Raw genomic sequence first — 56,381 nt, 5'->3', positions numbered from 1 at the left:
TCCCAACGGAGTCGTGAGTGAGTTGGTTACTTTCACCGAAATTTCACCGCCTGATCCCTGCGATGATGCGGCAATGCTGACGAGTCCCCGCATGGTGCGACCCTCCCTGGACGGCAATTCCGCGCCGCAGGGAAAGTCCGCGATCCACTGCGGTACTGCAATGCAGCTGGTCACTCCCGCTGTGGGCTCCGAGGGCGCCAGCTACACGTTCGCGCCGGCTGACAGCAACAGCATTGAACTTCCGCCCGTGTGGCGCTGCGGCTGCGGGTTCCAGCTCGATGCGTGGCCTGCGGGCGGTGACCGCAAACGATCAGCGGGCGCCTCCCGCCAGGAATCCTCCTCAGCTGTCCTGCCGGCATGACCGCCGTCGGGACGGTGCTGCCCGCGGCAGTGCAGCAGCCCCCCAATCCGGCCGCGGGCGTCGTGTTGGCCGGGCGGTACCGGCTTGGCGAAAGGCTGGGTCGCGGATCCGCTGCCGAGGTGTTCCGGGCCGTTGACCTGGAAGGCGGCCCCGATGCCGCCGTCAAGATTGCCACAGCAGGACACCGGAAGCACCAGCAGCGGATCCACAATGAGGCGGCGGTCCTGGCCGGGCTGGACCACCCCTCCATCGTGAGGTTTATTGCCGGAGGCGTCATGCCTGCAGGTAGTCCTTCCGCCGGGCATGCCTTCCTGATCGAAGAACTGGCGCTCGGGACAAGCCTCGCGGAGGCCATCCGGATGCGGAGCATGCCCCAGGCAGATATTGCCGTGTGGGCGCGCGGTCTCTTCGGTGCGCTGGCGCACCTTCATTCCAGGGGACTGGTGCACCGCGACATCAAACCGGCCAACCTGATGTTGAGCGGCCTGCGGAGGAGTCCGGTGCGGATTATCGATTTCGGGATTGCCGCGCCTGCGGGTTCTGCCCCCGAACCGGGCATCTCCTCCGGGACTGTGCATTACATGAGTCCGGAGCAGGCTTCCGGCCACGTAGCGGACCCGTCGTGGGATGTTTATGCCCTGGGCCTGGTCCTCCTGGAACTCCTCACCGGGACCAAGGCGTTCCCAGGGACGGCAATCGAGTCCCTCGTGGCCCGGACCCTGAGGTCCCCGAAGGTCCCGGACCACCTGGGCGACTGGGGCGTCCTGTTGCGCGCACTGACTGCGATGGACGCCACGCAGAGGCCGGCGGCGGCGGACGCAGCCGCAATGGCAGCCCGGCTTGTCCCCGCGGTTCCGCGGGGCAGCCAGGGCAGTCCGTGCAGGACGCGGCGGATCTTCCCCGGCCGCCGGCACCGGCAGCAGCTCTAGGGAGCCGTGACGTCCCGGCCGGTCGGATCTTCTGCCGTCGGGTCGGCCAAGGCAAGGCCGCCTACGGGGCTGCCATCCCAGTGGATTAGGTTCCACCCGCCATCCAGGCTCCCCTCGACCGCCACGATTCCGGTGTTTGCCAGGATGTGCCGGGCCGCAAACTCGTGTCCTGCACCCCGGGCCCGCAGCCCCGTCCACGTACGGATCGCGGCGCCGTGGCTGACGACGGCCGCCGTGCCGTGCCGGTCCCGCACCGCCCGCTCCACCACGTTCGCGATGGCAGCGTCGAAGCGGTCGAAGAAGGCATGGCCGTCGGGTCCCGCCGGCATGCGCTGGTCCAGGTTCCCGGCGGCCCAGGAGATAACGGTCCCCATGTAGCGCTTGTGCGATTCGTGGTCCGTGAGCTTCTCCAGGGAGCCTGCCTCGATTTCGTGCAGGCCGTCCAGGACTTCAATGTCCAGGGAATGCCGCCGGGCCAGCGGGGCCGCGGTGATCTGCGTCCGGATCAGCGTGGAGGCGTAGAGCGCCCCGATCCGCTCGTTGGCCAGGGCCCGTGCCATGGCCTCGGCCTGGCGTTCACCCAGTTCGGTCAATCCAGGACCGGGGTGGTCGGTGTCCAGTTGGCCCAGGACGTTGCCGGGGGTCTCGCCGTGACGGATCAGGAGCAGCCTCATGATTCCAGTTTCCCACCCGATCGGACACCGGCTCTCACCTGCGCCGCAGCGGCAGGCCGGCACGCGGGCCGGGATACACGGACGGCGCCGGACCCTCCCGGACCCGGCGCCGTCGTCGTGCGTTCCTGCCCTGTTGTGGGCTTTACCTCAGGTGGTCCACCAGCTGGTCCGCAATGCCGGTGTACTTGCCGGGCGTGAGGTCCAGGAGCCGGGCCTCGGCCTCGGGGGACAAGCCCAGGCCCTGCACGAATTCCCGCATGCGGGCGGCGTCCACGCGGTGGCCGCGCGTGAGGTCCTTCAGCCGTTCGTACGGGTTCTCCATGCCTTCGACGCCGGCGATCGCCTCTGCGCGCATGACCATCTGGATGGCCTCTCCCAGGACTTCCCAGTTGGTGTCCAGGTCGCCTGCCAGCACGTCCTCGGCCACGTCCAGGCGCTCCAGGCCCTTGGCAACGTTCGAGATGGCAAGCAGGGAGTGGCCGAAAGCTACGCCGATGTTGCGCTGGCTGGAGGAATCGGTGAGGTCGCGCTGCCAGCGGGAGGTGACCAGGGTGGAACCCAGGACGTCCAGCAGGCCGGAGGAGATCTCCAGGTTGGCTTCAGCGTTTTCGAACCGGATGGGGTTGACCTTGTGCGGCATGGTGGAGGAGCCCGTGGCGCCGGCGACGGGGATCTGCGCGAAGTAGCCGATGGAGATGTAGCTCCAGATGTCGGTGCAGACATTGTGCAGGATCCGGTTGAAGCGGGCGACGTCGGCGTACAGCTCGGCCTGCCAGTCGTGGCTTTCGATCTGGGTGGTCAGCGGGTTCCAGGTGAGGCCCAACCCCTCAACGAAGGACTTGGACACCTGCTGCCAGTCAGCACCCGGGACAGAGGCCACATGGGCGGCGTAGGTGCCGGTGGCGCCATTGATCTTGCCCAGGTATTCGGTCCTGGCAATCCGGTCCAGCTGGCGGGTCAGGCGGTGCGCGATGACAGCCAGTTCCTTGCCCAGGGTGGTGGGGGTGGCCGGCTGGCCGTGCGTGCGGGACAGCATGGGAACCGCGCGGTTCTCCTCCGCCATGGTGCTGATTTGCGCCACGAGCTTGCGGGCAGCGGGGAGCCACACGTCCTCCACGGCACCCTTCACGCCGAGGGCATAGGACAAGTTGTTGATGTCCTCGGACGTGCAGCCGAAGTGGACCATGGCGGTCAGGTTTTCGATGCCGATGGCGGGCAGGCGGCGCCCGATGTAGTACTCCACAGCCTTCACGTCGTGGACCGTAACGGCCTCGATCTCTGCGAGTTCGGCCACCGAGGCGGCGTCGAACTCCGTGACGACGGCGCGGAGCTGCTCCTGCTGTTCCGTGCTCAGCGGGCCGGCGCCGGGAAGGACGTTGTTGCTGGTCAGGTGGATGAGCCACTCCACTTCAACGGCCACGCGGTCCCGGTTCAGTGCGGCCTCTGACAAGTAATCGACCAGGGGCGCGACGGCGGGCTGGTAGCGGCCGTCGAGGGGTCCGAGCGCGATTTTTTCCGGCGACGCGGCGAGGGCCAGGCGTCCTGAGGGCGTACGGGTGTCAGCTGTGGCGGCAGTTTCAGGCATGCGTTGATTCTTTCACGAAGTCGGGCGGCGCCTTAAGCGGGCAGCTCACGTTACTTGTCCACATAGCCGACGGCGGCCCTTATGCGCGGCGGCCGGTGTTCCTAGCGTTGGGATGGCAGGTGGTGGGGCGGGGAGTGATGAGCCCGGAAGGCAGGGTAGGAGAGGGCATGGGGAACGATGTGACGGAGGGGATTTGGGGCAGTGCGCAGCGCACCGGCGGCGAGCTCCAGCAACTGACAGGCCGGATCGCGGGCTGTGAGGGCCGGGTGGAACAGGTCTTGGCAGGTATCCGCGACACCCAGCTGCTCACCTGGGAGTCGCCGGCGGGCCGCGCCTACCGGGATGCGCTTTCAGTGCAGGCTGCCGCGTTGCGTTCGGCAGTCAGGTGGCTGGAGGACGCCAGGCAAGCGGTGGGCCGCCGTGCGGGCGAGCAGGTTCCCCTGCCCCCCACCGGTTCGGGGTGGCCGGGATGACTACAGACTTTCCGCCCGGCTCCGAGGGCATCAGGCTGTCCCGCTCCTCGAGGGACGGGGACCTGACGGTGCGCGGCGGGGTCGGCGGCATCAGCGTTCAGCTCGAGGAACTGACAAGCGGCGCACGCAGGATTGATGACCTTGCCGGAGATCTCCTGGACGCGGAGGTGGAGATGGGGCGTGTCCTGGACGACCTCTGCATGCTCGACCATCAGGCCCCGTGGTCAGATGCGCCGCACGTGGGGGCTGTGCGGGAAGGCCACTTCCGGCTTCGCACTGTGCGCAGCGGGATGCAGGAACTTGCCGCCCATGTTCGGGCCTGCGTGCGTGACTACGCTGACGCCGAGCACTGGGCCGCAGCGGGCCGGCGGATTGGTATCAACTGGTCCAGCGACGCCGGACCTTCCCTCGAACTCATGACCCAAGCCCGCGCGGTGGACCGTTCCGCGATGGAATCGATCATTGTGGGCCTGGGACTTGGGGCGCCGGAAATGCAAAAGGGCATCGATAATGCGCCCCATGCCAGGGACCTGGTCCTGAAGCTCTTTGCCGGGAACGCGGTTCCACGGGCCATCTCTGTTCGGCAGGAGGAATCAGTGCGTGTTGACCTTGATACCTCACCGGCCGGTCTCCTGGAACAGATCCGCCTCATCGATGCCCGCGGGGCCGGTTTTATCGAGGTCATCCAGGTCGATAACGGCGGTCAAAAGACGTTCGTCGTCGTGATTCCGGGTACCCAGTCCGCCGGAAAGTACGCCGGCGGTTCAAACCCTTTCGATGAGGCCGGCATCGCCGAGGGAATGCTCTACGACTCCGAGCAGATCAACGCTGCCGTGCTGCAGGCACTGGCTGCCGCCGGGGCCGAACCAGGAGCACCCGTGGTGGCGGTGGGATACAGCCAGGGTGGCATCCACGCCATGAACTTTGCCTCCGACCCGCGGGTTGGGCAGGAATACGACGTGAGGTATGTGCTGACGGCAGGGTCGCCGGTGGCGGGGATCAGCGTTGACGAAAAGATTTCGGCCCTGCACCTGGAGCACCAGGCCGATTGGGTTCCGGGCGCGGACGGTGCGGCGAACCCCGAAACCCGCAATCGCGTTACCGTCTCCCTCGACACCCCGCTCCGTGAGGTGCAGGGCGAGGGCGCCCTCGGGCTGGGCCACGGCTTGGCCGGCTACCAGGAAGGTGCGCGGCTGGTCTCGGCAAGCAGCGATCCCTCACTTGTCAGGTCCACCGCAGCTTTGGGCGGCGTCTTGGGAGCAGGCGGGGTTGCCACTGCCACGCGGTTTTCCTTGACCCGGGCAAAAGCGCCATCATCCCTGGTTCCCCCTGATGCCCGCGCCAGGGAGCGACACCTCGGCGGCCGCTGAATCACGCGATCTGGGCGGCGTGCATCGCGGCGTAGGCATCAAGCGGGGCCGGGTCCGGCGGCGGGACCGGCAGCGGAGCCGCGGGGGCGGGGGCCGCGCCGGGGCACCGGTAGTTGTAGTCGAGGTCCCCGTCAGTGAACTGCGTGAGGGCAACCATGCCGCCTGGCGTGAGGGGTACTTCCCCGCACAGCTCCCGCGCCGTGGAGGTGGATTCCGCACCCGCCAGCCAGCTCTTGAGCCCGGAGAGGTTGCTTCCCGGATTGATGGCGCCGACGATTTCGCCGAATTGATATGCCGTGGAGTAGATCCCCACCTCTGCCCCCGCGCTTTGCAGGTACGCCGCCATGCCTTCCAGTTCGGCGGCGTTGGCGGCCTTGTCCCAGAGCCAGCTGTTTCCGGTTTCAACGTCCAGCCACCACGTACGCCGCTCCCCGCCGCCCGCTTCCTTCAGGATCGCCACGTCATTGAGGGCCATGGCGTACCCGTGGACATAGGCGCAGGCCGGCGATGCCGAGCCGTCGCACACTCCGTAGGGGTTCCCGACGTCCTTGCCCTGGTACGTGTTGCCCGCCGGCCACCACAAGGGTTCCACCGGCCCGGTGGCGGCGGTGTTCACGTACACCGCCGCCGGAGTTCCTGCGGTGGCATCGGAGGTGCGCTCCGCCCAGGCCAATTGGGCGGACAGGCAGGGATTGACCGTGTCCGGACGCCCGCCGTTGACCCCCACGATCGCAAAGGCCGGCGGTCCGGGAAGGTCGCCGCCGCATTGCGGCCAGGAGATGTCGTTGCCGAGCGCGGCTCCGTCGGCAGGGGCGGCCCCTGCTGTGACTGCCCCTTGTGCCGGGCCCGCCTGCCAGGCGAACAGCAGGCAGGCGGCAACCATGATTCTTATGGCCCTCACTGATGGCCCCCGTTCCAGTAACTGACAGCAACGGGCCGCACGGCGGCCCAACTGGCAGCAGCCTAGGAGGCCGGGTCCCGCGGGTCATGGGTGGCCGGTACTGCAATTTCAGAGCGGTTCAGAGGACGCGCACCTGCCGAGTACTTGGTTCGGGGCGTATTCCTACTTGGGCGGGAAGGTCCCGGACGGCCGGAATCAGCGCCGGCGGCCCGGCAGGATGCCCGCCACCATGGAGACCAGGGAGATGATGATGGCGGCCAGCACCGCGGTCCAGAAGAAGGAATCAATGGTGAGGTGTACGGGGGTGTAACTGCTGATCCATGCGGTCAGGTAGAGCATGGCGGCGTTGATGACGATGGCGAACAGGCCAAGCGTCAGGATGGTGATGGGCAGGGCCAGGAGCCTTACCAATGGCCGCACGAAGGCGTTGACCACCCCGAAGATGAGGCCGATGAAGAGATAGGCCAGGACAATCCCGATGGTGCCGGTATCCTGCGATATCCCGGACCGTGCCACCGCATCGGACGTCGCGGTGCTTGAGATGTCCATTCCCGGCAGTATCCAACTGGCCACCCAGAGGGCTGCTGCGTTGACGATGACGCGAAGGATGAAGGAACCCATGCCACCATGCTTCCACATGGTCAGGGGCGCCGGCTTGCAGCGCGGGCGTGGATTTCCGGGTTTGCCTCCCGGGTGCCCCCGGCAGCCGCGAAGTAGGCTGGAACCATGACCTCATCTGAGACCAGGGAAGGCGGAATAGCGCCGCGCCCGGTGCTGGACCGACTGCCCCGTTATGCCGCAGGAAAACCGCCCGCCGCCGTCAGCGGACTGGCCAGCTATAAGTTGTCATCAAACGAGAACCCGCTGCCGCCGATTCCTGCGGTGCTGGAGGCCATTGCCCGGCAGGATGACTTCAACCGGTATCCGGATCCCCTGAGCAGCAAGCTGAGGGCAGCACTTGCCAAATTCCTTGGCGTACCGGCCGAGGACATCGTGACCGGCGCGGGAAGCCTGGGGGCCCTGGGCCAGATCCTTGCGGCCTTTGCCGGTCAGAATGAGGACGGCAAGGCCGACGAGGTGATCTATGCGTGGCGGTCTTTCGAGGCCTACCCCATCAGCGTCGGCCTTGCAGGTGCGGAAAGTGTGCGCATCCCCGTGCTGCCGGACGGCCGGCATGACCTGGACGCCATGGCCGCTGCAGTCACAGCCCGCACCAGGGTCATCATCCTCTGCACGCCCAACAATCCCACCGGGCCCGCCCTCACGGCGGCCGAGACTGAGGCCTTCATCCGGTCCGTTCCCGCCGATGTGGTGGTGGTGATCGACGAGGCCTACCAGGAGTTCGTCAGGGCGGCAGGCGCCGTCGACGGGATCGACCTCTACCGCAAATACCCCAATGTCGTCGTGCTCCGGACGTTCTCCAAGGCCCATGGCCTGGCAGGACTCCGGGTCGGCTACAGCGTGTCCCGTCCCCAGCTGACCCAGTACCTTCGCATCGCAGCAACGCCCTTTGCGGTGTCCCAAATTGCGGAGCGTGCGGCCATTGTTTCACTCGAGAACTATGGCCAGGTTGTGGAAAGGGTACAAAAGCTCGTCGACGAGAGGGAGCGTGTCACCGCTGGCCTGCGGGATCTGGGCTGGGATATTCCCGATGCGCAGGGCAACTTCGTATGGCTGGCCCTCGGCGCCGAAAGTGCTGCGTTTGCGGAGCTGGCAGGCTCGCGTGCCCTCTCCGTGCGGGCGTTTCCCGGCGAAGGTGTAAGGGTAAGTATCGGGGAGGCTGAAGCCAACACGCGTTTCCTCCAGTTGTGTGCCGACTATACAAAGGCACCGGCCAGTTCCTAGCACTTAACAAGTAGCCCTTCCGCTACCTACCGAAGATAAAGTTAGGATCAGTAAGCCAATGTATATGCCGCAAGCGGAATGTATTCCATGTGCGGCATATATCCCAGCGACATTTGCATTGCATCCGGATGCGGCAAGCAAGGAGACGGTATGGGCACTCATCTGCCTTCCACCGAGTTCGACGGAACAGCGGTAGACGACCAGCGGGAAGCTGATGCTGAGGCTGTCTTGGGCGAGCCCGCCGCCCCCATGGTCCAGCTGCTCGGCCCCGATGGGAAGCTCGGCGCCGATCCGGTGTTCAGCAGGTATGCGGACAAGCTCACCCCCGAAGCGCTGCGCGGCCTGTACGCCGACATGGCCGCGATCCGCCGGTTCGACGTTGAAGCCACCGCCCTGCAGCGCCAGGGCCAGCTGGCATTGTGGGTGCCGCTCACGGGCCAGGAAGCTGCGCAGATCGGCTCGGGCCGTGCCAGCCAGCCGCAGGACTACATCTTCCCCACGTACCGTGAGCACGGCGTCGCCCTGACCCGCAACGTGGACCTTGCCGAACTCCTGCGCCAGTTCCGCGGAGTCTCCAACGGCGGCTGGAACCCCAAGGACACCAACTTCCACCTGTACACGCTGGTCCTGGCCGCACAGACCCTCCATGCCGTTGGCTATGCGATGGGAATCCAGCGCGACCAGAAGCTCGCCGCCGCAACCGATGGCGCAGGCAAGGAGCCGGACGCCGCCGTGATCGCCTACTTCGGCGACGGCGCCAGCTCCGAAGGCGACGTCCACGAATCAATGGTGTTCGCCTCCTCCTACAACGCCCCGGTGGTGTTCTTCTGCCAGAACAACCACTGGGCCATTTCCGTGCCCACCAACGTCCAGACCCGGGTCCCGCTCTCCAACCGGGCCAAAGGGTATGGCTTCCCGGGCATCCGGGTGGACGGCAACGACGTGATCGCCGTGCACGCGGTCACCGAGTGGGCGCTGGAGCACGCCCGCCAGGGCAAGGGGCCGGTCCTGATCGAGGCCTTCACATACCGGGTGGGAGCGCATACCACCGCCGACGATCCCACCAAGTACCGCCAGTCTGCCGAAGAGGACGCGTGGCGGGCGAAGGATCCGCTGGCGCGGCTGGAGAAGTACCTGCGCGCCGAGGGCCTGGCGGCTGACGACTTCTTCGCCAAGGTCAGGGCCGACGGCGACGAGCTCGCCTCCTACGTCCGGCGCACCGCCCACGACCTTCAGGACCCGGACATCCGGCAGGCTTTCGCCAACGTCTATGCCGAGGCCCACCCGCTGGTGGCCGAGGAACTGGCGTGGTTCGAGGAATACAGCGCAGGATTTGCCGGCGAGGACGAGTCCGCCGGGCAGGCAGCAAAGGCAGGCCACTGATGACCACCATGACCATCGCGAAGGCCATCAACGAAGGCCTCCGCGCCACGCTGGCGGCCAACCCTAAATCGCTCCTGATGGGCGAGGACATCGGCCCCCTCGGCGGTGTCTACCGGGTAACGGACGGGCTGATCGGCGAATTCGGCCCCGACCGGGTCGTGGACACGCCGCTGGCCGAGTCCGGGATCATCGGCACCGCGATAGGCCTGGCCCTGCGCGGGTACAGCCCGGTGTGCGAGATCCAGTTCGACGGCTTCGTCTTCCCCGGCTTCAACCAGATCACCACCCAGCTGGCCAAGATCCATTCGCGCAGCAGCGGCAACCTCAGCGTGCCCGTCGTCATCCGGATCCCCTACGGCGGCGGCATCGGCTCCATCGAGCACCACTCCGAGTCTCCCGAGGCGCTGTTCGCGCACACGGCCGGCCTGCGCATCATCACCCCGTCCAACCCGCATGACGCCTACTGGATGATCCAACAGGCCGTGGAGTGCAAGGATCCGGTGATCATCTTCGAACCCAAGCGGCGCTATTGGCTCAAGGGCGACGTTGACGTCCAGGCCCCCGGCCCCTCCGCGGACCCCTTCAAGGCCCACGTCCTCCGCGAGGGAACGGACGCCACCGTGGTCGCATACGGCCCCCTGGTGCCCGTTGCCCTGGCGGCCGCGAATGCCGCGGAGGAGGACGGCAGGAGCCTTGAGGTCATCGACCTCCGGTCCATCTCCCCGATCGACTTCGACACCGTCACCGCGTCCGTCCTGAAGACCGGCCGGCTGATCGTCGCGCACGAGGCTCCCACGTTCGGCGGAGTGGGCGGCGAGATCGCCGCCAGGATCAGCGAGCGGGCGTTCCACTCCCTGGAGGCGCCGGTAATCCGCGTCGGCGGTTTCCACATGCCGTACCCCGTTGCCAAGGTGGAGGAAGACTACCTTCCGGACATCGACCGCATCCTGGAGGCGCTGGACCGCGCCCTCTCCTACTGAGGACACCATGACCCTTAACAAGTTCAACCTGCCGGACGTCGGCGAGGGCCTTACCGAGGCTGAAATCGTTTCCTGGAAGGTCAAGCCGGGCGACGCCGTCGCCATCAACGACGTGATCTGCGAGATCGAAACCGCAAAGTCGATCGTGGAACTGCCGTCCCCCTTTGCCGGGACCGTCAGCGAGCTGCTGGTGGAGGAGGGCGTGACCGTTGACGTCGGCACGGCCATTATCAGCGTCAGCGACGAAGTCTCCGGCGACCCCACTCCTGCCGATGTCCGCGCGCCGGAGCCCCCGGCGCAGCCGCTGTACGGCAAGCTCCCCGTGGACGCGGCAGAAGAACCGACGGCGGCCGGCAGCGGGAGCTCCCCGGCCAATGCTCCCTTGGTGGGCTCCGGACCCAAGGCCGACGCCGTCAAGCGGCGCCCCCGCAAGAACGCACCCGCCGCCTCGGTGACGGTAAACGCTCCCGAAGTTGAGCCGGTGCAGCCGCGGACGCCAGCCGAGGTGACCGGCAGCGAAACTGCCGCCGTGGACAACCGCCCCACCCTTGGCGGCACCATCACGGGCCTGGTCAACCGGGTCCTGGCCAAGCCGCCGGTCCGCAAGATCGCCCGCGACCTCGGCATCGACCTCGCGGATGTGGTGGCCACCGGTTCCCGCGGCGAGGTCACGCGCGAGGACCTGGTCAGCTACCAGGCGCAGCGCGATGCGGAACTGGACAAGGCTGACGGCTTCTGGGGCAAGGCCGGCAAGCCACAGGACCAGCGCATCGAGCGTATCCCGGTCAAGGGTGTCCGCAAGGCCACGGCCAAGGCGATGGTGGAGTCTGCTTTCGCGGCCCCGCACGTCAGCATCTTCGTGGACGTCGACGCCAGCCGCACCATGGAATTCGTCAAGCGGCTCAAGGCCTCCCGCGATTTTGAGGGCATCAGGGTATCCCCGCTCCTCATCCTCGCCAAGGCCGTTATCTGGGCCGCCGCCCGCAACCCCAGCGTGAACGCATCGTGGGTGGACAACGGCGACGGCAGCGCCGAGATCCAGGTCAAGCACTTCATGAACCTGGGCATTGCCGCCGCCACCCCGCGCGGATTGATGGTCCCGAACATCAAGAACGCCCAGGACCTGTCGCTGAAGGAACTGGCCCTGGCGCTGAACAACCTGGCCACCACCGCCCGGGCAGGGAAAACCCAGCCCGCGGAAATGCAGGGCGGCACGCTCACGGTCACCAACATCGGGGCACTGGGCATCGACACGGGAACGCCCATCATCAACCCGGGTGAGGTGGCCATCGTCGCGTTCGGCACCATCAAGCAGAAGCCGTGGGTCCTGGATGGCGAGGTGATTCCGCGCTGGATCACCACGCTGGGCGGATCCTTTGACCACCGTGTGGTGGACGGTGATTTGTCCGCCCGCTTCATGGCCGACGTCGCGGCCATCCTGGAAGAGCCCGCGCTCCTCCTGGACTAGGCCGTGCCCGTCAACACCGTGCCGCTGCGGGCGAAGAACCGCGCGGCCACCTGGATCACGGAGGTGTTCCAGCCGCCGGTGGTGGTCAGCATCCAGCTGTTGATCAGCCCGCTGGCCGAGCCGGGATTTCCGGGAACCATCGGCTACGGTGCACTCGCGGCGTTGTTTGTCTGCGTGCTGCCGCTGGCGGTGCTGCTGGTCCTGGTCCGGCTGGGCAAGGTCACGGACCACCATGTAAGCGACCGCAAGCAGCGCGCGCCCGTGCTCCTGATGGCATTGGCATGCATCGCCGTCGGACTGCTGGTCCTGGCAGCGGCAGGTGCGCCGCACAGCGTGGTTGCCATGGTCCTGGCGGTGGTGGGCGGCGTGGCGGTGTTGGCCGCGGTCAGCCTGTTCTGGAAAATGAGCGGCCATGCCGCTGCCATATCTTGCGCCGCCGTCGTATCGGTGCTGATGCTCGGCGCCGCCTGGGCGCCGTTGCTGGTGCTGGTTCCGGCGGTCTGCTGGTCGCGCGTTGTGCTTCGGGCGCATACGCTGCCCCAGGTGGTGGCCGGTGCACTCTTTGGCGGGGTGGTGATGGCCGGGATCTGGTGGCTGCTGCGGGGCTGGCTGGTGGGCTGAATGCCCGTCCCGGGGTACGGGGAAGTACGGCGCGCGGGCCTAGTAGGCGGCGTAGGCCGTGAAGGCTTCAAGGACGGCCGGGTCGGCGCTGGTGCCGAGGAAGACGGTTGCGGCCGTCATCAGGCCTCCCAACAGGGCTGCTGCACCTGCCCAGGCGCTGAGGAGTTTCCAGTCTTCGCGCAGGACGCTGCGCACGGTCTGCGGCAGCTGCAGTCCGGGGGCGATCAGGTTGGGAGCGCTGTCCAGGCTGCCGTCGTCGAGCAGTGCCACCACCCTGCCGTTGCTGCGGTCCACCCGCATTGAGGAGATGTGGTTCCCGTGGCGGGCCAGGAGGATGTCGTGGCCGACGAGCTGACGGCGCTGCAGAGTAATCAAGGGAGGCCTTTGCTGGAGGTGAATGGACGTGTCCACGCCTTTGGGGGCCTCTCCAATTTTATCGTTGCAGACCGTGCCGGGCCGCCGTTTCGGCGGTGAGAACGGACACCCCCCGCAGCGATGTCCGCCACCACGGGGAGTGTCCGCCGTTACGCTTCAGTCGGCGTCGTAGGTGTTGGCGATGTAGACATCGCAGGGCGCGTTGTGCGCCACGCTGTTGGCCACGCTGCCCAGTACCCGGCCGATTCCGTGCATCCGCCGGTTCCCCACCACGATCATGCGTGCGTCCACGCGCAGGGCCTCCTTGATGAGGGCGTCCGCCGGCCGTCCGCGTGCGGCCGAGTACGTCACCGTGACATCCCGGCCCAGGGATTCCGCCACCGTGCGGGCAACCTGTTCGGCGGCATCGGCGTCGGACACGATCCAGCGGTCGCTGCCGCTGCCGAACACCTCAGTCTTGTCGCTGTCGAACGCGGACACCACGTGCAGCGAGCTGCCCAGCGCCGCGGCCAGGTCCTTTGCCGACTCGGCCGCTTTCTTTGCCGTTGCGCTGCCGTCGACCCCTACAACGATGATTCCACCCATATGCATGCTCCCTTGCTCGGTTTTCGGCACTCGTGAGCCTTACGCTACAGCGCCGCAATCGCTTCCTGAAGCACCGGCGCCAATCGGCGGACGCCTTCCGCGATGGCGTCCGGGGGGACAGCGCTGAAGGCGAGCCGCAGCTTGTTGGACGGCTCGTCCGACGGCGTGAAGGCGGCTCCGGGGATGAACACCACGCCGGCGTCGATCGCCTTGTGCAGCAGCGGGTAGGTGTCCACGCCCTGGGGCAGCGTCACCCAGACGAAGAACCCGCCCTGCGGGCTGGTCCAGGTGGTTCCGGCCGGCATGTATTCCTCGAGGGCGGCCAGCATGGCCCGGCACCGTTCGGCGTAGAGGACCCGGTAGGTTTCGATCTGGCCCTTCCAGTCGTACTCGCGCAGGTACGCGGAGACCAGCATCTGGTTCAGGGCCGGCGGGCAGAGGGTGACGGACTCGGCGGCCAGGTAGTAGCGCCGCTGCAGGTGTTCAGGGACCAGTGCCCAGCCGATCCGCAGGCCCGGGGCGAAGATCTTGGAGAACGAGCCCAGATAGATGACGTCGTCGGGATTGGCGGCGCGCAGGGGTGCCAGCGGTTCGCCCTCGAAGCGGAGGAGTCCGTAGGGGTTGTCCTCGAGCACAAGGATATTCGCCCTGCGGCATATATCCACCACCTGCTGCCGGCGCTCCTTGGCCAGCGTGATGCCGGAGGGGTTGTTGAAGTTGGGAATTGTGTACAGGAACTTGATGCTTTTGCCGGCGAGCTGGAGGGCCGCGATCCGGGCTTCCAGCAGCTCCGGGACCAGGCCGTACTGGTCCATCTCCACCGTTTCAACCTGGACCTGGTAGGCCTCGAACGTATTGAGCGCCCCGACGTAGGTGGGGTCCTCCACCAGGACGACGTCGCCGGGATTGCAGAAGAGCTTGGTGGCCACGTCCTGTGCCGACTGCGAGCCTGCGGTAATCACCACGTTCCGGGGGTTCGCGTCCAGGATGCCCTCCGCGGCCATGACCTCGCAGATCTGTTCCCGGAGCTCCTCCGTGCCCTGGCCCGCCCCGTATTGAAGCGCGGTCAACCCGTCGTTGGCGATGATCGCGGCCGCCGTTTCCGCCAGACGTTCCAGCGGGAGCGACTGCAGGTAGGGGCTGCCGCCGGCCAGCGAGACCAGGCCGGGGCGCAGCGAAATGTCGAAGACATCCCGGACGGCTGACTGGCGGATGTTGGCAGCCCGTTCGGAGAAGAGCTCCTCGTGGCGGTGTGCCGAGGTGGCGGCACGCTCGATCGCATCGATGGCCTCCGCGGGCAGCGTGCCGGCGGACGCGTCAAGTGTTTCGTGGGTCACAAAGCCAGAATACAACCAGCTGTTGCTTGAAAGGCAACAGCTGTTGATTCCTTATTTACGCGCGCGCGATGTGGAACCCCAGGAGACGCCGGTGCCCGGCACGCGTGATGCGTACCGGGCACTGAAAAGGATGCCGGGCCGTCTTATGCCGCCGGGGTGGAGGCGGCGAGGGAGTCGAAGATGCCCTTGATCTGTTCCACGATCTCTGCGTCGTCCTTGGGGTGGACTTCGGCGAAGCGGACCATGGAGCCCGGCACGGCAAGCTTGACGTCCTCCAGGACGCGGGCGCCGGCGATGCCGGCGGCCTTGCGTGCTTCGTCCTGGGCCCAGACGCCGCCGTACTGGCCAAAAGCGGTCCCGACGACGGCGGTCGGCTTGCCTGCCAGCGCGCCGGCGCCGAAGGGGCGGGACAGCCAGTCGATGGCGTTCTTCAGCGTTGCGGGAACGGTGCCGTTGTATTCCGGCGTGACCAGCAGGACACTGTCGGCCTCCTCGGCTGCGGCGCGCAGGGCGGCGGCCGCGGCCGGCACCTCGCCTTCGACGTCGATGTCCTCGTTGTAGAAGGGGATGTTGCCCAGGCTCTCGTGGATCACAACGTCCACCTGCTCCGGTGCGTTGAGTTGGATCGCTTCCGCCAGCTTCTGGTTGGTTGACTCGGCGCGAAGGCTGCCGACGAGGGTCAGTACGGTGCTCTTGCTCATGGGAACTCCTGGCTAGGGGCGCGGCGGGGGCCGCGATCGGTCAGAGGGCAGGCTCAGGGGAGCCTTCACCAGACTAAACGGACCGCGGTCCGTTTATATTCCCCATGGCTACACTGTCTTTGTGAGTTCCATCCCAGTGCGGCCGGGTATGACGCCGGTGACGGCCGCGGAACGCAGCGATGCTGCCCGCAACCGGGAGCGCCTCCTGCTCGCTGCCCGCGACCTGATCGAACAGGGGGGCGCCGCGGCGCTCACCATGGACCGCCTGGCGGAACACGCCGGAGTGGGCAAGGGGACGGTCTTCCGGCGTTTTGGGAGCCGCGCGGGACTCATGCTGACGCTGTTGAACGACTCCGAGGCCGCGTTCCAGGCCCGATTCCTGTTTGGGCCGCCGCCCCTGGGGCCGGGCGCCTTGCCTATGGACCGGCTGATTGCTTTCGGTACCGAAAGGATCGCCTATGTGGTCGAGTACGGGGACTTGGTCCTGGCTGCTGGAAACGCCTCCCGGGGCAGGTTCGAAGTTCCGGCGGTGGCCCTCTGGAACCAGCATGTGGAAATGCTGCTGCGCGCCGGTGGCGTCGAGTCCCGGGAGCCGGGGCTGCTGGCCGGTTCCCTGACGGCGACCCTCGACCCTGAGCGGCTCCTGCACCTCATCCGGGAGCACGGCGTCACGAGCGAGCGCCTGGCCGCATCGTGGTCCGAACTTGTCACACGGGTGGCGGGGTCGGCGTAGATTACGCGGAGGAAAGCCCTTTCGTCCAGTCAAGCCAACTTCACAGAACTATTCATAACGATCTGATACGGCCCGCGGTATTTCGGGGGATTACTGCGCTTTTCGGCTGATGGCTTGTGATAGTTTCCTCTGGAATGTGACCCGCAACATAGTCCACCAGGACGTGCCCTAGAGGCGGCGGGAGGCCAGCTATCCGCTGGCCGCAGGTCCCGGGGAGGCCGGCACAACCCGTGCTCGCCCGGGGAAGACGGAAGGATCCAGCAGTGATGGTTGATGTGGGTGGCATGGCATACCAGCGGACACCGGAGTGTTTTTCGATTCACCGCACGGCGGCGCCGCGGAAGAAATAGCGCCCCATGCTCAAATACCTCGCCAAGCGCGGCATTACCTACGTGGTGATGATCTTCCTCACCACGTCCGCCGGCTACTTCCTGGCTGTCAGTTCACTCAAGCCGGCACTCCTCGAGCAGGAACGCATCCCCCGGCCCACCCCCGAACAGGTCGCCAACTCCATGCGGCTCAAGGGCCTGGACCCGGACCTCAGCCCGTGGGAGCGCTACGTTGACTGGCTCACCGGCATCATCACCCGGTGGGACTGGGGCCGGAGCCCCAACGGCGCGTACATCAACGCCGAGTTCGGGGACCGCGTCTGGATTTCAACCCGCCTTTTCCTGGCCTCGATCATCCTGACCCTGGTTATTGGCGTCGCCCTGGGCGTGTACTCGGCGGCGCGGCAGTACAAATTCCAGGACCGGGTCATCACGTCCTACAGCTACCTCGCCTACATCGTGCCCGCACCCATCGCCTACTTCCTGGTTCAGCTGGGTGCCATCAACATCAACGAATCCGTCGGTGACCGGATCTTCTTCGTCACGGGCATCTCAACCCCGGGTGTTGCACCCGGCTGGCCCCAGTTCGCCGACCTGATGGCGCACTACGTGGTGCCCACGGTGGCCATCACCCTCGTGGGCTGGGGCGCCTACCAGATCGCCCAGCGGCAGTACCTGCTGGACAACGTCAACGCCGATTTTGTCCGCACCGCCCGGGCCAAGGGCCTGAGCCGGAACCAGGCGATCGCGCGGCACGCGCTGCGGGTTTCCTTCATTCCGGTGGCCCAGAGCATCGCCTTCACCATCCCGGCCATCTTCGCCGGCGGTTTCTTCGCCGAGAAGATCTTCGCGTGGCCCGGCGTGGGGTCCTGGAGCATTGACGCCATCTCGCTGCAGGACGTCAATGCCGCCACCGCCACGCTCGCTTACGGATCAGTGATCTTCGCCTTGGGCGCCATCCTGGCGGACTTCGCCACCACGCTTGTCGACCCGAGAGTGCGGGTGCAGTAGCCATGACCAACCTGAACGCCGTTGACCCGGCAGCCGTGGCGCAGGACGCGCACCTGGAAAGCGCGGACGTCGTCATTGGCAAGTCCACCATCATCATCCGCCGGTTCCTGCGCAATAAGACTGCCGTGACGGGCTTGGCCATCTTCGTAGCCCTGACCGTCTTCTCGTTCATCGGGGGCTTCTTCACCCAGTGGGACAAGGAAACCATCGACCCCTTCAACATCGGGATGCCGCCCTCCGGCGAGCACTACCTTGGCACCTCGCAGGCGGGGATCGATCTCTACGCCATGACAGTCGAAGGAACCAGGATCTCCATCCTGATCGGCCTGGTGGTGGGCCTGGTGTCGGTGCTGATTGCCGCAGTCTACGGCTGCAGCATGGCCTACTTCGGGGGCAAGGTGGACAAAGTCATGCTGTTCATCCTGGAAGCACTGATCATGATGCCGGCGCTCCTGGTGGTGGCCGTTGCCACCAGCGGGGGCGGGGCGGGACTGAAACGCGACCTGCCGTCCTGGCTGCTGCTGATCATCGTCTTGCTCGTGTTCAGCTGGATGGGAACCGCCAGGCTGATCCGGTCCATGTCCATGTCCCTCATGCAGCGCGACTTCGTCAAGGCGGCCCAGTACATGGGCGTCCCGCCGCGCCGGATCGTTTGGCGGCACCTGGTGCCCAACATCGGCTCGCTGCTGATCCTGGACATCACCCGCGGCGTCACCGCAGCCATCCTGGCCGAGGTCGCCTTCTCCTTCATCGGCATCGGCATCAAAGTCCCCGACGTGAGCCTGGGCGTGCTGATCGGCCAGGCCACCTCCCAGGTCTCAACCTTCCCGTGGATGTTCTGGGTTCCGTTGACCGTGATGTTCCTGCTGACCGGCTCCCTGGCCATGATGAACGACGGCCTGCGCGACGCCTTTGACCCCAGCTCCACTTCCAGCGGCAAAGCCAAAAAAGCCAAAGCCCGGACTATCCGTGCGGAGAAGAAGACGCCATGAGCAGTGAAACCACCACCGGAGCCACGGACCCGTCGCAGTCGACCGTGGAGCGCCTGCACGTGGCAGGGCTGCACGCCCCCGGGGACGCCGTCCTGTCAGTCCGGGACCTGAACGTGCGGTTCAATACCGAAAACGGTGTTGTGCATGCCGTCCGCGGTATCGATTTCGACCTGCTGCCCGGCCGCACCCTGGGAATCGTGGGGGAATCGGGCTCCGGCAAATCGGTCACGTCCCTGGCCATCATGGGCTTGCTCGCGCCGACGGCCGAGGTCACCGGATCTGTCCGGCTCAAGGGCCGGGAGTTGCTCGGGCTGAGCGACAAGGCCATGTGCGAATACCGCGGCAACGAGCTCGCGATGGTCTTCCAGGACCCGTTGTCATCCCTCACCCCGGTGTTCACCGTGGGCACCCAGATCATCGAAGCACTCACCATCCACAACCCCACGATGAGCAAGAAGGCCAAGGAAGCCCGCGCCGTCGAACTCCTGGCCATGGTGGGAATCCCCAGCCCCAAGGACCGGCTGAAGGCCTTTCCGCACGAATTCTCCGGCGGCATGCGCCAGCGCGTCATGATCGCGATCGCGATCGCCAACAACCCGCGCGTCCTGATCGCGGACGAGCCGACGACGGCACTGGACGTAACCATCCAGGCCCAGGTCCTCGAGGTGCTGCACAAGGCGCAGGAGGAGACCGGCGCCGCCGTCGTCATGATCACCCACGACCTGGGCGTGGTGGCCGGAATGGCCGACGACATCATGGTCATGTACGCGGGCAAGCCGGTGGAAACCGGGGCCGTGGACCACATCTACTACAACCCGCGGATGCCCTACACCATGGGCCTGCTCGGCGCCGTTCCGCGCGTGGACGTGGCCGAGAAATCCTCGCTCGTGCCCATCGAGGGGATGCCGCCGAACCTCCTGCAGGCCCCCACCGGCTGCTCGTTCGCGCCCCGCTGCCCGCTGGCGTCGGACGCCTGCCTGGACGGCGAACCCGCCCTGGCACCCGTGGCCGACGACGGACTGCACCGCGCCGCCTGCATCAAGTCCGACTCCCTGGGCGGGACGGTGGACGTGCACGATGTCTTCGCCGCCCCGCCGGTACCGGTCTCCCGTTTTGACGCCATCCCGCGTGCTGAACGGGCCACCGTCCTGCAACTCACGGACGTCCGCAAGCACTTCCCGCTGACCAGGGGCGCCCTGATCAAGCGCAGGATTGGCACCGTCAAGGCGGTGGACGGCCTGAGCTTCGACATCCGCGAGGGCGAATGCTTCTCCATCGTGGGCGAGTCCGGCTCGGGAAAGACCACCACCCTCCTGGAAATCATGGAATTCCACCCGGACCAGGATGGCGAGGTGGTGATCGGCGGCCTGAGCAACAAGCAGGCGGCCGATGCCAAGACCAAGGGCAAGATGCGCCGCGAACTGCAGATGGTCTTCCAGGACCCCACAGGTGCCCTGGACCCGCGCTTCACGGTCTACGAGGTCCTGGCCGAACCACTGCAGAACGCGGGCATGGACCGGGCGGCCATCAAGAAGCGGATCATGGAGCTGATGAAGCTCGTGGGCCTGCAGCCGGACCACGTCAACCGGTTCCCCAACCAGTTCTCCGGTGGCCAGCGGCAGCGGATCGGGATCGCCCGGGCCCTGGCCGTGAATCCCAAGCTGGTGGTCCTGGATGAACCCGTCTCCGCATTGGACGTATCGGTCCAGGCCGGCGTCATCAACCTCCTGGACCAGCTCCGCGCCGAACTGGGCCTGAGCTACCTGCTGGTGGCCCACGACCTGTCGGTAGTGCGCCACATTTCCAACCGCGTGGCCGTGATGTACCTCGGGAAGATCGTAGAGATCGGGGCTGTGGACCGGGTGTTCGACAACCCCCGCCACCCCTACACCCGTGCCCTCCTGTCCGCCATCCCGGTACCCGATCCGCACCTGGAACGGACCCGCGAACGCATCATCCTCCAAGGCGACCTGCCCTCCCCGCTGCAAGCCCCCAAAGGCTGCAACTTCGCCACCCGCTGCCCGGTCTTCGCCGCGCTGCCGCCCGCGAAGCAGGAAAAATGCCTCACCCTCGAACCGCTCCTGGAAGCCGCGGCACCCTCGGCGGCCGTGCAGGTCCTGCAACAGGCTCCCGTGCCCGTGCCGGACCAGCAGTTCGCCTGCTTCTATCCGGACGGGGAAATTGATGAGGACATGCTGGTGGTCCATGAACCGGCGGACCACCTTGCACCCTAGGATTTTTTCGACCCACCCGCACCACCACTCGCACCAATCGAAGGGAAAACCATGAGGAAACTGAACAGGATCGGCGGGGCAGCAGCCATTGCTGCCGCCCTGACGCTGACGGCCTGCGGAGGTGGCGGTGCCAGCGGCCCCGAAACAGCCAAGGGGCAGGAGGCAGGCAGCGACCTGTCCAAGCTGATCAGCATCAACGAGAAGCCGGCAGCCGACCTCCAGCAGGGCGGCAAGGTCACCCTGCCGCTGGGCAATATCGGCCCGGACTTCAACGGCTTCTCCAACAACGGAAACAGCGCTGACAACTCTGCCCTGCAGATTCCCATGAACCCGGTCGCCATGAACAGCGGCGGCATTGGTGGCTGCTGGAAGGTGGACTTCAAGGGCAAGGTCACCGCGAACCCCGATTTCTGCGAGTCGGTGAAGAGCGAGGTGAAGGACGGCAAGCAGACCATCACCATCGAGGTCAACCCCAAGGCCACGTACAACGACGGCACCCCGATTGACGTCAAGGCCTTCAAGAACACCTGGAATATCCTCAAGAGCGCGGACGCCGGCTACGACATTGTCAGCTCCGGAGCCTACGAATTCGTGGATTCCGTTGAGGCCGGCAGCAGCGACAAGGAAGTCATCGTCAAGACGTCCCGCCCGGTTTTCCCGGTCGATTCGCTGTTCTTCGGCCTGATCCACCCCGCCGTGAACACCCCGGAGATCTTCAATGAAGGCTTCAACGGCAACATGCACCCGGAGTGGATGGCGGGGCCGTTCAAGCTGGACCAGTACGACACCGCGGCCAAGACCGTGACCCTGGTTCCGAACGACAAGTGGTGGGGCCAGAAGCCGGTCCTGGCCAACGTGACCTTCCGCCAGCTGGAGACCAGCGCACAGATCGCCGCGTTCAAGAACGGTGAGATCGATGCCATGTCCGCCAACACCATCTCGCTGTACAAGCAGCTGGACGGCACCAAGGATTCAGACATCCGCCGCGGCCAGCGCCTCTTTGCCGGTGGCCTGAACCTCAACGCCCAGCGCATCACCGACGTCAACGTCCGCAAGGCCATCTTCGCCGCCGTGGACCGCGAAGCACTCCGCAAGGTCCGCTTCAACGGCCTGAACTGGGAAGAGCCCAGCTCCGGTTCCATGATGCTGCTGCCGTTCTCCGAGTACTACCAGGACAACTACCCGGTCAAGGAAACCGGCCCCGACGCCGCCAAGAAGGTCCTCACCGACGCCGGCTACACCGCCAACGCCAGTGGCGTCATGGAGAAGGACGGCAAGCCCGCCTCCTTCAAGATCAGCAACTTCGGTGACGATCCCACCACACTGGCCGTGGCCCAGACCCTGCAGAAGCAGCTCCAGGCCGGCGGCATGGATGTGGGCATCGACCAGCGCGCCTCCGCCGACTTCGGCAAGGTCCTGGGCAGCCGCGAGTTCGACCTGAGCATCTCCGGCTACACCGTGGGCCCGGATGCCACCGACGCCGTCAAGCAGTACTACGACTCCAAGGTCAACGAGAACAAGCTGGGCGACGCCGACCTGGACAAGAAGATCGCCGACCTCGCCTCCATCGAGGACAACGCAGCGCGCAACAAGGCTGCCATGGACGTGGAGAAGGAGCACATGGCGAAGTACTACTCCATGGGCGTGGTCTTCAACGGCCCGCAGATCTCCTTCGTCCGCACCGGCCTGGCCAACTACGGCCCGTCGCTCTTCCAGAGCACCTCGCAGGTCCCGGACTGGACCACCATCGGCTGGGAAAAGAAGTAACCCACCGCGGTCCAACCAAAAAGCCGGCACCCCTGGTTCACCAGGGGTGCCGGCCCGTTTAACGCTGCGCGCTCCGCGGTAGCGTAGCTTCCATGACTGGAGCTGAAGGCGACCCCCGCACCATCCGCACCGCCGTCGTCGGCTACGGGCTGGCAGGGAGCGTGTTCCACGGCCCGTTGCTGGCAGCCAACGGCAACTATTCGCTGGACCTCATTGCCACGTCCGACGCCGGGCGGCAGGCGGCTGCCGCATCCCGGCTGCCGGGGGCGGACGTGGTGCGCGACGGCGCCGCTGTCCTTGGGCGGGCAGCTGACCTTGACCTGGTGGTATTGGCGACGCCGCCGGACACGCACTATCCGCTGGCCAAGGCGGCCCTGGAGGCTGGACTGGACGTGGTGGTGGACAAACCGTTCACGGTGACCCGCGCGCAGGGGCAGGACCTGGTTGAGGTGGCCCGGCAGCGGGGCAGGGTATTGACGGTGTTCCACAACCGGCGGTGGGACGGTGATTTCCTGACCCTGCGGAAACTGCTGGCTGCCCGGTCCCTGGGTGAGGTGACACGCTTCGAGTCCCGGTTCGAGCGCTGGCAGCCCACCATCGCCAAGCCGTGGAAAGCACGGGCCACGGCCGCGGACGGGGGAGGGGCACTGTTCGACCTTGGCAGCCACCTGGTGGACCAGGCGCTGCAGTTGTTCGGTCCCGCCACGGTGGCCCACGCCGAGCTGTCGGCGCGCCGGTCCGATGAGCGCGGGGACGATGACGTCTTCCTGGTCCTGCGGCACGAATCGGGCGTTACCAGCCACTTGGCCATGAACATGCTGTGCGCGCAGCAGGAGCCGCGCTTCCGGGTGCTTGGTTCGGTGGGCGGGTACACGAAAAACGGCGTGGACCCCCAGGAGCCCTACCTTGCCGCCGGCGGCAGCCCCCTGGACGCCGCGTACGGGCAGGAATCGCCCGAGTGGGCGGGGCTGCTGGGCCGTGACGGCCACCTGGACCGACTCCCCACGGAACGGGGGAACTACCCGGAGTTCTACCGGATCCTGGCGGACAAGATCCTCGACGGCGGCGTCAGCTCGCCGTTGCCGGCTCCCGTAGACCCGGAAGACGCTGTCGAGGTCCTAAGAATCATTGAAAAGGCACGTGAAATGGCCTCATAAGTGCCTTAACGTCGGAACGGCAGCCATCCAGAAAGCGTGCGTCAAAGCGACGAAGGAGCAGCACGCGTTGGATGACTGCCGTTCCGACGGCAACAGGGCCTAGGCCGAAACGAGCTCGTGCCAGTCGGCTACGAGCGGCAGGTTGTGCGCCTCGGACACCGAGTGGTGTGCCACGTGGCCGGCGGCGATGTTGAGGCCGGCGGCCAGTGCGGGGTCGCGGTCGAACGCGGCCTTGACGCCCAGGTTGGCCAGGGACACGGCGTAGCGCAGGGTGACGTTGGTCAGTGCGTACGTGGAGGTGTTGGGCACGGCGCCGGGCATGTTGGCCACGCAGTAGAAGATGGTGTTGTGCACCTTGTAGGTGGGTTCCTGGTGCGTGGTGGGGTGCGTGTCCTCGAAGCAGCCGCCCTGGTCCACGGCGATGTCCACCAGGACAGAACCGGGCTTCATCCGGGCCACGAGGTCGTTGGTGACCAGCTTGGGAGCCTTGGCGCCGGGGATCAGCACCGAACCAATCACGAGGTCGGCGTCCACCACTGACTTTTCGATCTCGTACTTGTTGGAGGCGACCGTCTTCAGCCGGCCCTGGTACTGGGCGTCGAGTTCGCGGAGCCGGTTGATGTTGATGTCCAGGATGGTCACGTCGGCGCCCAGGCCCAGGGCCATGGCGGCGGCGTTGGTTCCGGCCACGCCGGCGCCCAGGACAACCACCTTGGCGGGGCGGACGCCCGGGACGCCGCCCAGCAGCACGCCCTTGCCGCCGGCGGGTGCCATCAGCGAGGTGGCGCCCACCTGGACGGACAGGCGTCCGGCCACCTCGGACATCGGGGCCAGCAGCGGCAGCGTGCGGCCTTCCTGCACGGTCTCGTAGGCGATCGCGGTGACGCCGGAGTTGATGAGTTCCTGCGTCAGTTCCGGCTCTGCCGCGAGGTGCAGGTAGGTGAAGAGGATCAGGCCCTTGCGGAAGCGGTGGTACTCGGCCTTCACCGGTTCCTTGACCTTCATGACCATGTCGGCGCGGGACCAGACGTCGTCCGCCTCGTTGACGATCTCGGCGCCCGCGATCGCGTATTCCTCGTCGGTGATGCCCGAGCCCAGGCCGGCCCCGCGCTCCACCAGGACGGTGTGGCCGTGGGTGCGGAACTCGTGGACGCCGGCAGCGGTGATCGCTACGCGGAATTCGTTGTTCTTGATCTCTTTGGGGACGCCGATGATCATCGTCTGCTCCAAGGTGTGGTCCCGGCGGGCCGGGAAAGTGGAAGGATTTTCGTGTTTCAACGATAAATCCGCCTGTGAGCCAGGCGACATGGGCGGGTGTGAAGCCCGCCGGGGCAGGCGCGTGATTCCGGGGTTTTTGCCGCGCCAGGCTCGACAACTGTCGACTCCTGAAGCGTCAGGTGTCGCCTCGTGTTGGTTCGTGGGTCCGGCTGCGCAGGCAGTAGTGTGAGCCCATGCAGCAGCAGGGTGTGGAGCAACTCGTCGAACAGGTGGCACAGAAGCTTGGCCGCGGCCTATCCCTGGAGGACCTGGACGGCCTGCTGCTTGCCTACAGCTCCAACCAGTCCCACGCAGACCGAGTCCGGGTGAATTTCCTGTTGAGCAAGAAGGTCCCGGCGGATGTCAGCGCCTGGCAGCTCTCCCACGGGATCGCCACCGCCGTCCGGCCGGTGGTCATTCCGGGCAATCCGGACCTGGGCATGCTTGGCCGGGTCTGCGTCCCGCTGATGGTCCGGGGCTTCCGCGTCGGCTATCTGTGGGTGCAGCAGGACTCGGCAGAGGAAAGCCCGACGGCGATCCTCACCCAGTTGCCCGGCGTCAACCATGAGCTCGAGCTGCTTTCGGGGCTCCTGCTCGACTCGAACACGGCGGAATCAGAATTCCGGCGGGGCCGGGAGCGCGAGTTCCTGGCAGCCTGCGCCGGTGAACCCAACGCGGTGGCGGCGGTGGCGGGCTGGAAGGAAGTCCAGGGCCGCGGCCCCTGGCAGATGGTCACCATCCTCGACGCGGACGGCTGGGCCAGCGGGCCGGATCCCATCGCATCGGCCCTGATCCACCGTTCTACGGCGCTGCAGGCAACGGTGGGTGTGGATGCGGCCCTCTTCAGTGCCGGCACCGAAACCCATTCGGTGGTGCTGTTCCGCGAATCGACGGGCAGGGCCAACCACGCCCAGGTGCTGGTGCACTACCAGCTGGAGCTGGCCAAGCGCTCCGGCCGGCCGGTCCACCGGATCATCCTGGGCATCAGCGAGGGGTTCGCCAGGACGCGCCAGCTCGCAGAGGCCTACCGGCAGTCCCGGCTGGCAGCCCAGGCGGCCGCCGTCGACCCGCAGCTGGGCGAACTCGTGGACTGCCGCGCCACCGGCGTCTACCAGCTGCTCGCGTCGGCCGGCGGGGGAGTGGGTGCGTGGGCGGACTCCGGGTCCGTGTACTTCCGGATGCTTGAGGACCACGACCGCAACGGCGAGCTCATCCCCGTCCTGGAGCTGCTGTATGACAATGACGGCTCCGTCCAGGACGTGGCAACCCGGCTCCACTTGCACCGCAGCAGCATCTACAACCGGCTGGGGCGGATCCGTCAACTGCTGGGGGTGGACCCGCTGAAGGGCTTGCCGCGGCTGGAACTGCATGCCGCGCTCAAGATGCGGCGCTGGGCGGCAAGGCCCAGGATCTGACGCCAGGGAATCCCGGTTAGCGGGAGGGCGCCCCGACGAAGGACCGGATGGCCTCCGCAACCTGCCGCGGGCGCACATGTTGGACCACGTGGCCTGCCTGCGGTATTTCCACGAAACTTCCCTGCGGCACGGCCTGGGCGAGCCGGATGCACCACTCCGGCCCGGCCACCTGGTCATGGCTGCCGCGCAGGACCAGGACGGGCACATTGATGCCGGCCAGCCGCCGCTCCGTGGGGTAACCCATCATCACCGGCACTTCAGTGAGATACCAGCGCGGCCCGCAGCGGAAGTAGTCGGTGACCACAATCCAGTTGGACGAGGCACTTTCCCGGAGCAGCGCGTCCAGGAAGAGGGCCACTCCCTGCCGCAGGACGCTCCGGTGCCGGGAATCCACTACGGGTCCCATCAGGACCAGCCGGCGTGCCCGTTCGGGTGCGTAGAGCGCGGCCTCGATGGTGAACTGCACGCCCATCGAGTGTCCGACGAGGATGTAGGAGTCGATGCCGCTTGCCTTCAGTGCCTGGGCGATGAACGCGCCGTAGTCCGCCGCGGAGAGCTGCCTGCCGGGCCGGGGGGTGCCGGCGAAACCCGGCAGGTCAAAGGAGTAGGTGGGGGCGCCGGCCAGTTCGCCGTGCAAACGGCGAAGGTAGCGGTGGGAGACGCCGATGCCGTGAATGAGGACATAGGCCGGTCCGGCCGGGTTGCCTGCAGCGTCCTGTCCGGGTGCGGGCGTACCGTCAGCCCAGAACAACCTCCCCGTCAAACCATTGGCGGCCACCTCCGTAGAGCGCAGCCCGGCGTCTTTCCGGCGCAGGCCACGGGGAAACCGCACTACTCCGCCTCGCCGGCGCGGCCGGCGGCGGCCTTGTCCTGCTTGCGCTTCCGGTCCTCAAGCTTCTGGTGCTCCAGCCATGCAAGGATGTCGGCCTGCCGGATCCTGCGGTGCGAGCCGCGGTACTCCACCGGGATCTCGCCGCGGTCGGTCATGTTGCGCAGGTACGTGTGCGAGATCCCCGCCAGTTCCGCGGCCTGGGAGGTGGTCAGCATTTCCTCCACGCTGCTCACAGTCACCGTTTCGCCGCGGCCCAGCCGTGCCAGGAGATCCACGACGGCGTCCCGTGCCTGCGCGGGCAGCCGGTGGACGGTGCCGTCAACGAAGACGGTGATGTCGTTGCTGTCCTCCAGGGCGCGCGCAAGGCTGCCGGCCTCGCCTGCGGGCAGGCCGGCCGTAACGCGGGGGGCTATCAATGCCATGGACGTAGCCTATCCCGCGTCCGGCTGCCGGCAGGCGAGGCCGTTCCTCCGGATCAGAGCCCCAGTTCCTCCAGGACCGGCAGTTTCTCCCGGACCCATGCGCGGGCTTCCGTGGCGCTCGGCGCGGAGAGGGCAAGTCTTGCCAGTTCCTGGGCCTCGGAGAGCGTCACCGTCTTCAGCACGGCGGCCACCGCGGCGAGCGAGCGGGCCGTCATGGACAGGGTGGTCACGCCAAGCCCGGTGAGGACGACGGCGAGGGCGGGGTCCGCGGCAGCCTCACCGCAGACACCCACGGGCTTGTTGTGGCCTTCGGCCCTGGACCCTTCAACCGTGAGCCCGACGAGGCGCAGGACCGCGGGCTGCCACGGGGTGTTCAGGTTGGCCAGGGGGCCGAGCTGGCGGTCGGCGGCCATGGCGTACTGGGTGAGGTCGTTGGTGCCCAGGCTGGCGAAGCCCACTTCGCGGAGGATCGCTTCGGCGGTGAGGGCGGCGGAGGGGACCTCCACCATGACGCCAGGGGTCTTGATGCCGGCGTCCGCGCACATGGAGGCGAAGCGCGCGGCTTCCTCGGCGGTGGAGATCATGGGGGCCATGACCCAGACGTCGGCCTCGGACTGCTGCTGGGCCAGTGCGATGGCTTCCAGCTGCCGGTCCAGGACGCCGGGAGTGGTGAAGTCGGTGCGGTAACCGCGGACCCCCAGGGCCGGGTTGGGTTCCGTGGAGTCGGTCAGGAAGGGCAGGGGCTTGTCGGCGCCGGCGTCCAGCGTGCGCAGGACCACTTTCTTGCCGGGGAACGCGTCGAAGACGCTCTTATAGGCAGCGGCCTGCTCTTCGACGCTGGGTTCTGTGTCGCGTTCCAGGAAACAGAACTCGGTGCGGAACAAGCCCACACCCTGGGCTCCGAGCTTCGCAGCAGCCTCGGCGTCCTTGCCGCCGCCCACGTTGGCGAGCAGCGGCACCTCGTGGCCGTCCGCCGTCGTGCCCGTGCCGTTGAATTCTGCCAGCAGCGACGCCGTGGCAGCCCAGGCCTCGGCTGTCGCCCGGAGGGTCTCGTCCGGTTCCGAGGTGATGTTGCCGGCGGCGCCGTCGACGTACACTTCGGTGCCGTCCGCGAGTTCGTCAACGCCGACGGCGGCAACGACTGCCGGCAGGCCCAGGGACCGGGCGATGATGGCCGTGTGGGACTGCGGGCCACCTCCAGCGGTGACCAGCGCCAGGACCTTGTTGGGGTCCAGCGTGGCGGTGTCGGCCGGCGCCAGGTCCTCGGCCACCAGGACGAATGGGGTGTTGGAGGCGGGGATGCCGGGGGCGGGAACCCCGCGGAGCTCCGCGACGATCCGGGCACGGACGTCCAGGACGTCGGTGGCGCGTTCGGCCATGTAGCCGCCCAGGTTGTGCAGCATCTCGGAAACCGAGGAGCCGGATTCCCAGATGGCGCGTTCAGCGGAGGTCCCGCGCGCCACAAGCTTGGCCGCGCCCTTGATGAGCATGGTGTCCTTGGCCATCAACGCAGTGGCTTCCAGGACGGCCTTGCCGTCACCCACGGCATGGGTGGCCCGGTCCTTCAATTCGTCGTGCACGGCCTGGGCCGCGGCCTTCAGTGCTGCAGTCGCTTCCTCGGCAGTGGTGCCGGCCGCCAGCTGCTCGCCTGCGGGCGGCTCGCTGATTGGTTTGGGCATCTGGCGGATGGTGCCGATGACGCGGCCCGGACTGACGCCTACTCCTGGGAAGTTCTGCACTGAAGGTCCTCATTCTCTGCCGGTAGACAGGCCCGCCAAGGTCTCCGGCGCCGTGCCGGGGCTGCCCGGTGGACTGCTACGTCCAGGGCAGGAAACGTGCCTGAAAAAATTGTATGTGATTCAGTTCATATAGCAACGCTATAGGTGCTAGGGTAGCGGTTATGAGTTTGGATGGCCAGCTTCCCCCCAAAATGCGGCTGCTCCGCGCAGCCGCGGAGTTGCTGGCAAATTCCGCGGGAGCGCCGGTGTCCACCCGCCAGATCACCCAGCTGGCGGGCGTTTCGGCGCCCACGCTGTACCACCACTTCGGTGACAAGGAAGGACTGTTCGACGCCGTCGTCGCCGCAGGGTTTGAGGAATATGTCGCGGGCGAAAGGGATTTTGCCCCTTCCGGACAGCCGCTTGAGGACATCCGGAGAATGTGGGACAACCACGTCCAGTTCGGCCTGAACCAGCCCGAGCTGTACCTGGTGATGTTTGGCAACATCCGCCCGGAGAGCCGGCCCGCCATCGTGGCGGACGCCGAGTCGCTGATGGAGGAGATGCTGAACAAGGCAGCGGCGGCGGGCCAGCTGAACGTCCAGCCCAGGGAAGCGGCCAGGTCCATCCTGGCGGCCAACGTGGGCGTGACGTTGATGCTGATTGCGGAGTCTGCCGCCGAGAGGAACCTCGAATTGTCCACCATGACCCGGGACGCCATGATCTTCGCGGTGTCCGCCGATCCCGCCAGCGGCCCGGCCGCGGGCAGCACCGGAAAATCCTCGGTGGTGGTGGCAGCGATCGCCCTGAACGCCGCACTTCAGGCCTCGCACTCTGACCAGCTTTCCAGCTCGGAACTCAAGCTTTTCCTCGAATGGCTGCACCGGATCTCCACCAGCACCGCCGGCTAAGCCCCAATCAGCGCATTACCCAGCACTACGTCGTCGTAATCATTCGGACCATCCTGCGGAGCAGCAGGAATGACGGTTAGGAAATCACATGGCAACAGAGACAGTTGCAAAACCCCGCACCAGCGCGCGCGTGCACGTCCAAAAGTTCGGGACATTCCTGTCCGGCATGATCATGCCCAACATCGGGGCGTTCATCGCCTGGGGCATCATCACCGCCCTCTTCATTGAGAAGGGCTGGCTGCCGGTGCCGCAGCTGGGTGGATTCGGCGAGACCGACGGGAAGCCCAACATCGGCCTCGTTGGCCCCATGATCACCTACCTGCTGCCCCTGCTGATCGGCTACACCGGCGGCAAGATGGTCTACGACGTCCGCGGCGGCGTGGTGGGTGCCATCGGCACCATGGGTGTGATCGTCGGTGCCGGCATCCCCATGTTCATCGGCGCCATGATCATGGGCCCGCTGGGCGGCTGGACCATGAAGAAGATCGACATGCTGTGGGAAGGCAAGATCCGCCCCGGCTTCGAGATGCTGGTCAACAACTTCTCCGCCGGCATTTGGGGTGCCTTGCTGGCCCTGCTGGGCTTCTACGGCATATCGCCCCTGGTCACTGCGTTCAGTACTGCTGCGGGCAACTTCGTGCAGTTCCTGGTCCACAACGGCCTCCTGCCGCTGACCAGCATTTTCATCGAGCCGGCCAAGGTCCTGTTCCTGAACAACGCCATCAACCACGGCGTGCTCACCCCCCTGGGCGTCCAGCAGTCGCTGGACCAGGGCAAGTCCATCCTGTTCCTGCTCGAAGCCAACCCCGGCCCCGGCTTGGGTATCCTGCTCGCGTACACGTTCTTCGGCCGCGGCGCAGCCAAGGCGTCGGCCCCCGGCGCAGCCATCATCCAGTTCTTCGGCGGCATCCACGAGATCTACTTCCCGTACGTCCTGATGCGCCCGCTGCTGATCCTCGGCGCCATCGCCGGCGGCATGACCGGCATCGCCACCCTCGCCGTCACCAACTCCGGCCTGGTGGCACCGGCCGCCCCGGGCTCCATCTTCGCCGTGCTGGCCCAGACCTCCCGCGACAGCTACTTCGGTGTGATCCTGTCCGTGGTCCTCGCGGCGGCAGTTTCCTTCCTGGTGTCCTCGGTCATCCTGCGGACCACCAAGCACAGCGATGAGGCGGACCTCGGCGACGCCACCGCCCGCATGGAAGAGATGAAGGGCAAGAAGAGCTCGGTTGCCTCAACCCTCACCGGCGCCGGCGTCGGAACTGCCGCGGGTGCGGCCGCCGGCCGCGGTGGGGTAGGCGTCCTGGCCGGCCCGGTGCGCAACGTGGTGTTCGCCTGCGACGCCGGCATGGGCTCCAGCGCCATGGGAGCCTCGGTGCTGCGGAACAAGATCAAGGCCGCCGGGTTCCCCGACGTCAAGGTCACCAACGCCTCGATCGCCAACCTCACCGACAGCTACGACGTCGTGGTCACCCACCAGGACCTCACCGAGCGTGCCAAGCCCGCGACGTCCAGCGCCGTGCACTACTCCGTGGACAACTTCATGAGCAGCCCGCGGTATGACGAGATTGTTGAACTGGTCCGCGAGAGCAACACCGAGCGCGAAGGCTCGGCCGACGCCGGCGCCACCCACGGTGCGCACGCCGCCGAAGCCCCGGTGGACGCTGCGCCCGCTGCCGCGGCAGGAACCGCCGCTTCCACGGCCGGGACCTCCGAGATCCTGGCACGGGAGAGCGTGGTCCTGACGGGTTCGGCCACCACCCGCGACGCTGCCATTGACGAAGCCGGCAGGCTCCTGCTGGCCCGGGGTGCCGTGGATGAGGGCTACATCGCCGCCATGCACGAGCGCGAGGAATCGGTGTCCACCTACATGGGCAGCTTCCTGGCCATCCCGCACGGCACCAACGCCGCCAAGGACCACATCCGCAAGTCCGCGGTGTCCGTGATCCGCTACCCCGAAGGCATCGACTGGAACGGCAAGGAAGTGAAGTTTGTGGTGGGTGTCGCAGGCATCAACAACGAACACCTGCACATCCTGTCCTCCATCGCCAAGGTCTTCACGAACAAGGAGCAGGTGGCCCGGCTCGAGGCTGCCACGTCCGAGGATGAAGTCCTGGAGCTTTTCGGAAAGGTCAACTCATAGTGAAGGCAGTACATTTTGGCGCCGGCAACATCGGCCGCGGCTTCGTGGGCCTGCTCCTGCACGATGCCGGCTACGAGGTGGTGTTCGCGGACGTGGCCGATGAACTGATCACCCGGCTGGCGGCCGCGGACAGCTATGCGGTCCACGAGGTGGGTGAGAACCCCGCCGTGCGGACCGTGGACAACTTCCGGGCGCTGAATTCCAACACCCAGGAGGCTGAGCTGGTCGCGGAAATCGCGACCGCGGATATCGTCACCACAGCGGTGGGTCCGCACATCCTGAAGTTCGTGGCGCCCGTGATCGCCAAGGGCATCGTCGCCAGGGAGCCCGGCCGGGCTCCCCTGCAGGTGATGGCCTGCGAGAACGCCATCAACGCCACGGACATCCTGGCCAAGGAAGTGGCCGCCCAGCCAGGCGCCGCAGCCGGGGCCCTGGATGGGAAGGTGGTCTTCGCGAACACGGCCGTGGACAGGATCGTGCCCAACCAGGAGCCCGGCCAAGGCCTGGACGTCACCGTGGAAACCTTCTACGAATGGGTCATCGACCGCACCCCGTTGGGTGACTCCGCGCCCGTGATCCCCGGGGCCACCTTCGTGGACGACCTCTCGCCGTACATCGAACGGAAGCTCTTCACCGTGAACACCGGGCACGCCTCCGCCGCCTACCTGGGGTTTGAGGCGGGGCTGGAAAAGATCTCCGACGCCATGGCGGACCAGGATGTGGCGGAAGATGTCCGGGCGGTGCTGGAGGAGACCAAACAGCTCCTGGTGGCCAAGCACGGGTTCAGCAACGACGAGCAGGAGGCGTATGTCCAGAAGATCCTGGTCCGGTTCTCCAACCCCTACCTGCCGGACACCGTCAACCGGGTGGGCCGCGCCCCGCTGCGGAAGCTGAGCCGCCACGAGAGGTTCATCGGCCCGGCGGCGGAGCTGGCAGAACGCGGCGTGGTGCCGGAGGCCCTGCTGGGCGCGATCGCTGCCGCACTCCGCTTCAACGATCCCGCAGACGCCGAGGCCACCGAACTCGCGGGCATCCTCGGCTCCGCCAGCCCGGCTGATGCCACGGCCAGGATCACCGGACTTGAAGCGGACCACCCGCTGTTCAGCGCCGTCGCCACCCTCGTGGAGGAACGGCAGGCCGAACTGGCAGGCGCCCCCGCCTGACGCGCGCCATCCCAGCGACGCCGGCACCCACTTCATCGCAGGAGTGGGTGCCGGCGTTCGTCCGTCGTGCAATACCCCGGAAACCCCCGCTCACCTTTTGCCCGCTTTCCCGCAACGCCCGCTCACCTTTTGCCCGCTTTCCCCAAACCTCCGCTCAGATCCTGTGCCAAGCTGGGCAGGTGACCGATACCCAACCTGCCGTGACTCCCTTGCTGACCGCCGACGTCGACGGCGGTACGTTCCGCCTCCGCCATGCCACCCCTGCCGACCTCCCGGCCATGGTGCAGCTGCTCGCCGACGACGCCCTGGGCGCCGGCCGCGAGACCGCACAGGACATGGGGCCCTACCAGCGGGCCTTTGACGCGATCGACGCCGACCCCGCCCACCTCTTGATCGTCGGCGAGACCCTGCCGGTGGGGGACCAGGCCGGCCCCGTGGTGGCCACCTTCCAGCTCAGCTTCCTTCCCGGCATCTCCCGGCAGGGTGCCTGGCGTTCGCAGCTCGAGGGCGTCCGCGTTGCCGCGTCCCTTCGCGGGCAGGGCCTGGGGAAGCTGATGGTGGGCTGGGCCGTCGCGGAGTCCCGGCGCCGGGGTTGCACCCTGATGCAGCTGACCACGCACCACAGCCGCAGCGCGGCGCACCGGTTCTACGAGCAGCTGGGCTTCGAGGCCAGCCATGTCGGGATGAAGTTGACGCTCTGAGCCTTGACTGTTAGGTGCCCTAAATGTTAGGCTACCTAACGATGAACGACGATAACGCACTCCAGGAACTTGCCAGCGGATTCCGCGAGGCCCTCCGCCACAGCGTCTACCTGGTCCGGCGCCTCGACGCCGACGGTGAACTCAGCGCCGCCCAGCTCAGCACCCTCAAAATGCTGCTTGACGAGGGCCAGCGCGTCGGCGAGATCGCCCGCAATCTCGGGGTCCGCGTCCCCAGCGCCACCGAGCAGATCATCAAGCTCGAGCGCGCCGGGCTGGCCCGCCGTGAACCGGACCCGAACGACTCCCGCGCTGTCAGGGTGATCCTGACCCCCGAGGGCCGGGAAGCCGTCGACTCGGCAAACCGGCGCCGCAACCAGGTGATGGCAGGCATCCTGAGCACCCTCAGCGACCAGGACCGCAAAGCCCTGGCTGACGCGCTGCCGGTCATCGACAAAATCAACGCTTCCCTCCAGAACTGAACCAGTGACGAATTTAGGAGTACCCTCCATGGACGGCCAGCTCGCAGAAACCCTGCCGGCACCAGAAAACACCCTGCAGGCTGAAAAGGCCTCATTCCTCAAGCAGCCGAAGGCGGTGTGGGCCACCGCGCTCGCTGCAGTGTTCGCCTTCATGGGCATCGGCCTGGTGGACCCCATCCTCCCCGCCATTGCCACCAACCTGCAGGCGAGCCCCAGCCAGGTCTCGCTGCTCTTCACCAGCTACTTCCTGGTCACTGCACTCGCCATGCTGATCACAGGGTTTGTCTCGTCACGGATCGGCGGCAAAAAGACCCTCCTGATCGGCCTGGCCGTCATTGTCGTCTTCTCCTCGCTCTCCGGCCTGTCTGCCAGCGTCAGTGAGCTGGTGGGCTTCCGGGCCGGCTGGGGATTGGGCAACGCCCTGTTCGTGGCCACGGCCCTTGCCGTCATTGTCGGCGTCGCCAGCGGCGGTGCCGGGACCGCTATCATCCTCTACGAAGCCGCCTTGGGCCTGGGCATCTCGCTCGGCCCGCTCCTGGGCGCCCTCCTGGGCGGCTGGCAGTGGCGCGCGCCGTTCTTCGGCACCGCCGTCCTCATGGCGGCCGCCTTCATTGCCCTCATTGCCCTGCTGCCCAAGACGCCGCTGCCCGAGCGCAAGGTCCGCCTGCGGGACCCCTTGCTGGCACTGGGCCACAAGGGACTGCGGACGACGGCGGCGAGCGGCCTGTTCTACAACTACGGCTTCTTCACCATCCTGGCTTTCACCCCGTTCATCCTGGGCATGAACGCCTACGGAATCGGCGGCGTCTTCTTCGGCTGGGGCGTGGCCGTGGCTGTGTTCTCCGTCTTCGTGGCACCGCCGCTGCAGGCCCGCTTCGGTGCCGTCAAGGTGCTGACCGGCACGTTGTTCCTGCTCATGCTGGACCTGGCCGGGCTGGGCCTGGCGGCGGGGCACTCGGTGCCGGCCGTCGTCGTCCTGGTGATCGTCGCCGGTGCCCTGCTGGGCGTCAACAACACCATCTACACGGAACTGGCCATGGGTGTCTCCGATTCGCCCCGCCCGGTGGCGTCCTCCGGCTACAACTTCGTCCGCTGGATGGGCGGCGCGCTGGCCCCGTTCGCGGCTGCACAGCTCGGTGAGCACTTTGGCCCGCAGGTTCCGTTCTTTGCCGGCGCGGCGGCCATGGTGGTGGCCATCCTGATCGCCCTCGGCGGCCGGACCTACCTCTCCTCACACGAACCGCACGTGGTGTAAGCGGCCCGACAACAAACAAACCCTCCATCTCGCCAGGTGATGGAGGGTTTTGTTGTTTCCAGCGAAAGCCGGGGCGGCGTTACGAGGCCTTCTTGGAACCCTTGGGCACGAACAGCGTCTCTGCCTGCTCCAGGGACATTCCGTTGGTCTCCGGCACCTTGAACATCACGAAGAAGAAGGAAGCCGCCGCGAACAGCGCGTACATGGCGTACGTCAGGGGCAGCGAGCCTGCGGCCATCACCGGGAAGCTGAGGGTGATGGCGAAGTTGGCCACCCACTGCGCGGCAGCTGCCAGGCCCAGGGCCCGGGCGCGGATCTTGGATGGGAAGATCTCGCCCAGGAGCACCCACACCAGCGGTCCCCAGGACGCGCCGAAGCTGATCACGAACACGTTGGCTGCCACGAGCGCCACCGGTCCCCAGGCGCCCGGCAGGGTGATGTCCTCGCCGCTGCCCGTTGCCGAGGAGAACGCAAGGGCCATGGCGCCCAGGGACACCGCCATTCCCACGGAGCCGGTGAGGAGGATGGGGCGCCGCCCAATACGGTCCACGAGGGCAATGGCCACCAAGGTAACCAGGATGTTGGTGACCGCCGTTGCCACTGAAATGGCCAGCGAGTCCTTTTCCTGGAACCCGACGGCCTTCCACAGGGTGGTGGAGTAGTAGAAGATCACGTTGATGCCCACGAACTGCTGCAGCACGGACAGGATGATGCCCACCCACACCACCGCCTGCAGGCCAAACGCCTTGCCGCGCAGGGAACCCTTTTGGCCGGCCAGCTTGTCTTCCTCGATGGCTTCCCGGATGTCGCGGATGTGCCGGTCGGTGTCCTCGGCGGGCGCAATCGAATCGAAGACCTTCCGTGCCTGGTCCTCCTTGCCCTGGAACACCAGGAAGCGCGGGGATTCAGGCAGCGTGAAGGCCACCCAGCCGTACACGACGGCGGGAACGGCGGCGGCAAGGAACATCCACCGCCAGGCCTCGATACCGAGCCAGAACGACTGGTCCGCGCCACCGGCCGTCGTGGCCAGGAGCGCATCGGAGAGCAGGGCCGCGAAGATACCGGTGGTGATGGCCAGCTGCTGCAGGGAGGCCAGGCGTCCCCGGACCTTGCGCGGTGAAATCTCGGAAATGTAGGCGGGGGCGATCACGGATGCCAGGCCGATGCCCAGGCCGCCCACCAGGCGCCAGAAGATCAGGTCCCAGACGCCGAAGCAGAAGCCCGTGCCCACGGCGCTGACCAGGAAGAGCAAGGCGCCCAGCTTCATGGCGGGAATGCGGCCGTAGCGGTCCGCCACCTTGCCGGCCAGGAAGGCCCCGGCGGCGCAGCCAAGCAAGGCGATGGCGACGGCGAAGCCGGTCACGGCCTCGGACAGTGCGAATTCTTCCTTCATGGCGTCCACGGCACCGTTGACCACGGACGAATCGAAGCCGAAGAGGAATCCGCCCACCGCCCCCGCGAGCGCCAGCCAGATCACCCGCCGTGGAATCCGGGTGGTTGTCTGCTCCTGTGCAGTGGGCATGGTTCTCCCTGGTGTTGGGGGTTTATGGATGCGGTGCGGACGTCGTCGGCTGCTGTACCGGCCCGAAGGGCCGGCGCACACGCGCTAAACAGTGTGGCACGCCACCGCCGCAGGTTCCACTTGGCGCCCCTTGCCCCACAACTTGCCCCGCAACGAAAAACGACGACGGCGGGCCGTGCCGCCGTCGTCGTTTCTCCGTGCGCTTCCGGGCCTAGTGGGCCGGAATCTGCATGTCGTCCTTGTCCTGCGGCGAGGCCTTCTGGTCCGTCAGCTTCTTCCGCGGCAACGCAAAGCTGATGAGGAACGCCAGGCCCGTCAGGGCAGCAGCGGTCAGCATCACGGTGTCGATCGAGGTGGCGAAGCCTTCGGTGATGGGCCTGGTCAGGGTGGAGTTGGCCGTGTGCAGCCAGCTGGTGTCGTTCAGCGAATCGTTGGAGGCGCCGTTCTTGAAGAAGTCATACAGCTTGGCGTTGGCGGGATCGGACGCGACGGCGGGGTCCTTCAGGACGGCGAGGTAGGCAGGATCCGTGGTGGCGCTCTTCATGCCGTCCGCGATCCGGCTGGCGGCCAGGCTGAAGAGCATGGAGATGAACACGGCGGTACCTACGGCGCCGCCCATGGAGCGGAAGAACGCCGCGGAGGAGGTGCCTACGCCCATGTCGCGCGGCGGAACGGAGGTCTGCATGGCAAGGGTGAGGGGCTGCATGCAAAAGCCCAGGCCCACGCCGAAGAACACGGCGATGAGGCCGGGAACCCACAACCCGGTGTCCACGCCCAGGGAGAAGCCCATCACCAGGGCGGCAGCGGTCAGGATGCCGGTGCCCATGATGGGGAAGATGCGGAACGTTCCGGACGCGGAAATGGTGCGGCCGGCGGTGATGGAACCGAACAGGATGCCCACCGTGAAGGTGATCATCATCAGGCCCGCCTGTGTGGGGGTGAGGCCCTTCACCAGCTGCAGGTACATGGGAAGCATGGCGATGGCGCCGAACATGCCGATGCCGATGATGAAGTTCAGCAGCGAGGACAGCCCGAACGTGACGTTGTGGAAGAGCCGCAGCGGGATCAGGGCGTAGTCGCCGGCGCGCTTCTCGGCGAGCAGGAACCAGGCAATGCCCACGACGCCCAGGCCGTAGCAGAGGAAGGAGTTGACCGAGGCCCAGCCCCAGGAGCGGCCCTGCTCGGCCACCAGCAGGAGCGGAACGATCGCCACCGTGATGGCCGCGGCGCCCCAGTAGTCGATCTTCTGCTTCAGGTGCTTCGCCGGCAGGTGCAGGAACAGGAACACCACCGTCAGGGCGGCAAGGCCGATGGGGATGTTGATGAAGAAGACCCAGCGCCAGCCGTCAAAGCCCAGGATGTTGGCTGATCCGGCGAACGCGCCGCCCACCACAGGGCCGAGAACCGAGGAAATACCGAAGACGGACATGAAGTAGCCCTGGAACTTGGCACGGTCCTTGAGGGAGACGATGTCGCCGATGATGGTCAGCGCCAGGGCCAGCAGCCCGCCCGCGCCGAGGCCCTGGATGCCGCGGGCAATGGCCAGTTCGGTCATCGAGTGCACCGAGCCCGCGTACAGCGAACCCACCAGGAAGATGGCGATGGCCGTCAGGTACAGCGGCCGGCGGCCGAAGATGTCGCTCAGCTTGCCGTACAGCGGGGTGCTGACGGTGGACGTGATCAGGTACGCGGTGGTGGCCCACGCCTGCAGCGAGAGCCCGTCGAGATCGTTGGCGATGGTGTAGATGGACGTCGAAACGATGGTCTGGTCCAGGGATGCGAGGAACATGCCCAGCATCAGGCCAACCATTACCGTGACGATCTGGCGTTGCGTCAGTGTTTCTCCGGCGCGGGGCGCGGCAGAGGCTTTGGACATGGAAGCTCCAGGGGAAGAAAAGGATATAAGCAGCGATAGTTGCTTTCAGTAACTATCTTACTCGCACTTTTTATTCCCCGCCCTGCCAACTTTCTGCGGTTGCCGTTGCCGGGCGGCGCTCCCTGCCTAGGCCTCCACGAGGATGCCGTCCGGGTCGCACCAGATGGCGGCCCCGGCACGGATGGTCACGCCGTCGATCACCACGTCCACGTCGACCTCCCCGGCGCCGGCCTTCAGGCTCTTCTTCGGGTTGCTGCCGAGTGCCTTGACCCCAAGGTCCAGCCGGGCAAGGGCCTCCCGGTCCCGGATGGCGCCATTGATCACGACGCCGGCCCAGCCGTTCGCCACGGCGCTTTCGGCGATCATGTCCCCCATGAGGGCCGTCCCCAGCGATCCGCCGCCGTCCACCACCAGGACGGCGCCGTTCCCCGGGGATGCGAGCGTCGACTTCACCAGGGCGTTGTCCTGGAAGCACCGGATGGTCCGGGCCGGGCCGTTGAAATGCGTCCGTCCGCCCAGCGACTGGAACTGCAGGGAGATCGATGCCAGTTCGGAGCCGCGTTCGTCATAGAGGTCTGCAGTGTTCACGGCTGGGTTTCCTGCGGGAGTGGGTGCGCTCATCTGTTGCTCCTTGGTCTTCAGTGACGGGGCACCGGGGCGGGGCCCCGCGGCCAGGTACGGCCCACGATAGTCTGATTCCCACCGCCAACCGGCCGCACCAGGGGGAGCCAAGCCAATGAGTCTGTCCAAGAAGCCTCTGCCGCCGGGCGGCTCCGCACCGGAAAGTGCGACGGCGGCGCTCGCCGAGCCGGTGCAGAAGGTCACCGCTCGGTGGGTCACCGGCCTGGTGTTGGTGAACGTCGGCATCAACGCCGCCTTCTTCGGCCCGATCAACGTGTTCATCGGCCAACAGGCCATCAGTATCGATGCGCCCAGCAAGGAAGCCATCCTTTCCTTGGTGACGGCCTGCGGTGCCGCCGTGTCCTTGGTGGCCAACCCGCTTTTCGGCGCCCTCTCGGACCGGACCACCTCGCGCTTTGGCCGCCGTGCCCCGTGGATTTTGGCAGGGGCGGTGCTGGCGACGGCGGCCCTGCTGGCGATGTCGTTTTCCGGCGCCGTGGCGCTCATGGTGCTTTTCTGGTGCCTGGTGCAACTGGGTGCGAACGCCGCCTATGCTGCCATCACCGCCGCCGTCCCGGACCGGGTGCCCGTGGCCCAGCGCGGCGGCGTGGGCGGGCTCGCGGCCATGGGCCAGACCCTGGGCATCCTCACCGGCGCCGTCTTCGGGGCGGTGGTTGCCGGCAACTTCATGGTGGGCTACTGGCTGTGCGCCGCGGCCCTCCTGCTGTCCGTCCTGCCGTACCTCTTCCACCGGAACGATCCCGTCCTGCCGGCGTCGGAACTGGAGGCTTTCCGCCCCCGCGTCTTTGCCAAGGGCTTCTGGATCAGCCCGGCGCGGTATCCGGACTTCGCCTGGGCGTGGCTGACGCGGTTCCTGGTGAACGTGGGCAACCAGCTGACCATCGTGTACCTGCTGTTCTTCCTGCGGGACGTGATCGGCTACCCTGACCCGGCCGCGGGGGTACTGGTCCTGACCGGCATCTATGCGGTGATGGTGATGATCACTGCCGTGCTGGCCGGTCCCTGGAGCGACAGGGTGGGCAGGCGGAAGCCATTCGTCATCGGTTCATCCGCCACGATCGCCATGGCCGGGGCCATCATGGCGTTCTTCCCCGTGTGGCCGGGCGCCCTCGCGGGGGCAGCGGTCCTGGGCATCGGCTTCGGTGCCTACCTCGCGGTGGACTTCGCTCTGCTGACCCAGGTCCTCCCGTTCGCCGTCAGCCGCGGCAAGGACATGGGCGTAATCAATGTGGCCAACTCCCTGCCCCAGGTGGTTGCCCCGGCCCTGGCGCTGGGGGCCGTGACGTACGCGGGCGGCTACCGGACCTTGTTCCTCACCGCCGCCGTCATCGGGCTTTTGGGCGCTGTTTTCGTCGTCAAGATCAAGGGCGTGGACTGACCCGAAGGCGGCCGAAGGTAAGCCCGCTGACCAACCTGCTCGGTGCGGTTGCCGTATAGTTGAACCGGGCTGCAGGGTGGTACGGAAGTGGGGGCACTCCTGGCCGCAGTCCCCTAAAACACAACCCCGGAATGCTGATGCCCGAGACTTTTTCAGACCATCCGCCCATGGCCGCCCGGCCTTCCGCTCCCCGCCAGCGCCTCCGTTACGCGCGGATCCTCGACACCGCCGCAGCGTTTGCCCGCAAGGGACTGGACGCTGTGGAGCTCTCCGAAGTCGCAGAAAAAGCCGACGTCCCGCTGGGGACGCTCTACCGGTATTTCCCGTCTCCCACCCACCTGATGCTCGCGCTCTTCCGGCACCAGCTGGACGAACTGCAGGCCGGTGCCCGTGGATCATCGCCGCGTTTCCGCGGCCGTGCCCTCTCCGGCCTGGTGATGGAGATTTTCCACATGCGCGTCATGCAGCCTGCCGTGGAACAGTGCCTGAGCCGGAGTGTGTACCTGCCGGAGCGGGATACCACGGAGCTCCTGCGCGAGATCGACGCGCTCAGCGAGAAGCTCGTTGCCGGCGCGTGCGGCGATGCGGTGGGCGCGCGGGTCCTCCTGCTGACAGTCACTGGTCTGGTCCAGTCCGTGCGGAACCGCCGGCTTTCCCTCTTCGAAGCCGAGGAAGACCTCAAAAAAGCCTGCGGTCGCTTGTCTCCGGAGGCTGAATCCGGATTAACAGTGACTAAATCCGCGTAACTGGTCTAGACCAATGCGCAATTAAATCCGCCATAATGCCGTGATCTGGATCACTAAGAGGCCTGCTTAAACCTTTTGGCACTGCATCAGGGGTTCCTTGACGTTCCTGCCGGACGTTTGTGGGTGCCTACCATGGTCGCACCGGAGCGGCAGGGCGGAAACACCCCCGGCGTTCCCCTGGACCCGCCACCCTTGGGTTTCCGGTCGCACTACTTTCCCCGCTGGGCCCGGCCGGGTTCCAGTTCCATGTGCCGTGCGCCCACGGCGAGCACCAGGAGACAACGACGTGTCCATTGACGCAGTTACCGCCACCGACAACTCAGCAGCGACGGCCCTGACCGAAGACGAGATCTTCGGCGCGCACCGGGGCGGCAAGCTGTCCGTGACCAGCACCGTTCCGCTCTCCAACAAGCGGGACCTGTCCATCGCCTACACCCCCGGCGTTGCCGAAGTCAGCCGCGCCATCCACGCCAGGCCGGAACTGGCCCGCACCCTCACCTGGGCCGAGCGCCTGGTGGTCGTGGTCAGCGACGGCACGGCCGTCCTGGGCCTGGGAAACATCGGCGCCAGCGCCTCCCTGCCCGTCATGGAAGGCAAATCGGCGCTCTTCAAGACCTTCGGCGACCTCGACTCCATCCCGCTGGTCCTGAACACCACCGACGTGGACGAGATCGTGGAGACCCTGGTCCGGCTGCGCCCCAGCTTCGGCGCCGTCAACCTCGAGGACATCTCCGCACCCCGCTGCTTCGAGCTCGAGGAAAAGCTGATCGAGGCGCTGGACTGCCCCGTCATGCACGATGACCAGCACGGGACCGCCGTCGTGGCCCTCGCAGCCCTCACCAACGCCGCCAAGGTGACCGGCCGGGGCCTGGAAGGCCTCAAGGTGGTGGTGTCCGGTGCCGGTGCCGCCGGGATCGCCGTCGCCGAGATCCTGCTGGCCGCCGGCATCACCGACGTCGTCCTGCTGGACTCCCGCGGTGTCATCAACAGCAGCCGCGCCGACCTTGCGGCCGACACCGCCAGCAAGAAGGCGGACATGGCAGCCCGCAGCAACCCCCGCGGCATCACCGGCGGCCCCGCCGAAGCGCTGGCCGGCGCGGACGTGTTCATCGGCGTCTCCTCCTCCAAGCTGGCCGAGGAACACCTGGCCCTGATGAACCAGGACGCCATTGTGTTTGCCCTGTCCAACCCGGACCCCGAAGTCCTGCCCGAGGTAGCCGTGAAGTACGCCGCGGTGGTGGCTACCGGCCGCAGCGACTTCCCGAACCAGATCAACAATGTCCTGGCCTTCCCGGGTATCTTCCGCGGCGCGCTGGACGCCGGCGCACGCCGCATCACGCCGGCCATGAAGCTGGCTGCCGCCCGCGCCATCGCGGAGCTGGCCGCCGAGGACCTGTCGGCCGACTACATCGTGCCCAGCCCGCTGGACCCCCGCGTCGCCCCCGCGGTCACCGCAGCCGTCGCCGCGGCGGTGGAAGCGGAGTAGGCCCTCGCCTGGGGACAGGCAACGACGGCGGTGCCTCCTTCGCGGAAGGAGGCACCGCCGTCGGGCGCTTGAGGAGCGCCCCTAGACTGGGGACCATGACCTCCGAAACCGTGGTGACCATCCTGTGCGGCCTGGGAATCCTGGTGGGCGTGGCCGGCACCATCATCCCCGTCCTTCCCGGCAGCGTCCTGGTAGGCATCAGCCTGCTGGCCTGGGCCATCTGGGGCGGCGCCGGCACCGTGGGGTGGGTGGTTTTCGCGGTGGCCATGATCTTTGTTGCCGCGGGCATGACCGCCGGCGCCGTGCTCACCGGCAGGAAGCTCAAGCAGCACGCCATCCCCAGCCGGAGCGTCGTGGTGGCGCTCGTGGCAGCCGTTGTGGGGATGTTCATCATCCCGGTGCTGGGACTCTTCGTTGGTTTTGCCGCCGGCCTGCTGGTCAGCGAGTTCCTCCGCACCAGGGATTTTCCGACGGCGGCCAGGTCCAGTTGGGCTGCCCTGAAGGCCACCGGCCTGGGGATGCTCGCCGAGTTCGGGCTGGCCTGCCTGGCCGCCAGCACCTGGGTGGTCGGAGTATGGATCGCGGCCGCCGGCCGCTGACCGCCCGGCGGGGCCCCACCCCTTCCCGGTTAGCATGGAACGATGAGCGCCGGGGACACCGCACCGATCTATTGGGACAGCCGTGACCTCACGCCGTTCGGGCACGCCCAGCTGCGGACGCCGGTCCACGACCTTGCCGGCGGCGTGGGCGGCCTGCTTACCGGCGTGCTGGGCGGACGGAACCCGGCCCTGCTGTCCATCGACGGCGAGGTTCCGAGGCTTAAACGGTTGCCGTCAAAGCCCGCCAGGGCCGTCCACGAGGCGGTCTTCTCCAGCCGCGAACCCGAGCGGCTGATCTACCTGGCGCGGACCTACCCCGGCTGGGCCGGGCTGTGCTACCTCATGGCAGGCCTCCTCGAGTACAAACACGGCGGCTACCTCCGTGCCTCCGAACTCCTGCAGCGCGGGCTCACCACCCGGAACGATGAGGAGGCCAACCGGTACTCCTCCACCTACCTCACCAGGATCGTCACCCGGATCGAACTGGCTGAACGGGTGGAAATCCCGGTGTTGTTCAGCGAGGAGTCGGTGTTCCTGGCCCTGGCCCATTCGTTGCGCGAGACAGGCCGCACGGAAGCTGCCCTGGACGCCCTCTCGGGGTTGCCGCCGTCACTCCCCATGGCCTTGGCCCGCTGCTCGCTGGCCCTGGACCTTGGCCGGAGCCGCACTGTCATCGACTGGACGGAGGGCTTGCTGAACGCCGACGACCTCTCTGCTGCCCTGCTCCTGGTCCGAGCCCGGGCGCTGCGCCGGGAAGGTCGGCTGGACGCGGCGCAGCAGGCCATCGCCGAGGTCCTGCGCCGCCGCAAGACCCACCTGGCACTCCGCAACGACGCCCTGACGGACCGTGCGCTGCTGGTGTTGGAGTCAAGCCGGCGGTCCCTGAACCCGCGCGACTGGGGACGCCGGCGCGCGGACCCGGAGCCGCAGCGGGAAATCGGGGCGCCGGTGCCTATCCGCAAGGATGAGGAAATGCGGCGGATGTGGGAGCAGGACTGGAAGGAACTCAGCGGGGACTAGGCGCGGCCGGCCAGCAAGGGCACCAGCTGCTCGCCGAGCAGGACGGTCCCCAAGGCAACCATGATGATGCCGCTGGCAAGGGTCACCACGCGCGCAGCACCGGGCCGGCTCTGCAAGAGCGTCCTCGAGAGCAGTGCCACCGCCGTGTAGACCAGTCCCGCCAGGGCCACGAACGTCATACCCAGCAGCCCCGACTGCACCGGCACAGGCAGGGAGGCATCCGCGCTGACGAACTGCGGAATCAGCGCCACATAGAACAGCAGCCCCTTGGGGTTGATCCCGCTGGTTCCCATGCCCTGCAGGAAGGTACGGAGCTGCGTTCGGGAGCCGCCTGCCGCCGCGGCACCAAAGCTTGCACCCCGCCAGGACCGGAGGGTCCCAATGCCGAGCCAGAGAAGGTAGGCCGCACCGGCCAGGGTGATCCAGCCCAGGAGGCCGGGCATGCCGGCCAACAGCGCCGCCAGGCCCGCCACCAGCAGGACCGTGTGGAGGACGTAGCCGCCGCAAAGCCCCGCCACCGCCGGCACGAAACTGCGCTGCCGGAGGCCGGCGGCAATGGTGTAGGCCCAATCCACTCCCGGCGTGCAGGCCAAAGCGGCGGCCACCACGATGAAGGCCAGGAACAGCTGGGGATTCACGGGGTTCTCCTGTCGACGGTCTCTCAAGAGCAACCATAGGGAGAATCACGCCATAAGTGCTGTCCGGTTTTCGCCCGCCTCGCGGTGCAGGCAGTATGTTTATTGCGTGATAGACGGTATTGACAGGAATATTTTGCGCTACCTCCAGGAGGATGGCCGGATGACTGCCACGGCGCTCGCCGCAAAGGTGGGGCTGACGGTGGCGCCCTGCCACCGCCGGCTGCGTGACCTGGAGCAGTCCGGCGTGATCCGCGGCTACAAGGCGGACATTGACCCGGCGGCGGTCGGCCTGGGTTTCGAGGCGATCGTGTTCGTCACCCTGCGCCAGGTGGACCGCCCCACCATGGAAATCTTCGAGAACCGGGTGGCGGACAATCCCAACATCGTGGAGGCGCAGCGGTTGTTCGGCTCGCCCGACTACCTGCTGAAGATCATCGCCGCAGACCTGCCCGCCTACCAGCGTTTTTACGACACCGAACTGACATCGCTTCCCGGGGTGGAGCGGTTGACGTCCACCCTCGTGATGAAGAACCTCAAGTCCAACGCCGGTCCGCCCGTGTAGGAAGGCTAGGTCAGCGGGTTGACGTGGACGATGATGACCTGGACGTCCTTTGAGCCGTCGTAGCGGAGGTCGTAGTTCACTTCAAGTCCCGTGCTGGTGCCGGACGTGATGGAGAAATTGCTCTTGGTGCCCGGATTGCTTTCCATGCTGCTGATCCACCTCTCCGCGGCGGCAGAGTCCACCCCATACTTCTCAACCCCGTCCCGGATCAGGCCGGTGTACTCCTCCAGCGACCCTGCAGTCAGGAAATAGGTCACCTCGCGGAAATCGGGCTCCTGTTCCGTGGTGCTGAAGCGGATGCGGTCTGTTTCGGCCTGCACGTCTCCGGTGGGACCGGCAATGGTCAGGGAAATCTTGCCGAGGTCGCGGGTGTTGATCTCCGGGCCAAAGCTGTCGTCGGTCAGCCTCACCGACGCTTTTTGCAGCCTGCCCGAGCGCATGTCCAGGCGGGCCGTCCTCGTCTCGCGGATGGCATCCACGCCGGCGGCGTCAAGAGTGGAAAATTCGGAAGTGTGCACGGTGCTCCCTGCGGAAGGTGATGAGGCGGACGGCGGAGTGGAGGTCGGGGCGGCGGGCGCGCAGCCCGCCAGTGCAGCAGCGGCCAGGAGGACCAGGACGACGCCGGCACGCGGCCGCAGTGCGCGGCCGGCAGAAAGAAAGGGCGTCATCACTGGTGCACCTCGGCTCCGAAACCATCAAGGAAGCGGCCCATGATGGCAGGGATGTTGTTGGTGGGCCGGTACTGGTCCACCCGGGCATCGAAGTCGGATCCGATGATCCCGGCCGCGCGGGCCGGATCTGTTGCCAACAGATGCTGATAGGCAGGCAGCGTGTCCTGCTTGATGAGGTTCCAGCGCTGGTCCGCGTTGGCGATGTTGCCGTCCGGGAAGCCGGTGGTGAAATCGGTGCGGAACTGGGCCGGGTTGTCCCAGTTGGTGAACGGGATGTTCTGCGGGCCGGGACTTTCCACGCTGAAGCTGTAAGGAAATACCTCCGGATAGCTCCTGGCGCCCGGGATGGAGGGTTCGCCGGCGAGGGTCACCATGTATGTCACGGCTTCGCCGCCGGGGTGGCTGCGCATGGAGTCGTAGTCGTCCGCGATGATGTCGTTCTGCTCGCGGTAAAGCAGGGCCGTATTGCCCTTCCGAACTTCATCCGGAATGCCGGAGTCCACCTGGGCCCATGCACGCGCCGTCTCGGGATCGATGGCGCCTGAGTCGCGGAGCCGGTTGATTTCTTCGATACCGCCGTTGAGGTAGGCCTGGTGCTGGCGTGCCTGGTCAAGGAAGATTTCCTTGTTCATGTCCAGCATGCTGGTTTCGTAGAAGCGGATCTCCTGGTCTGACATGCCGGCAAGCTGCTCCAGCTGGTCCAGGACCGGCAGGGGAACATCGGAGGCCGGGTTGTCCGCGATCTGGCGGGCCAAGTCCCGCAGCACGGCCATGTCCCGGAAACCGCCGGCGAACGATGGCCCGATCATGTTGGCCATTCCAGCCCACTGGAGGTCGGGGTTCGCGAGGTAGGCCTGTCCGTAATAGTCGTAGACGCTGCGGATGGTATTCCAGTTGTATTCGGTCCCCTTGGAGGTGTCCCAGGTGGAGGGGTCGATCCCCATCTGCAGCATCGCCTGGTTGTTCCAGTACGAGCTGAGGAAGTCCGCATATTCCGGGGACTTCTTCTCGATCAGCCCGGAATCTGCGGCGGCGTCCATTGCTGCCTTGGCCGCCTCCGGGTTGGCCAGGGCCCACTGGCGGAACTCCGCGCCCTGCAGGTACTGCAGCCGCTCCGAGGGGGACATGCCGGTCAGCAGATCCGTCAGTTCCTGCGCAGTACCGCCACCGGACGCGCCCGAGCCTCCTGTTCCAGTCCCGCCGGAACCGCCGGCACTGGCTTTCTCCTGCTCGTCCGCGTTGGCCAGCAATGCTTTGGACGCCGATTCCAGCCCTGCGGTGGCAGACCTCAGCAACCTGGCGTGGGAGGAGGTCCACTCGCTGCGGAACCTGTCGCCGTCGTGCCCCTTCCACAGCCCTGAAGCGATGCTGCTGGAGAGCTGCTGGCCCAGGGACTCGAGCCGGCTCGCACTCCTGGACAGGTCCTTGGCAAGCTGCCGGAGCTGTGCCACATCACCGCCGTAAAAATTCCCCGCCATATTTTCCCCCTGTTGGATCCCGTGCCAGCCTAGCCGCAGCCGCCGACCGGCGGCGATGGGGAGAGCTGCCCTGTGGGCGCCAGGCTACCCCTGCCCCTCCTGCAGGAGCCCGGTGGTCCGGTACGGGATGACCTCGCGCAGGAACATGCTCGTTGAGGTGCGGACAATGCCCGGGCAGAGGCGGATCTCCTCGGAGACCCGGTAGAGATCGTCGGGGCTTTTGGCCACCACGCGGATCAGCAGGTCAGTGTCCCCCGCGGGGGCATGGCATTCCAGGACCTCGGGGATCTTGCGCAGCGCAGCGATCGCCTCGTTAAGGTGGCTTTGGTCCAGTTCTGCGCTGACAGCTGCGGCCACGCCACGGCCGAGCGCGGAGGGCAGGACCCGGCTGCTGTTGGGGCGGAGGGCGCCCGAGGCGGCCATCCGCTCCAGGCGCGACTGGACGGTGCCGCGGGCAAGGCCCAGTTTCTGGGCAAGCACCATGATGGGCACCCGTGGATCGTTATCAAGCGCGGCCAGGATGCGCCTGTCGGTCGAATCGAGTTCCTGCAATCTGACCACTTCCTGCTTTGCTGTGCATCATCAATTAGTCAGTCTGACCAGTCCGAGTGACCTCGGTTGCGCCTACTGTAGGGCATCTGCTGAAATCATGGCAATAAGGGATGCAGGCTACCGCCGCAGTCCCGCAGGCTACAGGATCCCCGGCACACCACCCGGTCCCTGGACCAAGCTTCCCGCAAGGACGCTGCCGCAGATTGACTCTTGTTCACACCAATGTCATTCCGCATCACACGGCAAGAGCCCCTGAGCTACCGACGTCGGCATTCCCCGAAGTCATCGGTAGCTGAGGGGCTCTTGTGCTGTTCCGTCTAAGGTGGATTTATGACCTCCGCCGGACGTTTCGCCCCCAGTCCCTCCGGTGACCTGCACGTCGGAAACCTGCGGACCGCCATCCTCGCCTGGCTCTTTGCCCGATCCACGGGACGGGCGTTCCTCCTGCGGGTGGAGGACCTGGACCGCGCCCGCGCCGGATCAGAGGCGGGGCAGCTGCGGGACCTCCAGGCCGTCGGCGTGACCTGGGACGGAGACGTGGTGCGGCAGACGACACGCGGGCCCCTCTACGCCCGGGCCATTGCCGGCCTGGAACAGGCGGGGCTCACCTACGAGTGCTTCTGCACGCGCCGGGAAATCCAGGAAGCAGCCTCCGCGCCGCACGCTCCCCAAGGCGCCTACCCGGGGACCTGCCGGAACCTGGGCCGGGCGGAGCTGGAGTTCAAGCGCTCCACCCGGCCCGCGGCCCTCCGGCTGCGGGCGGACGTCACCGAATTCACGGTCCATGACACCCTGCACGGCGAGTTCACCGGGGTGGTGGACGATCTTGTGCTGCGCCGCAATGACGGTGTCACCGCGTACAACCTCGCGGTGGTGGTGGACGATGCCGCGCAGGGCATAGACCAGGTGGTCCGGGGTGGGGACCTCCTGCCGTCCACGCCACGCCAGGCGTATCTCGCGTCCCTGCTGAATATTCCCGTACCGGAATATGCGCATGTGCCCCTCGTGGTAAACGTCGACGGCGTCCGGCTGGCGAAGCGCGACGGCGCCGTGACCTTGGCGGACCTGGCAACGGCCGGAGCGGACCCAACCCGGGTCCGCGACGCCATCCTTGAGTCCGTGGGCCTTCCGCCCGGTTCGTTGGACCATGCCCTGGAGTCCTTTGACCCCAGCTCGCTCCCCATGGAGCCATGGACGTGGCCGGGCGTGCCCGGGGCGGGCGCGTAGGCTGGAACCATGCCAGAAACAGGAACCGCGGACGCGAGCCTCCACGGGCCGCGATTCACGGTGGAGACTGCCAAGGTCCTCGCCGAAGTTGCCCACAACCGCCAAAAGGACAAACTCAAGCGGCCGTACCGCGAGCATGTCCTGGCCGTCGGCGACGCCCTTGCGGACTTCGACGACGACATCCGGATCGCCGGCTACCTGCATGACATCGCGGAAGACACCCCGATCACCCGGCAGGCGCTGCTGGACATGGGCGTCTCCGAGCGCGCTGTGCGCATCATCGAGCGCGTCACCAAACGGCTGCACGACAACCCCGACGACTACCAGGCCGGAATTCGCTTCATCGCCGAGGACCACGACGCGACCCTGGTCAAAATTGCCGACAACGCCCATAACTCGCTGCCCGAACGGGTGAAGGCCCTCGCGGAAAAGTGGCCGGACAAACCGCCCGTCACCCGCTACGACGACGCCCGGCCGGTGCTGTACGCGGCGGTTCCCGTGGAGGAAACCCGCAAGATCCTGGCCCGGATCAACCCCTGGCTGCTGGAGGAATTCGACGCCATGCTGGACGAGGACGACGACACCGACTACGAGAACCTCTCCTACGACGACGTTTCCAGGGATTAGACCCGGCCCAGCGAGCCGATGTCTTCCAGGAAATCCGCCTGCACCTCCGCGCTGACGGTGGTGCGCGTTTCACCGATCGCATCCAGGTAATCCTGGGTGGACGGGCCCTTCCGCACCGCCTCGCGCACCGAAGCGTCACCGCCGGAAGCCAGCCCGCCGTCGTCGTACACCGCTTTCTCCAGCGCCCGCTGGGAAGCGCTGCGGGCAGCGTACTCGATGTCCGCCGGCGAAAACCCTTCGGTGCGTTCCACCAGCAGTTCCACGTCCACGGCGTCCACCACGGCCGCGGGGATGAACCGCTGCCACATCGCCTCGCGTGCCTGCCGGTCCGGCAATCCGATGGGAATCACGTAGTCGAACCTGCCGTGGCGCAGGAAGGCGGAGTCCAGCGCCCGGATGAAATTGGTGGCGCACACCAGCAGCCGGCCGGGCTGCTCGCGGAATGCCGGAATGATCTTCAGCAGCTCATTGGTCACGCCCTGCAGCGGCGACGGCGGATCACCGGCCCGCTGGGACGCGATCTCCTCCACCTCGTCGATGAACACCACGGCGTGCTCCAACTCCGCGATCTCCAGGAAGGTCTCCCGCAGCGCACCGGCCAGGCCCTGCGGGTCGCCGGCCAGCCGGGACGGGAACACCTCCACGAACGGCCACTCGAGCCGGGAAGCGATGGCCTTCGCGAAAGTGGTCTTGCCGGTGCCAGGCGGGCCGAAGAGGACGACGGCGCGCGGCGGCACCACGCCGAATTCATCCGCAAGGTCCGCCTCGGCCAGCGGGAGCACCAGGCGGCGTTCCAGCAGCTCCTTTTCCTTGCGCATGCCGGCCACGTTCTCCCACAGGTCCCGGGCGAGGACGCGGCCGCCCAGCTGGCCCAGGGCCCCCAGTTCCTGGCGCTGCACCGGAATGGTGCGCTCGAAGTACCGCAGGTTCTTCTTCAACGCAAAGCCCCTGCCCAGGAAGGCCTCCACCCGCGTTTCGGACTCCGGCATCAGCGCTGAGAGCTTGTTCAGCCCGTGCGGGGCCATCCGGTTCTCGACGGCGGCCAGCAGCGAGGTGCCGATGCCGCGGCCCCGGTATTCGGGGAGGGTGGCCAGGAACACGATCCACCCTTGGTCGTGCGCGGCGCGTCCGACCGCGGCGCCCACCACCTGGTCGCCCTGCACCGCCACCACCGCGTGGTCCTTCTCGCAGGACGCGAGGACCTCGGAGAGCGCATACACAGGTTCGACGTTGTTCGCCTTCAGGGTCTCCCAAAGGTGCAGGATCCCGTCGAGGTCCGCCGAGTGGAAATCCCTGATCCGCCAGTTGGTCATGGGTTGCTCCTGTTGGTTCGTCGTTGAGCCAGTGTGGACATCTCAGGTGAGCATATGCGAACCGCGCAGCGGGCGGGGTTGCGGCGGCGTTGCATGACGCCGGCCGCCCGTCCCCGTGGCCCCGCTCAGATCCCCAGCGTGTCCATCGTGTTCCGCAAGGTGTCAGCGGAAACCTGCAGGGCCGCCAGTTCGCCGCCGTCCATGGGTGTGTCCAGGACCCGGTGCACCCCGCCGCGGCCCACCACGCTGGGAAGTGACAGCGCCACTCCCGAGATTCCGTACTGCCCGGACAACACCGTGGAGACGGGGAGGACGGCATTGTCATCGCGCAGCAGCGCCTCCACGATGCGGGCGCCGGAGAGGCCGATGGCATAGTTGGTGGCCCCCTTGCCGGCGATGACCTTGTACGCGGCCTGCACCACGTCCCGGGCCGTGGCGGCCAGGTTCTCGGAGGTGAAGACCCGCCCGCCGCCGTCCGTCCAGTCGCGGATCGGGACAGGCCCGATCGTGGCCCCGGACCACAGCGGAAATTCGGTGTCGCCGTGTTCGCCCACCATGCTGGCATGCACGCTGGTGACGGAGACACCTGCACGCCGGGCCAGCAGCCAGCGCAGCCGGGAGGTGTCCAGGACGGTGCCGGAAGAGAAGATCCGCTCCGGCGGCAGCCCGGAGATGCGCTGGGCCGCGACCGTCAGGACGTCGCACGGGTTGGTGACCAGGACGTAGACGGCGTCCGGCGCCCGCTCCAGGAGCTGCGGCATCAGCTGTTCAAGGATCCGGACGTTGGTGCCGGCCAGGTCCAGGCGGCTCTGCCCCGGGTTCTGCTTGGCACCCGCGGTAATCACCACGACGTCGGCACCCTCCGTGACGGCGATGTCCCCGCCGCCGGCCACCGTCGCGGACGCCGCGGCGAACTGGCTGCCATGGGCAAGGTCCAGGGCCTCCGCTTCGGCCTTGGGCGCATTGACGTCGAACAGGGCGATACTGCTTGCCGAGCCGCGGATCAGCGCGGCGTAGGCCAGCGACGTGCCTACGCTCCCGGCCCCCACTACGGCGAGTTTGGATCCACCAGGCATGGTGCCCTTCCTTTCGGAATCGTTGAGTGTGTCCTACCCGAAGAGTAGCGTGGCCACCATCACACGAACCCCCACTAAGGAGCCACCATGCCACATTTCGGACGCCGGCTCGCTGCTGTGACGGCGGCGCTGGCCATCGGCGTGACCACCGGGGCCATCAGTCCCGCTGCAGCGGACCCCCGGCAGACCGACAAGAGTCCCACGGCCACCGGGTACGGCGGCGCGGTCAGCACGGTGGACCCGGAAGCGTCGGCAGCGGCCATCGAAGTCCTCCGGAAGGGCGGGAACGCCGTGGACGCCGCGGTTGCCGCCGCAGCTACGCTGGGCGTCACCGAACCCTACAGCGCCGGCATCGGCGGGGGCGGCTATTTTGTCTACTACGACGCCAAGTCCGGGAAGGTCAGCACCATTGACGGCCGCGAGACTGCGCCGGCCGGAATCAAGCCGGATGCCTTCATCAATCCCGCTACCGGCAAGCCCTACCCGTTCACCCCGGAACTGGTCACCAGCGGCGTCTCCGTGGGCGTGCCCGGCACCCCGGCCACATGGGAACGTGCGCTGGACCGCTGGGGCAGCATCAGCCTGGGGGAGGCACTGAAACCGGCCATCAAGGTGGCGGACCGAGGTTTCGTGGTGGATGAGACCTTCCGCAACCAGACACAGGACAACCAGACGCGGTTCGCGGCGTTCACCTCCACCAAGGAGTTGTACCTCCAAGGCGGCAAGCTGCCGGAGGTGGGCTCGGTCTTCAAGAACCACGACCTCGCGGACACCTACCGGCTGCTGGCACGCAACGGAATGGACGCGTTCTACGACGGTCCGCTCGCCGAAGAGATCGCCAACACCGTCCAGAATCCGCCCAAGTCCCCGGACACCAAGCTTCCCGTTCCCGTTGGCTCCATGACGGCGGAGGACCTGGAAAACTACCGGGCCGTGGACCAGGACCCCACTCACGTGAACTACCGCGGCTATGACGTCTATGGCATGGCACCATCCAGCAGCGGCGGCACCACCGTCGGGGAGTCCCTGAACATCCTGGACGTCTTCGACCTGCCGGCCTTGAAGGCAGATCAGCCTGCCGTCCTGCACCACTACCTCGAAGCCAGTGCCCTCGCGTTTGCCGACCGCGGGAAGTACGTCGGCGATCCTGCCTTCGTGAAAGTCCCCACGAAAGCCCTGACTGATCCCGTCTTCGGCAAGGAACGCGCCTGCGAGCTGGACCCAACCCATGCCGCAACCAAGCCGGTCCTGCCAGGCGACGTGACCTCCTACGACGGCGCCTGCCCGGCCGGCCCGGCTGCTGCCGCCGAGGAGAAGGACACCGAAAACATCTCCACCACCAACATGACTGTCTCCGATAAGTGGGGGAACGTGGTGGAGTACACGCTGACCATCGAACAGACCGGCGGGTCCGGCATGGTGGTCCCCGGCCGCGGCTTCCTGCTGAACAACGAGCTCACGGACTTCTCCACGGTGTACAGCGCCACCGATCCCAACCGGATTGAGCCGGGCAAACGGCCGCGGTCCTCGATGTCGCCCACCATCCTGCTGAAGGACGGCAAGCCGTTCCTGGCCCTGGGCTCCCCGGGTGGCTCCACCATCATCACCACGGTGCTGCAGACCCTGGTGAACAAGATCGACTTGGGTATGAGCACCCCGGACGCCATCGCCGCGCCGCGTGCGTCGCAACGGAACACGGCCAGCGTCACGGCCGAGCCTGCCTTCATCGACAAGTACGGGGCAGCCCTGACCTCGCGATTCGGCCACACGCTGACCCCGTCCGGCGACTCCTTCACCTCCGCCTCGGAGATCGGGGCGGCCACCGCCATCGAATTCCTGAAGGACGGCCGGACCCTCGCCGCCGCGGAGCCGGTCAGGCGCGGCGGCGGCTCGGCCATGGTGGTCAAACCGTCACAGTAGGAGGACCACCGCATTAAGCGCCCGACGGCGGCACCCGGGTTCCGGAATTCCAGAACCCAGGTGCCGCCGTCGGCGGTTAAGCCCGAAGGCCGTTACTTCTTGAAGGTATCCGCCGGCGCGTTGGCGATGACGGGGGAGGTGCCGGTGTAGCCGTCGCGGGTTTCGGCGATGTGGCGGATGCGGGTGCGGCAGGCGTACCAGCCGATGACCATGAGGATGGAGGCGATGGCGGTGACGAGCATGGTCAGGGGTGAGTCGATGAAGACCATGATGAGGACGCCGATGAGGAAGAGGAGGGAGAGGTAGCCGGTGTAGGGGGCGCCGAACATGCGGAAGGTGGGGCGTTGGACCCAGCCTTTGTCGGCCCAGCGTTTGAGTTGGATTTGGCATAGGACGATGGTGGCCCAGGTCATGATGATGCCGACGGAGGCGATGTTGAGGACGATTTCGAAGGCGTCGGCGGGGACGAGGTAGTTCAGGGGGACGCCGAGGAGGGAGACGGTGGCGGTGATGGCGATGCCGCCGTAGGGGACGCCTGCTTTGTTCATGCGGGAGGCGAAGCGGGGGGCGGAGCCGTTGACGGACATGGAGCGCAGGATCCGGCCGGTGGAGTAGAGTCCGGCGTTCAGGGAGGACAGGGCGGCGGTGAGGACGACGAGGTTCATGATGACGTCTACGCCTTGGACGCCGATGGAGCCGAAGAACGTCACGAAGGGGCTGACGCCTTTTTGGTAGGTGGTGTAGGGGAGCAGGAGGGCGAGGAGGATGACGGAGCCGACGTAGAACACGGCGATGCGGAAGACTACGGAGTTGATGGCTTTGGGCATGATTTTTTCGGGGTTTTCGGTTTCGCCGGCGGCGGTGCCGACGAGTTCGATGGAGGCGTAGGCGAACAGGACCCCTTGCATGAGGATGATCATGGGCAGCAGGCCGGTGGGGAA

At 66.8% G+C, this 56,381-nt stretch carries 52 protein-coding genes and 1 pseudogene; 31 read left to right on the top strand and 22 right to left on the bottom strand.

Features of this window, described 5'->3' with window-relative positions:
• Positions 1 to 91 precede the first annotated feature (91 nt).
• Positions 92 to 361 (top strand): hypothetical protein, encoded by a 270-nt coding sequence (locus tag C563_RS0119205; RefSeq protein ID WP_155845223.1) that lies wholly within the window; start codon positions 92 to 94, stop codon positions 359 to 361.
• Positions 358 to 1,290, top strand: coding sequence for a serine/threonine-protein kinase (locus C563_RS0119200; RefSeq protein ID WP_018763700.1), 933 nt, complete (start codon positions 358 to 360; stop codon positions 1,288 to 1,290). Before C563_RS0119205 ends, C563_RS0119200 begins: the two co-directional genes overlap by 4 nt.
• Here the strand turns inward: C563_RS0119200 and C563_RS0119195 are convergent.
• On the bottom strand, positions 1,287 to 1,964 hold the full coding sequence (locus C563_RS0119195) for a histidine phosphatase family protein (protein WP_018763699.1): 678 nt from the start codon (positions 1,962 to 1,964) through the stop codon (positions 1,287 to 1,289). The genes C563_RS0119200 and C563_RS0119195 overlap by 4 nt on opposite strands.
• A gap of 142 nt (positions 1,965 to 2,106) precedes the next feature.
• Positions 2,107 to 3,549, bottom strand: coding sequence for an adenylosuccinate lyase (purB, locus tag C563_RS0119190; protein WP_018763698.1), 1,443 nt, complete (start codon positions 3,547 to 3,549; stop codon positions 2,107 to 2,109).
• Positions 3,550 to 3,716: 167 nt separating this feature from the next.
• Between purB and C563_RS21650 the strand changes: the two genes are divergently transcribed.
• Together C563_RS21650 and C563_RS0119180 are read left to right on the top strand one after the other, a co-directional pair.
• Complete coding sequence (locus C563_RS21650) at positions 3,717 to 4,022, top strand: hypothetical protein (protein ID WP_018763697.1); 306 nt, start codon at positions 3,717 to 3,719, stop codon at positions 4,020 to 4,022.
• Positions 4,019 to 5,392, top strand: a complete 1,374-nt coding sequence (locus tag C563_RS0119180) for a hypothetical protein (protein WP_043424463.1) — start codon at positions 4,019 to 4,021, stop codon at positions 5,390 to 5,392. The genes C563_RS21650 and C563_RS0119180 overlap by 4 nt, the downstream gene beginning before the upstream one ends.
• Before the next feature lies 1 nt (position 5,393).
• Here the strand turns inward: C563_RS0119180 and C563_RS21645 are convergent, their stop codons facing one another.
• Both C563_RS21645 and C563_RS0119170 read right to left on the bottom strand, forming a co-directional pair.
• Positions 5,394 to 6,293 carry a hypothetical protein gene (locus C563_RS21645; RefSeq protein ID WP_231369934.1) on the bottom strand — a complete coding sequence of 300 codons (900 nt, stop codon included), beginning with the start codon at positions 6,291 to 6,293 and terminating at the stop codon, positions 5,394 to 5,396.
• A gap of 195 nt (positions 6,294 to 6,488) precedes the next feature.
• A complete protein-coding gene (locus C563_RS0119170) occupies positions 6,489 to 6,914 on the bottom strand; it encodes a phage holin family protein (protein WP_018763694.1) in 426 nt (141 codons plus the stop codon).
• Positions 6,915 to 7,019: 105 nt separating this feature from the next.
• Here C563_RS0119170 and C563_RS0119165 point away from each other — a divergent pair, with 105 nt between their 5' ends.
• From C563_RS0119165 to C563_RS0119145, 5 genes are all read left to right on the top strand, one after another.
• On the top strand, positions 7,020 to 8,138 hold the full coding sequence (locus C563_RS0119165) for a histidinol-phosphate transaminase (RefSeq protein ID WP_018763693.1): 1,119 nt from the start codon (positions 7,020 to 7,022) through the stop codon (positions 8,136 to 8,138).
• A gap of 150 nt (positions 8,139 to 8,288) precedes the next feature.
• Positions 8,289 to 9,521, top strand: a complete 1,233-nt coding sequence (gene pdhA / locus C563_RS0119160) for a pyruvate dehydrogenase (acetyl-transferring) E1 component subunit alpha (RefSeq protein ID WP_018763692.1) — start codon at positions 8,289 to 8,291, stop codon at positions 9,519 to 9,521.
• On the top strand, positions 9,521 to 10,501 hold the full coding sequence (locus C563_RS0119155) for an alpha-ketoacid dehydrogenase subunit beta (protein WP_018763691.1): 981 nt from the start codon (positions 9,521 to 9,523) through the stop codon (positions 10,499 to 10,501). Before pdhA ends, C563_RS0119155 begins: the two co-directional genes overlap by 1 nt.
• Positions 10,502 to 10,508: 7 nt before the next feature.
• Positions 10,509 to 11,969 carry a dihydrolipoamide acetyltransferase family protein gene (locus C563_RS0119150; RefSeq protein ID WP_018763690.1) on the top strand — a complete coding sequence of 487 codons (1,461 nt, stop codon included), beginning with the start codon at positions 10,509 to 10,511 and terminating at the stop codon, positions 11,967 to 11,969.
• A 3-nt stretch (positions 11,970 to 11,972) separates the two neighbouring features.
• Positions 11,973 to 12,590, top strand: coding sequence for a phosphatase PAP2 family protein (locus C563_RS0119145; RefSeq protein WP_018763689.1), 618 nt, complete (start codon positions 11,973 to 11,975; stop codon positions 12,588 to 12,590).
• A gap of 39 nt (positions 12,591 to 12,629) precedes the next feature.
• Here C563_RS0119145 and C563_RS0119140 read toward each other — a convergent pair whose 3' ends face one another.
• The 4 genes from C563_RS0119140 to C563_RS0119125 form a co-directional block, all read right to left on the bottom strand.
• Positions 12,630 to 12,965 carry a hypothetical protein gene (locus C563_RS0119140; protein WP_018763688.1) on the bottom strand — a complete coding sequence of 112 codons (336 nt, stop codon included), beginning with the start codon at positions 12,963 to 12,965 and terminating at the stop codon, positions 12,630 to 12,632.
• Between the two features lie 156 nt (positions 12,966 to 13,121).
• Positions 13,122 to 13,550 carry a universal stress protein gene (locus C563_RS0119135; protein ID WP_018763687.1) on the bottom strand — a complete coding sequence of 143 codons (429 nt, stop codon included), beginning with the start codon at positions 13,548 to 13,550 and terminating at the stop codon, positions 13,122 to 13,124.
• Positions 13,551 to 13,594: 44 nt separating this feature from the next.
• Positions 13,595 to 14,887 (bottom strand): aminotransferase-like domain-containing protein, encoded by a 1,293-nt coding sequence (locus C563_RS0119130; RefSeq protein WP_026265129.1) that lies wholly within the window; start codon positions 14,885 to 14,887, stop codon positions 13,595 to 13,597.
• A 143-nt stretch (positions 14,888 to 15,030) separates the two neighbouring features.
• Positions 15,031 to 15,588 carry an NAD(P)H-dependent oxidoreductase gene (locus tag C563_RS0119125; RefSeq protein ID WP_018763685.1) on the bottom strand — a complete coding sequence of 186 codons (558 nt, stop codon included), beginning with the start codon at positions 15,586 to 15,588 and terminating at the stop codon, positions 15,031 to 15,033.
• 121 nt (positions 15,589 to 15,709) lie between these two features.
• Here C563_RS0119125 and C563_RS0119120 point away from each other — a divergent pair, with 121 nt between their 5' ends.
• The 6 genes from C563_RS0119120 to C563_RS0119095 all read left to right on the top strand — a co-directional run bounded on the left by C563_RS0119120 (position 15,710) and on the right by C563_RS0119095 (position 23,811).
• On the top strand, positions 15,710 to 16,321 hold the full coding sequence (locus C563_RS0119120; protein WP_026265128.1) for a TetR/AcrR family transcriptional regulator: 612 nt from the start codon (positions 15,710 to 15,712) through the stop codon (positions 16,319 to 16,321).
• A 356-nt stretch (positions 16,322 to 16,677) separates the two neighbouring features.
• A complete protein-coding gene (locus C563_RS0119115) occupies positions 16,678 to 17,661 on the top strand; it encodes an ABC transporter permease (RefSeq protein WP_018763683.1) in 984 nt (327 codons plus the stop codon).
• Between the two features lie 2 nt (positions 17,662 to 17,663).
• Positions 17,664 to 18,653, top strand: coding sequence for an ABC transporter permease (locus tag C563_RS0119110; RefSeq protein WP_018763682.1), 990 nt, complete (start codon positions 17,664 to 17,666; stop codon positions 18,651 to 18,653).
• Positions 18,650 to 20,887 carry an ABC transporter ATP-binding protein gene (locus C563_RS0119105; RefSeq protein ID WP_018763681.1) on the top strand — a complete coding sequence of 746 codons (2,238 nt, stop codon included), beginning with the start codon at positions 18,650 to 18,652 and terminating at the stop codon, positions 20,885 to 20,887. The genes C563_RS0119110 and C563_RS0119105 overlap by 4 nt, the downstream gene beginning before the upstream one ends.
• 51 nt (positions 20,888 to 20,938) lie before the next feature.
• A complete protein-coding gene (locus C563_RS0119100; protein ID WP_018763680.1) occupies positions 20,939 to 22,654 on the top strand; it encodes an ABC transporter family substrate-binding protein in 1,716 nt (571 codons plus the stop codon).
• A 92-nt stretch (positions 22,655 to 22,746) separates the two neighbouring features.
• Entirely contained in the window at positions 22,747 to 23,811 is a 1,065-nt protein-coding gene (locus C563_RS0119095) for a Gfo/Idh/MocA family protein (RefSeq protein ID WP_018763679.1), read from the top strand.
• Positions 23,812 to 23,910: 99 nt separating this feature from the next.
• Here the strand turns inward: C563_RS0119095 and ald are convergent, their stop codons facing one another.
• Positions 23,911 to 25,029, bottom strand: a complete 1,119-nt coding sequence (gene ald / locus C563_RS0119090) for an alanine dehydrogenase (protein WP_018763678.1) — start codon at positions 25,027 to 25,029, stop codon at positions 23,911 to 23,913.
• Positions 25,030 to 25,262: 233 nt separating this feature from the next.
• Between ald and C563_RS0119085 the strand changes: the two genes are divergently transcribed.
• Positions 25,263 to 26,483: a PucR family transcriptional regulator gene (locus C563_RS0119085; RefSeq protein WP_018763677.1), complete on the top strand. Its 1,221-nt coding sequence runs from the start codon at positions 25,263 to 25,265 to the stop codon at positions 26,481 to 26,483.
• A 16-nt stretch (positions 26,484 to 26,499) separates the two neighbouring features.
• On the opposite strand, the gene C563_RS0119080 is transcribed toward C563_RS0119085, so the two are convergent.
• Genes C563_RS0119080 through ptsP form a run of 3 tightly spaced genes read right to left on the bottom strand, consistent with a single transcriptional unit; the run spans position 26,500 to position 29,476 of the window.
• Positions 26,500 to 27,315, bottom strand: coding sequence for an alpha/beta fold hydrolase (locus C563_RS0119080; RefSeq protein WP_231369933.1), 816 nt, complete (start codon positions 27,313 to 27,315; stop codon positions 26,500 to 26,502).
• Positions 27,315 to 27,737: a helix-turn-helix domain-containing protein gene (locus C563_RS0119075; protein ID WP_018763675.1), complete on the bottom strand. Its 423-nt coding sequence runs from the start codon at positions 27,735 to 27,737 to the stop codon at positions 27,315 to 27,317. Before C563_RS0119075 ends, C563_RS0119080 begins: the two co-directional genes overlap by 1 nt.
• 53 nt (positions 27,738 to 27,790) lie before the next feature.
• Positions 27,791 to 29,476 (bottom strand): phosphoenolpyruvate--protein phosphotransferase, encoded by a 1,686-nt coding sequence (gene ptsP / locus C563_RS0119070; protein WP_018763674.1) that lies wholly within the window; start codon positions 29,474 to 29,476, stop codon positions 27,791 to 27,793.
• Between the two features lie 161 nt (positions 29,477 to 29,637).
• Here ptsP and C563_RS0119065 point away from each other — a divergent pair, with 161 nt between their 5' ends.
• The 6 genes from C563_RS0119065 to C563_RS0119040 all read left to right on the top strand — a co-directional run bounded on the left by C563_RS0119065 (position 29,638) and on the right by C563_RS0119040 (position 36,107).
• Positions 29,638 to 30,366, top strand: coding sequence for a TetR/AcrR family transcriptional regulator (locus C563_RS0119065; protein WP_026265124.1), 729 nt, complete (start codon positions 29,638 to 29,640; stop codon positions 30,364 to 30,366).
• An 88-nt stretch (positions 30,367 to 30,454) separates the two neighbouring features.
• A complete protein-coding gene (locus C563_RS0119060; RefSeq protein ID WP_018763672.1) occupies positions 30,455 to 32,509 on the top strand; it encodes a PTS mannitol transporter subunit IICBA in 2,055 nt (684 codons plus the stop codon).
• On the top strand, positions 32,509 to 33,672 hold the full coding sequence (locus C563_RS0119055; protein ID WP_018763671.1) for a mannitol-1-phosphate 5-dehydrogenase: 1,164 nt from the start codon (positions 32,509 to 32,511) through the stop codon (positions 33,670 to 33,672). Before C563_RS0119060 ends, C563_RS0119055 begins: the two co-directional genes overlap by 1 nt.
• Before the next feature lie 209 nt (positions 33,673 to 33,881).
• Positions 33,882 to 34,373: a GNAT family N-acetyltransferase gene (locus tag C563_RS0119050; RefSeq protein ID WP_018763670.1), complete on the top strand. Its 492-nt coding sequence runs from the start codon at positions 33,882 to 33,884 to the stop codon at positions 34,371 to 34,373.
• A 41-nt stretch (positions 34,374 to 34,414) separates the two neighbouring features.
• Positions 34,415 to 34,852: a MarR family winged helix-turn-helix transcriptional regulator gene (locus tag C563_RS0119045; RefSeq protein ID WP_018763669.1), complete on the top strand. Its 438-nt coding sequence runs from the start codon at positions 34,415 to 34,417 to the stop codon at positions 34,850 to 34,852.
• Positions 34,853 to 34,880: 28 nt separating this feature from the next.
• The gene (locus tag C563_RS0119040; RefSeq protein ID WP_018763668.1) at positions 34,881 to 36,107 is read left to right on the top strand and encodes an MFS transporter; all 1,227 of its coding nucleotides are present in this window, start codon (positions 34,881 to 34,883) and stop codon (positions 36,105 to 36,107) included.
• A 79-nt stretch (positions 36,108 to 36,186) separates the two neighbouring features.
• Here the strand turns inward: C563_RS0119040 and C563_RS0119035 are convergent, their stop codons facing one another.
• The 3 genes from C563_RS0119035 to rraA all read right to left on the bottom strand — a co-directional run bounded on the left by C563_RS0119035 (position 36,187) and on the right by rraA (position 40,126).
• Complete coding sequence (locus tag C563_RS0119035) at positions 36,187 to 37,629, bottom strand: sugar porter family MFS transporter (protein WP_026265121.1); 1,443 nt, start codon at positions 37,627 to 37,629, stop codon at positions 36,187 to 36,189.
• Between the two features lie 211 nt (positions 37,630 to 37,840).
• A complete protein-coding gene (locus C563_RS0119030) occupies positions 37,841 to 39,505 on the bottom strand; it encodes an MDR family MFS transporter (RefSeq protein ID WP_018763666.1) in 1,665 nt (554 codons plus the stop codon).
• Positions 39,506 to 39,631: 126 nt separating this feature from the next.
• A complete protein-coding gene (rraA, locus tag C563_RS0119025) occupies positions 39,632 to 40,126 on the bottom strand; it encodes a ribonuclease E activity regulator RraA (protein ID WP_018763665.1) in 495 nt (164 codons plus the stop codon).
• A gap of 115 nt (positions 40,127 to 40,241) precedes the next feature.
• On the opposite strand from rraA, the gene C563_RS0119020 reads away from it, so the two are divergent.
• From C563_RS0119020 to C563_RS0119000, 5 genes are all read left to right on the top strand, one after another.
• Positions 40,242 to 41,525, top strand: a complete 1,284-nt coding sequence (locus C563_RS0119020; RefSeq protein ID WP_018763664.1) for an MFS transporter — start codon at positions 40,242 to 40,244, stop codon at positions 41,523 to 41,525.
• A gap of 137 nt (positions 41,526 to 41,662) precedes the next feature.
• Entirely contained in the window at positions 41,663 to 42,271 is a 609-nt protein-coding gene (locus tag C563_RS0119015) for a TetR/AcrR family transcriptional regulator (protein WP_018763663.1), read from the top strand.
• Positions 42,272 to 42,557: 286 nt separating this feature from the next.
• Positions 42,558 to 43,757 carry an NAD(P)-dependent malic enzyme gene (locus C563_RS0119010; RefSeq protein ID WP_018763662.1) on the top strand — a complete coding sequence of 400 codons (1,200 nt, stop codon included), beginning with the start codon at positions 42,558 to 42,560 and terminating at the stop codon, positions 43,755 to 43,757.
• A 95-nt stretch (positions 43,758 to 43,852) separates the two neighbouring features.
• Complete coding sequence (locus C563_RS0119005) at positions 43,853 to 44,356, top strand: DUF456 domain-containing protein (RefSeq protein ID WP_018763661.1); 504 nt, start codon at positions 43,853 to 43,855, stop codon at positions 44,354 to 44,356.
• A 42-nt stretch (positions 44,357 to 44,398) separates the two neighbouring features.
• Positions 44,399 to 45,376, top strand: a complete 978-nt coding sequence (locus C563_RS0119000) for a hypothetical protein (RefSeq protein WP_018763660.1) — start codon at positions 44,399 to 44,401, stop codon at positions 45,374 to 45,376.
• Here the strand turns inward: C563_RS0119000 and C563_RS0118995 are convergent.
• Entirely contained in the window at positions 45,373 to 46,014 is a 642-nt protein-coding gene (locus C563_RS0118995; RefSeq protein ID WP_018763659.1) for a LysE family translocator, read from the bottom strand. The two genes, C563_RS0119000 and C563_RS0118995, sit on opposite strands and share 4 nt — an antisense overlap.
• A gap of 106 nt (positions 46,015 to 46,120) precedes the next feature.
• Here C563_RS0118995 and C563_RS0118990 point away from each other — a divergent pair, with 106 nt between their 5' ends.
• A complete protein-coding gene (locus tag C563_RS0118990; RefSeq protein WP_081624212.1) occupies positions 46,121 to 46,576 on the top strand; it encodes an Lrp/AsnC family transcriptional regulator in 456 nt (151 codons plus the stop codon).
• Positions 46,577 to 46,581: 5 nt separating this feature from the next.
• On the opposite strand, the gene C563_RS0118985 is transcribed toward C563_RS0118990, so the two are convergent.
• From C563_RS0118985 to C563_RS0118975, 3 genes are all read right to left on the bottom strand, one after another.
• Positions 46,582 to 47,244, bottom strand: coding sequence for a hypothetical protein (locus C563_RS0118985; protein WP_018763657.1), 663 nt, complete (start codon positions 47,242 to 47,244; stop codon positions 46,582 to 46,584).
• Entirely contained in the window at positions 47,244 to 48,725 is a 1,482-nt protein-coding gene (locus C563_RS0118980) for a WXG100 family type VII secretion target (protein ID WP_018763656.1), read from the bottom strand. The genes C563_RS0118985 and C563_RS0118980 overlap by 1 nt, the downstream gene beginning before the upstream one ends.
• Positions 48,726 to 48,809: 84 nt before the next feature.
• Positions 48,810 to 49,277, bottom strand: a complete 468-nt coding sequence (locus C563_RS0118975) for an Lrp/AsnC family transcriptional regulator (RefSeq protein WP_018763655.1) — start codon at positions 49,275 to 49,277, stop codon at positions 48,810 to 48,812.
• Between the two features lie 330 nt (positions 49,278 to 49,607).
• On the opposite strand from C563_RS0118975, the gene gluQRS reads away from it, so the two are divergent.
• Together gluQRS and C563_RS0118965 are read left to right on the top strand one after the other, a co-directional pair.
• Entirely contained in the window at positions 49,608 to 50,504 is an 897-nt protein-coding gene (gluQRS, locus tag C563_RS0118970) for a tRNA glutamyl-Q(34) synthetase GluQRS (RefSeq protein WP_018763654.1), read from the top strand.
• Between the two features lie 9 nt (positions 50,505 to 50,513).
• On the top strand, positions 50,514 to 51,131 hold the full coding sequence (locus tag C563_RS0118965) for an HD domain-containing protein (protein WP_018763653.1): 618 nt from the start codon (positions 50,514 to 50,516) through the stop codon (positions 51,129 to 51,131).
• Here C563_RS0118965 and C563_RS0118960 read toward each other — a convergent pair.
• Together C563_RS0118960 and C563_RS0118955 are read right to left on the bottom strand one after the other, a co-directional pair.
• A complete protein-coding gene (locus C563_RS0118960; protein WP_018763652.1) occupies positions 51,128 to 52,444 on the bottom strand; it encodes an ATP-binding protein in 1,317 nt (438 codons plus the stop codon). The genes C563_RS0118965 and C563_RS0118960 overlap by 4 nt on opposite strands.
• Positions 52,445 to 52,569: 125 nt before the next feature.
• Positions 52,570 to 53,520 (bottom strand): L-lactate dehydrogenase, encoded by a 951-nt coding sequence (locus tag C563_RS0118955; protein WP_018763651.1) that lies wholly within the window; start codon positions 53,518 to 53,520, stop codon positions 52,570 to 52,572.
• Positions 53,521 to 53,607: 87 nt separating this feature from the next.
• Between C563_RS0118955 and ggt the strand changes: the two genes are divergently transcribed.
• Positions 53,608 to 55,440 (top strand): gamma-glutamyltransferase, encoded by a 1,833-nt coding sequence (gene ggt, locus C563_RS0118950; protein ID WP_018763650.1) that lies wholly within the window; start codon positions 53,608 to 53,610, stop codon positions 55,438 to 55,440.
• Between the two features lie 92 nt (positions 55,441 to 55,532).
• Here the strand turns inward: ggt and C563_RS21640 are convergent.
• Positions 55,533 to 56,381 (bottom strand): annotated as a pseudogene (locus C563_RS21640) (amino acid permease); the annotation flags it as partial.

The sequence above is a fragment of the Arthrobacter sp. 135MFCol5.1 genome (assembly GCF_000374865.1).
Classification (GTDB): Bacteria; Actinomycetota; Actinomycetes; order Actinomycetales; family Micrococcaceae; genus Arthrobacter.
Note: the sequence above shows the minus strand (reverse complement) of the source record. Positions and strands in the feature narration are given on the sequence as shown.

What these genes read in the sequence shown, in the direction of transcription:
- C563_RS0119205 (WP_155845223.1), top strand. Translation starts at nt 92, where the DNA reads ATGGTGCGACCCTCCCTGGACGGCAATTCCGCGCCGCAGGGAAAGTCC.
- C563_RS0119200 (WP_018763700.1), top strand. Translation starts at nt 358, where the DNA reads ATGACCGCCGTCGGGACGGTGCTGCCCGCGGCAGTGCAGCAGCCCCCC.
- C563_RS0119195 (WP_018763699.1), bottom strand. Translation starts at nt 1,964, where the DNA reads ATGAGGCTGCTCCTGATCCGTCACGGCGAGACCCCCGGCAACGTCCTG.
- purB (WP_018763698.1), bottom strand. Translation starts at nt 3,549, where the DNA reads ATGCCTGAAACTGCCGCCACAGCTGACACCCGTACGCCCTCAGGACGC.
- C563_RS21650 (WP_018763697.1), top strand. Translation starts at nt 3,717, where the DNA reads ATGGGGAACGATGTGACGGAGGGGATTTGGGGCAGTGCGCAGCGCACC.
- C563_RS0119180 (WP_043424463.1), top strand. Translation starts at nt 4,019, where the DNA reads ATGACTACAGACTTTCCGCCCGGCTCCGAGGGCATCAGGCTGTCCCGC.
- C563_RS0119170 (WP_018763694.1), bottom strand. Translation starts at nt 6,914, where the DNA reads ATGGGTTCCTTCATCCTTCGCGTCATCGTCAACGCAGCAGCCCTCTGG.
- C563_RS0119165 (WP_018763693.1), top strand. Translation starts at nt 7,020, where the DNA reads ATGACCTCATCTGAGACCAGGGAAGGCGGAATAGCGCCGCGCCCGGTG.
- pdhA (WP_018763692.1), top strand. Translation starts at nt 8,289, where the DNA reads ATGGGCACTCATCTGCCTTCCACCGAGTTCGACGGAACAGCGGTAGAC.
- C563_RS0119155 (WP_018763691.1), top strand. Translation starts at nt 9,521, where the DNA reads ATGACCACCATGACCATCGCGAAGGCCATCAACGAAGGCCTCCGCGCC.
- C563_RS0119150 (WP_018763690.1), top strand. Translation starts at nt 10,509, where the DNA reads ATGACCCTTAACAAGTTCAACCTGCCGGACGTCGGCGAGGGCCTTACC.
- C563_RS0119135 (WP_018763687.1), bottom strand. Translation starts at nt 13,550, where the DNA reads ATGGGTGGAATCATCGTTGTAGGGGTCGACGGCAGCGCAACGGCAAAG.
- C563_RS0119125 (WP_018763685.1), bottom strand. Translation starts at nt 15,588, where the DNA reads ATGAGCAAGAGCACCGTACTGACCCTCGTCGGCAGCCTTCGCGCCGAG.
- C563_RS0119115 (WP_018763683.1), top strand. Translation starts at nt 16,678, where the DNA reads ATGCTCAAATACCTCGCCAAGCGCGGCATTACCTACGTGGTGATGATC.
- C563_RS0119110 (WP_018763682.1), top strand. Translation starts at nt 17,664, where the DNA reads ATGACCAACCTGAACGCCGTTGACCCGGCAGCCGTGGCGCAGGACGCG.
- C563_RS0119105 (WP_018763681.1), top strand. Translation starts at nt 18,650, where the DNA reads ATGAGCAGTGAAACCACCACCGGAGCCACGGACCCGTCGCAGTCGACC.
- C563_RS0119100 (WP_018763680.1), top strand. Translation starts at nt 20,939, where the DNA reads ATGAGGAAACTGAACAGGATCGGCGGGGCAGCAGCCATTGCTGCCGCC.
- C563_RS0119095 (WP_018763679.1), top strand. Translation starts at nt 22,747, where the DNA reads ATGACTGGAGCTGAAGGCGACCCCCGCACCATCCGCACCGCCGTCGTC.
- ald (WP_018763678.1), bottom strand. Translation starts at nt 25,029, where the DNA reads ATGATCATCGGCGTCCCCAAAGAGATCAAGAACAACGAATTCCGCGTA.
- C563_RS0119085 (WP_018763677.1), top strand. Translation starts at nt 25,263, where the DNA reads ATGCAGCAGCAGGGTGTGGAGCAACTCGTCGAACAGGTGGCACAGAAG.
- C563_RS0119075 (WP_018763675.1), bottom strand. Translation starts at nt 27,737, where the DNA reads ATGGCATTGATAGCCCCCCGCGTTACGGCCGGCCTGCCCGCAGGCGAG.
- C563_RS0119065 (WP_026265124.1), top strand. Translation starts at nt 29,638, where the DNA reads ATGAGTTTGGATGGCCAGCTTCCCCCCAAAATGCGGCTGCTCCGCGCA.
- C563_RS0119060 (WP_018763672.1), top strand. Translation starts at nt 30,455, where the DNA reads ATGGCAACAGAGACAGTTGCAAAACCCCGCACCAGCGCGCGCGTGCAC.
- C563_RS0119045 (WP_018763669.1), top strand. Translation starts at nt 34,415, where the DNA reads ATGAACGACGATAACGCACTCCAGGAACTTGCCAGCGGATTCCGCGAG.
- C563_RS0119040 (WP_018763668.1), top strand. Translation starts at nt 34,881, where the DNA reads ATGGACGGCCAGCTCGCAGAAACCCTGCCGGCACCAGAAAACACCCTG.
- C563_RS0119035 (WP_026265121.1), bottom strand. Translation starts at nt 37,629, where the DNA reads ATGCCCACTGCACAGGAGCAGACAACCACCCGGATTCCACGGCGGGTG.
- C563_RS0119030 (WP_018763666.1), bottom strand. Translation starts at nt 39,505, where the DNA reads ATGTCCAAAGCCTCTGCCGCGCCCCGCGCCGGAGAAACACTGACGCAA.
- rraA (WP_018763665.1), bottom strand. Translation starts at nt 40,126, where the DNA reads ATGAGCGCACCCACTCCCGCAGGAAACCCAGCCGTGAACACTGCAGAC.
- C563_RS0119020 (WP_018763664.1), top strand. Translation starts at nt 40,242, where the DNA reads ATGAGTCTGTCCAAGAAGCCTCTGCCGCCGGGCGGCTCCGCACCGGAA.
- C563_RS0119015 (WP_018763663.1), top strand. Translation starts at nt 41,663, where the DNA reads ATGCCCGAGACTTTTTCAGACCATCCGCCCATGGCCGCCCGGCCTTCC.
- C563_RS0119005 (WP_018763661.1), top strand. Translation starts at nt 43,853, where the DNA reads ATGACCTCCGAAACCGTGGTGACCATCCTGTGCGGCCTGGGAATCCTG.
- C563_RS0119000 (WP_018763660.1), top strand. Translation starts at nt 44,399, where the DNA reads ATGAGCGCCGGGGACACCGCACCGATCTATTGGGACAGCCGTGACCTC.
- C563_RS0118985 (WP_018763657.1), bottom strand. Translation starts at nt 47,244, where the DNA reads ATGACGCCCTTTCTTTCTGCCGGCCGCGCACTGCGGCCGCGTGCCGGC.
- C563_RS0118980 (WP_018763656.1), bottom strand. Translation starts at nt 48,725, where the DNA reads ATGGCGGGGAATTTTTACGGCGGTGATGTGGCACAGCTCCGGCAGCTT.
- gluQRS (WP_018763654.1), top strand. Translation starts at nt 49,608, where the DNA reads ATGACCTCCGCCGGACGTTTCGCCCCCAGTCCCTCCGGTGACCTGCAC.
- C563_RS0118965 (WP_018763653.1), top strand. Translation starts at nt 50,514, where the DNA reads ATGCCAGAAACAGGAACCGCGGACGCGAGCCTCCACGGGCCGCGATTC.
- C563_RS0118960 (WP_018763652.1), bottom strand. Translation starts at nt 52,444, where the DNA reads ATGACCAACTGGCGGATCAGGGATTTCCACTCGGCGGACCTCGACGGG.
- C563_RS0118955 (WP_018763651.1), bottom strand. Translation starts at nt 53,520, where the DNA reads ATGCCTGGTGGATCCAAACTCGCCGTAGTGGGGGCCGGGAGCGTAGGC.
- ggt (WP_018763650.1), top strand. Translation starts at nt 53,608, where the DNA reads ATGCCACATTTCGGACGCCGGCTCGCTGCTGTGACGGCGGCGCTGGCC.